The organism is Methanosarcina baikalica, from assembly GCF_031461075.1.
GTDB lineage: Archaea > Halobacteriota > Methanosarcinia > Methanosarcinales > Methanosarcinaceae > Methanosarcina > Methanosarcina baikalica.
In genome coordinates, this window is record NZ_JAVKPK010000023.1 from 1 (window position 1) to 52,984 (window position 52,984).

Annotated in this window: 43 protein-coding genes and 5 tRNA genes; 19 read left to right on the forward strand and 29 right to left on the reverse strand. The window is 42.5% G+C overall.

Annotated elements, in window-relative coordinates; all coding sequences use genetic code 11:
- Positions 1–125 precede the first annotated feature (125 nt).
- The 6 genes from RG963_RS07200 to aroA all read left to right on the forward strand — a co-directional run bounded on the left by RG963_RS07200 (position 126) and on the right by aroA (position 7,028).
- Entirely contained in the window at positions 126–1,037 is a 912-nt protein-coding gene (locus RG963_RS07200) for a nitroreductase family protein (protein WP_310575596.1), read from the forward strand.
- 494 nt (positions 1,038–1,531) lie between these two features.
- Entirely contained in the window at positions 1,532–2,077 is a 546-nt protein-coding gene (locus tag RG963_RS07205) for a dihydrofolate reductase family protein (protein ID WP_310575597.1), read from the forward strand.
- A gap of 69 nt (positions 2,078–2,146) precedes the next feature.
- Positions 2,147–3,076, forward strand: coding sequence for a restriction endonuclease (locus tag RG963_RS07210; RefSeq protein WP_310575598.1), 930 nt, complete (start codon positions 2,147–2,149; stop codon positions 3,074–3,076).
- Positions 3,077–3,707: 631 nt separating this feature from the next.
- Positions 3,708–4,568, forward strand: a complete 861-nt coding sequence (htpX, locus tag RG963_RS07215) for a zinc metalloprotease HtpX (protein ID WP_310575599.1) — start codon at positions 3,708–3,710, stop codon at positions 4,566–4,568.
- A 412-nt stretch (positions 4,569–4,980) separates the two neighbouring features.
- A complete protein-coding gene (locus tag RG963_RS07220) occupies positions 4,981–5,634 on the forward strand; it encodes a thymidylate synthase (RefSeq protein WP_310575600.1) in 654 nt (217 codons plus the stop codon).
- 101 nt (positions 5,635–5,735) lie between these two features.
- Positions 5,736–7,028, forward strand: a complete 1,293-nt coding sequence (gene aroA, locus RG963_RS07225; RefSeq protein WP_310575601.1) for a 3-phosphoshikimate 1-carboxyvinyltransferase — start codon at positions 5,736–5,738, stop codon at positions 7,026–7,028.
- A gap of 858 nt (positions 7,029–7,886) precedes the next feature.
- On the opposite strand, the gene mcrA is transcribed toward aroA, so the two are convergent.
- The 5 genes from mcrA to mcrB are packed head-to-tail and all read right to left on the reverse strand — an operon-like array spanning position 7,887 to position 12,820.
- Positions 7,887–9,602 (reverse strand): coenzyme-B sulfoethylthiotransferase subunit alpha, encoded by a 1,716-nt coding sequence (gene mcrA, locus RG963_RS07230; RefSeq protein WP_310575602.1) that lies wholly within the window; start codon positions 9,600–9,602, stop codon positions 7,887–7,889.
- Between the two features lie 10 nt (positions 9,603–9,612).
- Entirely contained in the window at positions 9,613–10,359 is a 747-nt protein-coding gene (gene mcrG / locus RG963_RS07235) for a coenzyme-B sulfoethylthiotransferase subunit gamma (RefSeq protein ID WP_310575603.1), read from the reverse strand.
- 1 nt (position 10,360) lies between these two features.
- Entirely contained in the window at positions 10,361–10,981 is a 621-nt protein-coding gene (mcrC, locus tag RG963_RS07240) for a methyl-coenzyme M reductase I operon protein C (RefSeq protein ID WP_310575604.1), read from the reverse strand.
- Between the two features lie 6 nt (positions 10,982–10,987).
- Positions 10,988–11,491: a methyl-coenzyme M reductase operon protein D gene (mcrD, locus tag RG963_RS07245; RefSeq protein ID WP_310575605.1), complete on the reverse strand. Its 504-nt coding sequence runs from the start codon at positions 11,489–11,491 to the stop codon at positions 10,988–10,990.
- A gap of 24 nt (positions 11,492–11,515) precedes the next feature.
- Positions 11,516–12,820, reverse strand: a complete 1,305-nt coding sequence (mcrB, locus tag RG963_RS07250) for a coenzyme-B sulfoethylthiotransferase subunit beta (protein WP_310575606.1) — start codon at positions 12,818–12,820, stop codon at positions 11,516–11,518.
- Positions 12,821–13,239: 419 nt separating this feature from the next.
- Here mcrB and mmp10 point away from each other — a divergent pair, with 419 nt between their 5' ends.
- Positions 13,240–14,475: a methyl coenzyme M reductase-arginine methyltransferase Mmp10 gene (gene mmp10, locus RG963_RS07255; protein WP_310575607.1), complete on the forward strand. Its 1,236-nt coding sequence runs from the start codon at positions 13,240–13,242 to the stop codon at positions 14,473–14,475.
- Positions 14,476–14,838: 363 nt separating this feature from the next.
- Here the strand turns inward: mmp10 and RG963_RS07260 are convergent, their stop codons facing one another.
- From RG963_RS07260 to RG963_RS07320, 13 genes are all read right to left on the reverse strand, one after another.
- Positions 14,839–18,279: a DNA polymerase II large subunit gene (locus RG963_RS07260; RefSeq protein ID WP_310575608.1), complete on the reverse strand. Its 3,441-nt coding sequence runs from the start codon at positions 18,277–18,279 to the stop codon at positions 14,839–14,841.
- 39 nt (positions 18,280–18,318) lie between these two features.
- Positions 18,319–18,552, reverse strand: coding sequence for a hypothetical protein (locus tag RG963_RS07265; RefSeq protein ID WP_310575609.1), 234 nt, complete (start codon positions 18,550–18,552; stop codon positions 18,319–18,321).
- Positions 18,553–18,606: 54 nt separating this feature from the next.
- Positions 18,607–19,698 (reverse strand): L-threonylcarbamoyladenylate synthase, encoded by a 1,092-nt coding sequence (locus RG963_RS07270; RefSeq protein WP_310575610.1) that lies wholly within the window; start codon positions 19,696–19,698, stop codon positions 18,607–18,609.
- A gap of 47 nt (positions 19,699–19,745) precedes the next feature.
- A complete protein-coding gene (rbcL, locus tag RG963_RS07275; RefSeq protein ID WP_310575634.1) occupies positions 19,746–21,053 on the reverse strand; it encodes a type III ribulose-bisphosphate carboxylase in 1,308 nt (435 codons plus the stop codon).
- 440 nt (positions 21,054–21,493) lie between these two features.
- Entirely contained in the window at positions 21,494–22,228 is a 735-nt protein-coding gene (locus RG963_RS07280) for a metallophosphoesterase family protein (RefSeq protein ID WP_310575635.1), read from the reverse strand.
- A 445-nt stretch (positions 22,229–22,673) separates the two neighbouring features.
- Positions 22,674–23,786: a DUF1646 family protein gene (locus RG963_RS07285; RefSeq protein ID WP_310575611.1), complete on the reverse strand. Its 1,113-nt coding sequence runs from the start codon at positions 23,784–23,786 to the stop codon at positions 22,674–22,676.
- A 770-nt stretch (positions 23,787–24,556) separates the two neighbouring features.
- Positions 24,557–25,669 carry a DUF1646 family protein gene (locus RG963_RS07290; protein WP_310575612.1) on the reverse strand — a complete coding sequence of 371 codons (1,113 nt, stop codon included), beginning with the start codon at positions 25,667–25,669 and terminating at the stop codon, positions 24,557–24,559.
- A 1,588-nt stretch (positions 25,670–27,257) separates the two neighbouring features.
- Positions 27,258–27,755 carry an Hsp20/alpha crystallin family protein gene (locus RG963_RS07295; protein WP_310575613.1) on the reverse strand — a complete coding sequence of 166 codons (498 nt, stop codon included), beginning with the start codon at positions 27,753–27,755 and terminating at the stop codon, positions 27,258–27,260.
- 80 nt (positions 27,756–27,835) lie between these two features.
- The gene (gene hsp20 / locus RG963_RS07300) at positions 27,836–28,363 is read right to left on the reverse strand and encodes an archaeal heat shock protein Hsp20 (protein ID WP_310575614.1); all 528 of its coding nucleotides are present in this window, start codon (positions 28,361–28,363) and stop codon (positions 27,836–27,838) included.
- A gap of 178 nt (positions 28,364–28,541) precedes the next feature.
- Positions 28,542–30,770: a CDC48 family AAA ATPase gene (locus tag RG963_RS07305; protein WP_310575615.1), complete on the reverse strand. Its 2,229-nt coding sequence runs from the start codon at positions 30,768–30,770 to the stop codon at positions 28,542–28,544.
- The gene (locus RG963_RS07310; RefSeq protein ID WP_310575616.1) at positions 30,767–31,459 is read right to left on the reverse strand and encodes an ArsR/SmtB family transcription factor; all 693 of its coding nucleotides are present in this window, start codon (positions 31,457–31,459) and stop codon (positions 30,767–30,769) included. The genes RG963_RS07305 and RG963_RS07310 overlap by 4 nt, the downstream gene beginning before the upstream one ends.
- A 623-nt stretch (positions 31,460–32,082) precedes the next feature.
- Positions 32,083–32,541, reverse strand: a complete 459-nt coding sequence (locus RG963_RS07315) for a Zn-ribbon domain-containing protein (protein ID WP_310575617.1) — start codon at positions 32,539–32,541, stop codon at positions 32,083–32,085.
- Positions 32,542–32,856: 315 nt separating this feature from the next.
- On the reverse strand, positions 32,857–33,531 hold the full coding sequence (locus RG963_RS07320; protein ID WP_310575618.1) for a phosphoribosyltransferase: 675 nt from the start codon (positions 33,529–33,531) through the stop codon (positions 32,857–32,859).
- Between the two features lie 355 nt (positions 33,532–33,886).
- Between RG963_RS07320 and RG963_RS07325 the strand changes: the two genes are divergently transcribed.
- Positions 33,887–34,669 carry a helix-turn-helix transcriptional regulator gene (locus RG963_RS07325; RefSeq protein WP_310575636.1) on the forward strand — a complete coding sequence of 261 codons (783 nt, stop codon included), beginning with the start codon at positions 33,887–33,889 and terminating at the stop codon, positions 34,667–34,669.
- A gap of 347 nt (positions 34,670–35,016) precedes the next feature.
- Here RG963_RS07325 and RG963_RS07330 read toward each other — a convergent pair whose 3' ends face one another.
- The gene (locus RG963_RS07330) at positions 35,017–35,262 is read right to left on the reverse strand and encodes a formyltransferase family protein (RefSeq protein WP_310575619.1); all 246 of its coding nucleotides are present in this window, start codon (positions 35,260–35,262) and stop codon (positions 35,017–35,019) included.
- A 459-nt stretch (positions 35,263–35,721) separates the two neighbouring features.
- Here RG963_RS07330 and RG963_RS07335 point away from each other — a divergent pair, with 459 nt between their 5' ends.
- Positions 35,722–36,579, forward strand: coding sequence for a protease inhibitor I42 family protein (locus RG963_RS07335; protein WP_310575620.1), 858 nt, complete (start codon positions 35,722–35,724; stop codon positions 36,577–36,579).
- 115 nt (positions 36,580–36,694) lie between these two features.
- Here the strand turns inward: RG963_RS07335 and RG963_RS07340 are convergent, their stop codons facing one another.
- Positions 36,695–36,886, reverse strand: coding sequence for a hypothetical protein (locus tag RG963_RS07340; RefSeq protein ID WP_310575621.1), 192 nt, complete (start codon positions 36,884–36,886; stop codon positions 36,695–36,697).
- 234 nt (positions 36,887–37,120) lie between these two features.
- Here RG963_RS07340 and RG963_RS07345 point away from each other — a divergent pair.
- The 3 genes from RG963_RS07345 (at position 37,121) to RG963_RS07355 (ending at position 38,907) form a co-directional block, all read left to right on the forward strand.
- Positions 37,121–37,195: transfer RNA gene (locus RG963_RS07345), tRNA-Met, on the forward strand.
- A gap of 62 nt (positions 37,196–37,257) precedes the next feature.
- A tRNA-Met gene (locus tag RG963_RS07350) sits at positions 37,258–37,332 on the forward strand.
- A 243-nt stretch (positions 37,333–37,575) separates the two neighbouring features.
- Positions 37,576–38,907 (forward strand): signal recognition particle protein Srp54, encoded by a 1,332-nt coding sequence (locus RG963_RS07355; protein ID WP_310575622.1) that lies wholly within the window; start codon positions 37,576–37,578, stop codon positions 38,905–38,907.
- A gap of 91 nt (positions 38,908–38,998) precedes the next feature.
- On the opposite strand, the gene RG963_RS07360 is transcribed toward RG963_RS07355, so the two are convergent.
- Positions 38,999–39,568 (reverse strand): GMP synthase subunit A, encoded by a 570-nt coding sequence (locus RG963_RS07360; protein WP_310575623.1) that lies wholly within the window; start codon positions 39,566–39,568, stop codon positions 38,999–39,001.
- Between the two features lie 413 nt (positions 39,569–39,981).
- Here RG963_RS07360 and RG963_RS07365 point away from each other — a divergent pair, with 413 nt between their 5' ends.
- The 6 genes from RG963_RS07365 to RG963_RS07390 all read left to right on the forward strand — a co-directional run bounded on the left by RG963_RS07365 (position 39,982) and on the right by RG963_RS07390 (position 46,700).
- The gene (locus RG963_RS07365; protein ID WP_310575624.1) at positions 39,982–40,779 is read left to right on the forward strand and encodes a 2-amino-3,7-dideoxy-D-threo-hept-6-ulosonate synthase; all 798 of its coding nucleotides are present in this window, start codon (positions 39,982–39,984) and stop codon (positions 40,777–40,779) included.
- Between the two features lie 96 nt (positions 40,780–40,875).
- Complete coding sequence (locus RG963_RS07370; RefSeq protein ID WP_310575637.1) at positions 40,876–42,018, forward strand: 3-dehydroquinate synthase II; 1,143 nt, start codon at positions 40,876–40,878, stop codon at positions 42,016–42,018.
- A gap of 50 nt (positions 42,019–42,068) precedes the next feature.
- Complete coding sequence (gene aroD, locus RG963_RS07375; protein WP_310575638.1) at positions 42,069–42,797, forward strand: type I 3-dehydroquinate dehydratase; 729 nt, start codon at positions 42,069–42,071, stop codon at positions 42,795–42,797.
- Positions 42,794–43,639: a shikimate dehydrogenase gene (locus RG963_RS07380; RefSeq protein WP_310575625.1), complete on the forward strand. Its 846-nt coding sequence runs from the start codon at positions 42,794–42,796 to the stop codon at positions 43,637–43,639. The genes aroD and RG963_RS07380 overlap by 4 nt, the downstream gene beginning before the upstream one ends.
- Complete coding sequence (locus tag RG963_RS07385) at positions 43,636–45,087, forward strand: prephenate dehydrogenase (protein WP_310575626.1); 1,452 nt, start codon at positions 43,636–43,638, stop codon at positions 45,085–45,087. The genes RG963_RS07380 and RG963_RS07385 overlap by 4 nt, the downstream gene beginning before the upstream one ends.
- Before the next feature lie 71 nt (positions 45,088–45,158).
- Positions 45,159–46,700, forward strand: coding sequence for a HEAT repeat domain-containing protein (locus RG963_RS07390; protein ID WP_310575627.1), 1,542 nt, complete (start codon positions 45,159–45,161; stop codon positions 46,698–46,700).
- A gap of 116 nt (positions 46,701–46,816) precedes the next feature.
- Here the strand turns inward: RG963_RS07390 and tpiA are convergent, their stop codons facing one another.
- From tpiA to RG963_RS07430, 8 genes are all read right to left on the reverse strand, one after another.
- The gene (gene tpiA, locus RG963_RS07395; protein WP_310575628.1) at positions 46,817–47,485 is read right to left on the reverse strand and encodes a triose-phosphate isomerase; all 669 of its coding nucleotides are present in this window, start codon (positions 47,483–47,485) and stop codon (positions 46,817–46,819) included.
- 160 nt (positions 47,486–47,645) lie between these two features.
- On the reverse strand, positions 47,646–48,824 hold the full coding sequence (locus tag RG963_RS07400; protein WP_310575629.1) for a bifunctional 5,6,7,8-tetrahydromethanopterin hydro-lyase/3-hexulose-6-phosphate synthase: 1,179 nt from the start codon (positions 48,822–48,824) through the stop codon (positions 47,646–47,648).
- A gap of 230 nt (positions 48,825–49,054) precedes the next feature.
- A complete protein-coding gene (locus tag RG963_RS07405) occupies positions 49,055–49,669 on the reverse strand; it encodes an endonuclease III domain-containing protein (RefSeq protein WP_310575630.1) in 615 nt (204 codons plus the stop codon).
- Between the two features lie 101 nt (positions 49,670–49,770).
- Positions 49,771–49,842: transfer RNA gene (locus tag RG963_RS07410), tRNA-Cys, on the reverse strand.
- Positions 49,843–50,153: 311 nt separating this feature from the next.
- Positions 50,154–50,225, reverse strand: a tRNA-Cys gene (locus RG963_RS07415).
- Between the two features lie 66 nt (positions 50,226–50,291).
- Positions 50,292–50,363: transfer RNA gene (locus RG963_RS07420), tRNA-Cys, on the reverse strand.
- Between the two features lie 143 nt (positions 50,364–50,506).
- Complete coding sequence (locus RG963_RS07425; RefSeq protein WP_310575631.1) at positions 50,507–51,067, reverse strand: YIP1 family protein; 561 nt, start codon at positions 51,065–51,067, stop codon at positions 50,507–50,509.
- 161 nt (positions 51,068–51,228) lie between these two features.
- Positions 51,229–51,612: a hypothetical protein gene (locus RG963_RS07430; protein ID WP_310575632.1), complete on the reverse strand. Its 384-nt coding sequence runs from the start codon at positions 51,610–51,612 to the stop codon at positions 51,229–51,231.
- Between the two features lie 619 nt (positions 51,613–52,231).
- On the opposite strand from RG963_RS07430, the gene bfr reads away from it, so the two are divergent.
- The gene (gene bfr / locus RG963_RS07435; RefSeq protein WP_310575633.1) at positions 52,232–52,702 is read left to right on the forward strand and encodes a bacterioferritin; all 471 of its coding nucleotides are present in this window, start codon (positions 52,232–52,234) and stop codon (positions 52,700–52,702) included.
- Positions 52,703–52,984 lie beyond the last annotated feature (282 nt).

Consider the following 52,984-nt stretch of genomic DNA (forward strand, 5'->3'; position numbering starts at 1 on the left):
TATACGAATTTTACACTTGCACTAAAAGTCTAAAATCTGCACCTAATGTCAAGAGAAAATGGTACTTTAAGTGCAAAGCCGCATTCAACAAAAGATTTTTATAACCGTCGTTTAGAACAAAACTTATGGCCATCCCCACTGCCAGACATTCTGAAACCGCAACTGTCAGGATCGATTATGAGAAGTGTAAGGCTTGCGGCCTCTGTGCTAAAGTCTGCAAAGGAGCCCCTCTCTACCTTGAAAACGATAAAGTATGGGTCGACCAAACCCGCTATTTTGGCTGCATCGGCTGCGGGCACTGTGCTGCAGTTTGCCCCACAGGAGCCATCGTAGTTGAAGGAAGAGAAATATCCCAGACTTCCTTTATGGACATCCCTGCCAAAGAAAACCGAGCAGAGAATGAAGAACTTATGGCTCTCATGCTTGCCAGACGTAGCATCCGGGAATTCGAAGAGAGGGAAGTTGAGCAGAAAAAAATAGACCGAATCCTGGCAGCAGCAAGCATGGCACCCATGGGAATTCCACCATCAGATGTTGAAGTCCTGGTTATAAACGGAAAAGAAAAAGTAAGGGAATTTTCCGACGACATGTTAGAGCATATGAAAAGCCAGAAATGGATATTTTCAAAACCTGCACTTCTCCTGATGCGGCCTTTCATGAAGAGGGAAGAGTATGAAGTCCTGGACAAATTCATGTATCCGGCGATAGAAATCTTTGAAGAAATGAGAAAAGAAGATACTGATTACCTGCTCTACGGAGCCTCCCTTGCGATGTACTTCCACGCCTCTCCTTATGCTGATCCAGCAGATCCTTTTATCACGGCCACCTATGCAATGCTTGCAGCTGAAACCCTGGACCTTGGAAGCTGCATGATAGGGACCATAGGCCCAATGCTGAAAAATGGAGGCAAAAAAGTGAAAGAAAAGTACGGAATCAATCCCCGAAACCAGCCCGGAATAATGATAATTTTCGGTTACCCTGCAGTAAAGTACAGGCGTGCTATTCGAAGAAATCTCGCAAAAATCCATTATTTTTGAAAGAGGAATTTCTCTTTTCTTAAACTTCTATTTGATTAGCTTAACCTACGTTTGAATTTTCCAGACCCAAAGTAGACTCTTTTTTCCCTTCAAATTCACCTTCATTTCAACCGGAACTCTGTTAATGGAGCATTCAAAATTGATGCAGTGGATGAGAGAGGAAGGTAAAAACTTGTGATTTCTGGATAAGCATGTGAGAAATGATCCTTTCTAGAAGACCAATTTCATAATAACTGGTCCTCTATAGGAGACCATTCTGAGAAAAATCTGATATTTTAAGAAAATACAACTTGATTCTGCAAAAGGGATACTGAGAATCAGCCAAAAACCTTCGCCCTGATTGTGTGAGTACCATACCCCTACCTTTCCTGTTTCGTCCGCTTTTGAAAGGTCTGAGTCATACAAAAACTGAAATGAAACAAAAAAATAAGAAGCGGAATCAACATAAGACTATACTATATCACTAAAAGATGTCACTAAATGGGGAAGGGAAAATGAAAGGAAACACACCCAGAATAAAACTCTATATCGCAGCAAGCCTTGACGGTTTCATAGCCAGAGAAAATGGCAGCATCGACTGGTTAACCAGATACGAAAACGACTCCGAAACAGACTATGGCTATTCCCAATTTTATTCATCAATAGGCACGGTCCTTATGGGCAGAAAAACCTATGAACAGGTCCTGGAATTCGGAGAATGGCCCTATGGGGAGAAAAAGTCATACGTATTTACCAGACAAAAAGAACCTATGCGCCACGAAAATAACGTAGAATTCGTTTCCGGAGACATCGGGGAGTTTGTGCGCCAGCTAATGGAAAATACTGAGAAGGATATCTGGCTCGTGGGAGGCTCACAGCTTATCAAGACGTTTTTTGAAGAAAACCTTGTTCAGGATATGATTGTTTTTGTGGTCCCCATTATTCTTGGAAGTGGAATTCCACTGTTTGATCAAATTGGAAGAGAGATAAAGCTCAGGACTGAAAGGGTAGAAAGGTACGAGAATGGGCTGGTGAGTGTTGAGTATAAAATAGAGGAATAATATAACAAAATAATAAACTATAAACACTCAAAGTTTTAGATAGGAATAATATCGTTATTGAGTGATTTAATGGTAATTCCAGATTATCAATCCGTAATGCTCCCTTTGCTAAGATATGCAAGAGACAGCAGAGAGCATCGAATCCACGATGCAGTAGAAAGCTTAGCTAAAGAATTCGGGTTAAGTGAAGGGGAAAGGAAGGAGCTACTGCCAAGCGGCCAGCAAGCTGTTTTTAAGAACAGAGTCGGATGGGCTAGCACTTATTTGAAAAAAGCCGGATTATTGAATTCCGGAAAGAAGGGGTATTTTACCATCACTCAAAAAGGACTGGATATTCTTAAAGAAAATCACACTTCGATTGATGTTGATTTTTTAAAACGATATGAGGAATTTAATAAGTTTTACAACGGAGATAAACAAATTGTAATTGATAAACCCGGTATTCTCAGCATAGAATGCATAGAAAGAAAAGAAGACCTTGATCCCGAAGAATTCCTCGAAATCGCGTACCAAAAACTTCACACTGAACTGGTTTCCGAAGTCCTCTCTACCATAAAGAAATGCTCAGCCAACTTTTTTGAATCACTGGTGATTGATGTCCTGACAAAAATGGGGTATGGAGGTTCAAGATCAGATGCCGGAAAAGCAGTCGGCAAAAGCCACGATGGGGGCATTGACGGTATTATAAAAGAAGACAGGCTTGGACTTGATGTCATTTATATCCAGGCAAAACGCTGGGAAGGCACAGTAGCAAGACCTGAGATCCAGAAATTCGCCGGAGCCTTGATAGGAAAGAAGGCAAAGAAGGGAGTTTTCATAACGACTTCGAGCTTTTCAAAAGAAGCTATCGAATATGCCGATCTTACAGAGAACATTGTTTTGATTGATGGGGAAATGCTTGCAAGGCTAATGATTGAATATGACGTAGGAGTTTCGAAAGTAAAGTTTTACGACATAAAAAAGATGGATACGGATTATTTTGAAGACGGAGTAATATGAGAAGGGATTAATCCTCCGGTTCTGGCAAAACCGTAAGCTCATTTGTGTTTGAGCTCATCCCAGAACTAGAATTTCCGTCTATAACTCTCATATTCCGAATAATCAATCAAGGTTTATGATCATGAAAATTATTTATGAAACCAATGATTGAGAATAAAATTGGTTTTGAGATGAGCTCAAACACAAATGAACCAACCCAATAAATAATTTCTTTCAACAAATATATATACTTGAAGGTTAATGATTAGTTCGATTTCAAACCAATGTTGATACTCAAAAACGCGCCAAATATAAATATACAAAAATAGAAATATTACTGGATATTATAAGTTAAGAACATCGGAGCATTTATAGAGGGCAGGATAGAATATATTATATAAAATTTGAATTTTCCTCATTTAAGAATAAAGTTTCCATTTCATAGAATTCAGAATTAATTATAGATAAATAAGGAAACTAGAATAACACAATTGTATCAACTTACCTTATGCAGGATAAAAAAATATATACCTGCAGTCAGAATGTATATTACTGATTTTATTTGATCTAACTTAACAAAAAAGTTCAGAGCATAGGAAATCAAAGACCGAAAACCCAGACATTAGCCTGGGAGGACGTCGTGTGAGAAGTCATGAAGAACATGTTTAAAACTACAATTTTGCTTGCTGCCCTTACAGGTCTCCTGGTTCTAATAGGAGACTACTTCGGCGGAACAAGCGGAATGATTATTGCATTCGCGTTTGCAGTAATTCTCAATTTCGGAAGCTACTGGTACAGTGACAAGATAGTCCTCAAGATGTACAAAGCAAAGGAAGTTTCCCCTGCGGAAGCCCCGAACCTGCACAGGATCGTGGATGGACTGGTTATGAAATCAGGACTACCAAAACCCAAAGTGTACATCGTTGAGTCTGGCATGCCAAATGCCTTTGCAACCGGCAGAGACCCAAAGCATGCAGCTGTGGCTGCTACGACCGGAATTCTTGAGTTGCTCTCTTATGAAGAGATTGAAGGCGTGCTGGCACACGAACTGGCACATGTAAAGAACAGGGATACCCTGATAAGCGCAATAGCTGCAACCCTTGCAGGTGTTGTCACAATGCTGGCTAATATGGCGCAGTGGGCTGCAATATTTGGCGGCTTTGGCGGCAGAGATGATGACAACGGGGGAATCGTGGGCCTTATCGCAATGGCCATTGTGGCACCTATTGCTGCAACTTTGATCCAGCTTGCAATCTCAAGGTCAAGAGAATTTGCAGCAGATGCAGAAGGAGCTAGCATGTGCAGAAAACCCTGGGCTCTTGCCAGTGCTCTTGAAAAACTCGAGGATGGGAATTCCCATTACAAGCCAAGTGTTTCGGATGTGCAGGCAAAGGAAAGCAGCGCCCATATGTTTATTGTCAATCCTCTCAAGGGAGGCGCGATTCAGTCTCTCTTCAGGACTCACCCGGTAACCGAGGAGAGGGTAAAGCGTCTGAGAGCTATGAGGTTCTGAGAAGATTTCTCAAACCTTTATTTCTTTCCTTTTGTTCCAATTCATTCTCTTCAGTTCCTTTTCCTTCACTTTTTTCTTCAATCTCTTTTCTTCAATTTATTATCTGGTTACTCTTATCCAGATCTTTTTTTGTCCGGAATTTTTTTAAGATAAGCGTGATATATGCTATCAATGTACACAGTAAGGTTTTCAGATTGTACCTGAGAGAAAGCACTTGTAAAAGAAAGTGATAGATAAAGAAGAAGGATAAAAAAGGATAAAGAAAAAGGATAAAGAAAAAAAGATAAAGAAAAAGGATAAAGAATAACAACTCTAAGGGAAAAAAACTGGCAAAAATCAGAAGGATATTTTTATAATTGAATTATGATATGAATTGTCCACACCCTATCCTGATTTTATCGGGGAGTTTTCAATGGAAGACAGGTTTGAGATTGGCAGGATCATCAGGGCAAAAAGTATCTCTGATGCATGGTATCGCGGGCTTAATATCATCTGGAATCACGGAACTGTGATTACTGATGAGAGAGGAAGCCAGATCAGGGAATTCATGGATTTGATGGTAGTAATTGAAAATCCCTATACTGACAGGATTCCTGCAGATACGGCCTGGAACGAGGAAAGGCTTGAAGAGTACGCAAAACAACTTATTTCGGGAGAGAACGCACAGGACTTCGAGTACACGTATGGGCAGCGTCTTCGGAACTGGAACGGAAAAGTAGACCAGATAGAGTACGTTATCGAAAAGCTGCAGGAAAGCCCTACCTCCAGGCGAGCAATAGCTATCACCTGGATTCCTCCTATAGATACGAAAGTTAATGAAGTTCCCTGTATGATGCTCGATGACTTTAAGATCAGGGATGGAAAAGTACATCTCACTACTCTATTCAGAAGCCATGATTTCGGGGGAGCTTACCCGGCAAACCTTTACGGGCTCTCGAAACTTCTCGAGTACGTAGCTGACAGGGTAGGAGTAGAACCCGGAACGATCACTACTATCAGCATTTCAGCGCATGTCTATGATCATGATTGGGAGCTCGTGGAAAATATTGTAAAAGGTGTGAGCTAAAATTTTAATCATATCCAAGAGAATCATATTCAGAAGGCTAGAAGTAAGCACTTGAATCTCAGGAAAAGTCTAAAATAAGAAATATAAGAGTTCTGGTACATATGCGTATTTCTATAAACAAATCCTCAATCAAAGGGGAAGTCTTTGCCCCGCCTTCAAAGAGTTATACTCACAGGGCTATAACCCTGGCAGCCCTCTCAAAAGAGTCAATCATCAGACGTCCCCTGATTTCCGCAGATACTCTTGCTACAATCCGGGCTTCCGAGATGTTCGGGGCTTCGATTGAAAGGGAGGAAGAGAATCTCATCATTCATGGAGTTAATGGAAAACCCCATGTTCCGGAAGATGTAATTGATGCTGCGAATTCAGGGACAACACTTCGCTTCATGACCGCAGTAGCATCCCTTACTGATGGGATTACAGTGCTTACAGGAGATTCCTCCCTTCGCACCCGGCCAAATGGACCTCTTCTCGAAGTTCTCAACAGGTTGGGTGTAAAAGCCTGCTCTACCAGGGGAAACGAGAGGGCTCCGCTTGTAGTCAAAGGCGGGCTTGAGGGAACAAAGGTGAATATTGACGGCTCTATAAGTTCCCAGTTTATTTCTGCCCTTCTAATAACCTGTCCACTTACCGAAAACAATACTACCCTTTCCATTACAGGTAGACTTAAGTCAAAGCCCTATGTGGAAGTAACTATTGAGATGCTTGAACTGGCAGGAGTCAAAATCCATACAGATGATAACGACAATATCAGGTTCATCATTCCTGGAAAACAGAAATATGATCTCAAAGAGTATACCATTCCAGGCGATTTTTCCTCTGCATCTTACTTGCTTGCAGCTGCAGCTATGACAGATAAGTCTGAAATTACGGTTAAAAACCTCTTCCCCTCAAAACAGGGAGACAAGGTAATTATTGAAACTCTCAAACAAATGGGAGCAGACATCGCATGGGACAGAGAAACAGGTATAGTAGTCGTAAGGGGAGGAAAACGACTAAAAGCTATAACCTTTGACGCCGGTGCAACCCCTGACCTTGTCCCTACAGTTGCTGTCCTGGCTTCAGTTGCTGAAGGAACAAGCAGAATTGAAAATGCCGAACATGTAAGATATAAGGAAACGGACAGGCTGTGCGCCCTTGCGACCGAACTTCCGAAATTTGGAGTCCGTCTTAAAGAAGAGAGGGATAGTCTGACAATCACCGGAGGAAAACTACAGGGAGCAGATGTCCATGGCTGGCATGACCACAGGATTGTCATGGCTCTTGCAATGGCGGGAATGATGGCAGGAAATACAACAATTGACACTACAGAGGCTGTATCCATCTCTTATCCGGATTTCTTTAAAGATATGTGCAACCTTGGAGCAAAAATGGAGAATATTTCGGAAAAATAAGTAGCATCCAGAATTGAGACTTGCAGGATCTCTAACTGCAGGACTCATCTTTAATTTTGATCTAACTGAGGTTTTGCCATTTTCCATAAAATCCCTTATTTTCAAATAATATTTGAAAATAAAGCTTATTTTGTAAAAAAATTTGTTTAAAACAGGTTAAAACCAATTTAATGTAATATTATGCCAATAATTCTAAATAAAGAGATTTTTAGTCGTTTAATAGCGAGAAAAACTACGTTTGAATTTTAAACACATAATAAATATTTATATTTTTATGCAATTTGTATACATAAATCATACCAAATGCTAATTTTCTAAGCATATATAATATTAATTGAGTTCTCACAGCCAGATTCCGTATTTGGCGGCATTTAGCAGTTCAATTTTAGAGGTTTTAGATGTGATTTTTTTACAAAATAAGCAGTTATAATCTATTTTTTTGCTTTTAAAGCATTTTTGTCAATTTTGGCAAAACCTCAACTATGTTCATAGAGAAGTGAATTCTCGAATTTCGCCGTTTTTCTTGTATTACATGTTTTTCAGGCTTTTTGTTCATTAATTTTGACTATTTTATGGATTTATAATTTATTCGAGCTTTGATTTCTTATTAGAGCTTTAAAAGCTCCCTTTTTTTGAATTGATCTTTCAAAAATCCAAAAAGGCTGTTCCATCTGAATGGGTAATCGGAAAAAGTAAAGGAAGAAAACCAAAGTACGGAGATAATGAGAAAGTGGAATATATAAATTTAATGAAACAAAGCAATTTCAGGAAAAGCAGTACAGAAAAGCAGGTATAGAAAAAAGAAACAAAAAGTAGGCCAGAAGGCCTACTCCGTTTTAAGATGTTCATTTGTTGAGATTATTTTGCCGGAATGACGAGGGATCTCTCGCCAGCAGGCACGAACTCTCTCATGGCACCGCGGCCGAATTCTCTCCTGGGCTCAGCAAAGTTGAAGGGCAGGAGGTCATCAGCGAAGCAGACCTTGATGAGTGGGTTGACGGTGAATGCGTCGCCACGGCCTGCGTGGGCTGCCTGAGCGATACCTGCGTATCCACCCTGGTGACCGACGTTCATTGCGTAGTTGGGGTAGTTTGGACCACGGAGTTCGTCTGGGAGACCTTCGTCGCCCTGGTAGGACAGAACATTTGTGGCACCACACTGGTCCTGCAGGTCGTATCCGAAGAAGCCGAGACGGCCCCATGCTTCCTTGTGCAGGTACATGGAGAGGTACCAGCCGGAGAGACCGGCATTTGCGTTTGCGGTTGCAAGGGAACATGCAACACCGGCTGCAGCTGCAAGCACGGTTGCTCTCTGGGATCCACCGAAGTGGTCTTCAAGGGCAGTCGGGAACTTTTCGTAGGTCTCGATACCGTAGAGTGTGGACTCTGTTGCAATGTCCTTTACTACGTCGAGAGTTGCCTTTACCTTGTTGTCCTTGCCTACATTTGCAGCACCGTTGTACTTGTCGTTGATGTAGTCGACGTTGTAGTACACGTTGTTGTCGAGGATATCGTCAGTGTATGCAGCTGTTGCATACTGAGTAAAGCCGACACCACCGGACATGTAGGATCCGAGCCAGATCTGGTCGTAGAGCATGCAGCCTGCACCAACGACTTCAAGGGAAACCTTTGCTGGGTCGTCAGCAACTGTGCGGCTTGTCTGGATTATATCTGAGAGGTGACCGAAGGAAAGTCCACCGGGCTCGTTAGGGCCACGTGCACGCCTTGCGGGGAGCATTTCACCCATGGAGACGAGAGCTGCGTGCTTTGCAGCAAAGGACAGGTCAGCGACTGCTGCTTCACCGGCGCACATTGCGTATGCGGAGATGAAGGACATACCGATCTGCATGGCTGCCCACCTGGAGGTCTGTGCACCGTCAGTTGTCCTGGAGACAATTGTTGGGATGTGGATTGCCTGCCAGGAGGTCTTGCCGATGGAGGCCTTAATCTGAGCTGCCTGCTCTGCATTGAACTCCTTGTTAATGTTGATCAAGAACTGCTTGTCGATTTCGTCTGCAAGCTCGTCATCGCCTGTGAAGATTTTGACGTAACAGTCATCAACAAGTGCTGGGTGTGTCTCGACCATCATTTCCTGAACCACTGCTGCACCGGGCATAGCGTGGTTGAGGACTTCAAGGTAGTGGTTGATGGTTTCAGGGGTAACTTCCTTACCCAGCCTCTTCTCAAGAGTCTCGTGAGCGAGGTCAAGACCGACAATACAGGTTCTCCTGATATCATCCCACATCTGCTGCATTGCAGCGTTGTTCACGTAGTGGAGGTCGTCAGGTTCTGCAACAATATCAGTGCCAGAGATGACGTAAGGAGTAATTGCACGCTGACCAAGAGGAGCACCGGAGTGCATCATTGGGTTGTAGAATGCAATGCCTCTCTTCTCTGCGATTTCTTTTCCGGCCTTAATCATTTCGACCTTTCTGGGGTCCTGCTCAGGTCCAAGCCTCAGGAACTTTTCTGTCTTGCCGGTGATGTCCGTGGTAGACTGCTGGTTTGTACCAAATTCCTGTGTGAACTTAACTTCCATTGACTTTTTGAATTTTGAGAAAATATCTGCTGCCATTTTGGTCACCTCATTTCGGCTGGAATCCGTATATGGTTCTCTCATCGAATACTCTCTGTACCCATTCAATGACCTCAGCATCGGCCCTGAAGGCTACATTGTCCACACGGTAAATGGTGGTCCTCTTTGCGGCTTCTTCAGTGGACATTGGCTTGCCGAGGTCTACTTTCCTGTCGAGAGGAATTGCAACCTGGTCCTTATCCATAATGATGGTGCCACCTTCGAGTCTTCTCCTGTCGACCATGTCGAACATTACACCGTCTTCCTGGAGACGGACGGAGTGACCGTGAACTGTTGCACCGCGCATACCGGAAAGTGCAGGGCAGCTCATTTCAGTTTCTAGCTGGACCTTTGCGCACTTTTCCATATCTCTCTCACGGGCTTCAACGATCTGACGGCCGGAAAGGGTACCTGGGTCTACGCCTCTGAAGTTAATTGCTGCAAAATATGATCTGAAGTACGGGGTCGCAGGTGCGTTGTACATGGAGTCAGCGAACTGAACGTACCTGACTCTGTCACCTGCTTTTGCACCGGGTGTAGCATCAACGATCTCACGGGTCGAGCAGGCGGGCTCTCCCATCTCTGCAAGTGGTGGGTGAGTGCTCGGGTAGTCGCTCCCTGGGGCACGGTGTCCGAGGATTGCAGTTAAGTCTTCATCTGAGATTTCCCTGAGTTTCTCAAGTTTCCCAGACATGTGCTTTCTTCTGTTAACGCCAACTGATGTTGCGCCTGGATAAAATTGTGCTTTGTAAGCCATCTCATGCAACTCCTTTGTGATCTTCTAACTGGTCTAATGTAGTCTTGACGTATTTAACGATTGAATTTAGTTTATCCCTGGGACAGGAATCACCGCGTGTAACTCCACTCACCATATCCATCACAATTCCTTTCGTACGAATATTTTCATCCCTTGGCATCACTAATCTCGTCTTTATCCCTGCTTCTGCAAAATCCTCAAAATCTACCGGGATCTGGCTGACTACAATTGCCGGGATATTAGCCTGGCTCAAGATTTCCCTGGCTTTCCTAATTACATGGTCCTTGATATTTCCGAGGTGAATAACAGCCAGTTTGTGCATTTCAATCTGTGAGACTTCTACCGGACTCAATACAAAAGATCCGGTCCTCATACCTGATTCGGGGATTCCGGAACCTGAATAGAGTACCAGCACACTGACCTGAATGTTTTCTTTCCTCATGCCGTATGTGATCTCACACACCGGTTTTGTGATATGTCTCTGGCCGGGACTCATGGCAATAGCTACAACCTCAGCACGGCCGGCTTCCGAGAGAGTCCCTCGCTGAGCAAGTCCTCCTCCTCTGCCAAGTCCCGCACCACATCTGCAGTCAACTACCTGCGTTTCCCGATCGATCATCATACTTTTTCACTCATCTTCATCCTTTTTCTCTTGCTTCTCAATGAAGACGAGCTGGTTTGTTTTGGCTTTCGGATCTACCATACCAAGCAAGCGAGGGTCTGCTTCAGGACCAAGTTTTGCATAATCAGTTACTGTAGGCTTTTTCCGGAAAAAATGTCCTTCCCTGAATTCAAAGGGAAAGGGGAGCAATTTTTCGCACAGTTCCCTGATAGTTTCTTTAGCTTCGGCGTTTGAAAGTTCAATCCTGATCCTGCCTGCACAGATCTTCAATTCAATAACTTGATCTCCAATCTGAATAGGCTTTCTTAGTGGATGTTCCACTTTTTCCCCAGTGCCTGGACCGGCGGATACCTTATCAGGCAACCTGTTACCCTGCACCATAACGCGGATTACCCCGTCCACTTTGTAGATCTCACCTATGAGCTTCTGAGCTGTTTCGGGGGACAGGATTCTACTGGGAAAGATTTCGATTTGAATAGAATCTTCCTTATTTGAAGCAGAGTCTGACATCGTTAGACCTTTCGAGTTATATGTTTAGAGCGCTCCTGCAACTGCCTTAATCGGCTCGCGGAATTCTTTGATTCCACCAAACACGTCACCAATGAGGCCGGATGTGGATTCAATTGTGAACATCTGGGTACCTGCATCAAGGGCTACTGCTGCGCATACGCAGGGGATTGCAAATCCTCTGGAGTGCCTGGTAACGACGTGGTTACCGTTGAAGACACCAGGTCCACCGCCACCGTAAATGGAGTGGCTGAAGAATGAGAACCCTACTGCGACACCCTGTACTTTACCGTAGTCGCATCCTGGGAGACCGGTTTCCTTCTCAAGCATGTCGTTGAAGTAGAGAAGTGTTGAGGAAACGTTCTGAGCTGCACGTCCTGCACCACAGTTCACGAGAGTGGCTGCAAGTGTACCGGCTGCTGCATAGGCGTTCCACATGGGGACGTCGTTTGCCTTGTAGAAATTGTATCCGGAGGGAGCTGTCTTGTCAACGGAAATAACGCCGTCTTCAATTGCTCTGCCAACGATGGACTGGATAACGGTTCCAATGGTACCGTTCTTACCGTTTTCCTTTACAACGTTATATACGACATTGTTGGCGTTGAGGCCCTGGCATGCGAGACCGAGGAGCTGATGCCTCTCGAACATACCGACTGCGCCACCCATCTCGAAGATACCAGCCTGCTCATAGATAGAAGAGAGAGCAGCTGAGTTCATTGCAGATCGGCTGGTGATTGCTGCAACGTGGTTTGCCATGATGTTCCTGAGGGAGAAGCCGAGACCTTCGTTGTTCTGGGGAATGCTCAGGATACCTGCAACATTTCCGCCCATGAGGTCCATTGTCTGCGGATAGCTTCCCCAAACAGCGCCCTTCACTATGGGTGCATCGTACATATCGGTCTTGAACATATCCAGAATCGTCTGGGTGATTGCTGCTGCACCGACTGTGGTTGCGGACATATAATCGGCACCAGCGGTCATTCTGGACTCTGGGACCTGGACGAGCAGGCTCTTTCCGCCCTTGAGAATCTTTACATTTGAGTCGTCGCCTTCATCGACTTGGATAAGGTCCTTAACGCTTGCTGCAATAGCATCAACATTGCCTACGATATCGTAGTTAAGTCCACGGCCTAAGATCTGACGGCCCTTTCCGCCCATCTTGCCACTGGCAAGTGCTCCCTGAATACCTGCGAGGGAGACTGCAACGGACCTCTTGGTGTCCAAGATGATTTTTTTAATTGCTGCGTTTCTTGTTGGAGCAAGGTTCATGATGTCGACTTTGCTCTCGAGCAGTTTTCCTCTGTCGTCGTAGATGTCTACTGTGTCAGACACTTTAATTTCCTCCTTAATTTATTAAAATCATTTTGGGACTGGTCACCTATTCGAGTGCTTTTGCACCCAATAAATCAAGTACCGTATCGTTTTTAAGTGTCCACTTTCCCAATGAATTCTCATTCGTTTAGAAGGTACTTAAATCTTTTGTGTTCTCCGATCGATGAATTCATGTATTTTTTTAAAATTGATTTTATTAATGTGAGATCTATTTTTGTATGATCATATAAAAAAACGGGATCAATAGAGAAATATAATTTCAACGTTACTTAAAGCCGCCAAAAATATACAATAAGACTTAATTAAAATATTTTTTAGGAAGCTGATGAAATGACAATAAATTTTTCCAGATGTTGTTTAGTCACCTGGAAATCATACCAAAAAGATTTAGTAATATCCTCGTAATACGAAAGTTTAATATGGAAGTAGTTGTTGACGTAGGCGGAAATCCCGGGGTAGACTGTAGAGGCTTTTGCAAATATTGCTATTTCAAAAGGGTTAAAGAGACTCCCCCCCTGGGCTGTAAGTACTGTCTTCCTTTCAAAAAAGGATGTGACTACTGTACCCGCAGTGTAAAAGAATCATACTCAGGCTTCAAACCTCTTCAGATGGTACTGGAAGAGACTGCAAGAAAGCTCTCTTTTGCAAGTGGAGAAATCGGAAAATTCACTATCAGCGGAGGAGGCGATTTAAGCTGCTACCCAGAACTGAAAAACCTTGTCGCTTTCCTTTCTCAGTTCAGGACTCCCATACACCTGGGATATACAAGTGGAAAAGGCTTTTCCAAATTTGATGATGCTCTTTTTTATATAGACCAGGGAGTCACAGAGGTAAGTTTTACAGTCTTTGCAACTGATCCGGCTTTAAGAGCTGAATATATGAAAGACCCGGAACCTGAGGCGTCTTTGCAGGTTCTTAAAGATTTCTGTACTCATTGCGACGTGTACGGGGCAATCGTACTAATTCCGGGAGTAAATGACGGAGAAGTCCTTGATAGAACTCTAAGTGATCTGGAGATCATGGGTGCAAAAGGGGCTATCTTGATGAGGTTTGCAAACTTCCCGGAAAACGGGCTGATTCTGAACAACGCCCCTATCATTCAGGGCATAACTCCACATACTATCCTAGAATTCACCGATCTGGTGCGCAGTTCTGCATCAAAGCATCCTTCCATGAGGGTCACAGGAACTCCGCTTGAAGATCCGTTAATTGGTTCTCCCTTTGCCATTCGGAATGTTCCCGAAGCCCTTGCAAAGCTTCCGAAAATCACAAAAAAAGCCACAGTAATCACAGGCCGGATAGCAGCCCCAAGACTGAGGGAAATCTTTGAGACCCTGGGAGGCTCTGTGAATATAGTCTCCCCGAAAAAAGACATCGCATGCCTAATTACGATAGAAGACTTCAAAACGCTGGACCTATCGGAGGTTAATGAAACCGTTTTTATTCCAGGACGGGCCTTTGTCCATGATATGGAAGTTAAAGAAACTCTTAAAAGAGACGGAGTTGACAGGCTTGTTCGCAGGGGCCCAGAATGCCTTTCTGTAGATGGGGAAATGTCAATAGGCATGACCAGAGAAGAAGTTCTGGAACTGGAAATCGAAAACTTTACTGAGCTTATAGAGCAAATCAACTCACTTGGGCTGCCTCCGGAATAAAATCGAATGACAAACGAAACTTTCAACCTAGATCTAAGAAAAGCCCATACTTTATTCAAAAATAGCCACATAAGGAAGTACAGATAATCAGACAGATACTATATAAATGCCCATAAAATTATATAATTACATGCGAGATATATACGCGACTGTCAATCGAAATTGGATAGATTTTCTCCTTTAAGGGAAAAATATGAGGCTGAAAGAAGCCTATTTCCAGAAGAAAAGTTGGACTTGAAATAGTAAGGTTAGGGAATTGAATAATAAATACCTCTGTATCTTCGGGCTTTCAAACGGCCCTATCTCCTCTGGGGCCATCAGAATAAATTTATTTCGGATCACAATATTTCGTTTTGTTCTTTCTCAGCGCGGAGATCCAGACATGAAATCCGAAAGTCCCAGTTGCTTAACCCTGTGATTTTCGAACAGAGAACAGATATCTTTATCAAGCAGTTCAATCCTTTGTCGAGTGTAGCTGGAAACTTCGTATCTTCCCCCAATCTCTTTTGAAATTTCAAGATATTTACGAACAGATCCCTCATGCACGGTCAGTATAACATTGCCTCCGCATTTAGGGCAGGTACCGGTCAGAGGAGGGCGTCTGAACTTCTCTGCACACTTGACACAGCGCATTCGCTGCCTGGAAAATGAACGGAGATTTCCGATAAGATCGGGAAGGAAATGAGACTTAAGCACCCTTTCAGCCACATCAGGGGCGTCTACTGCCCTTATCTTGTTAGCCAGGGAAAGCTGAGCCTCCATTTTATCTATCATGCTTCCCAAAGTCTTATATGAAGAGTTAAGCGGGCCTGCAGCAATATCTGTAGTGTCGTGTGTAAACATAAAATGCTCATACTGCTCCGGGGTTCCAAGCCGACTGCTTACCAGATCCATAATGCCTTCGAGTTCAGTGGGATTTTTGATTTCTTGAGTGGCCCTGTAGAACGCAAGAGGATACCTCGCAGACACGTCTATATTGTGTGCCTCCTTGTCTACTTCCTTAGGATCGATCCTTGTAGTGAGCACAAGAGGAGCATCCATTTTTCCTCCTCTTTTATCCGGAAGATAAGCCCTCGAGAAATTAAGGATCCCATCCATAAGGAGCATTATGCAATCTTCATCCCCATCGCAGTTCCTGCGTTTTGAAGCATGAAAAAAAGGATGTGCATAGCCGACTGAAGCTTTCGTGAACCCTATCAGGCGCCCGAGCACACCTGCAGAGGTATGCGGAGCAAGCCCTATTAGCAGTACGCCTACCAGATCCTGAATGGTTTCAGCATTATAATAGGGCTCAACCTTATAATACTTCAAAAGAAGGTCATCAACGTAGTTTGCCGTACGCAGCATGTACTCGCCGCCGTCATAAGAAATAACAAGATCCTGAACCTTCAGGCAGACAATCTGTTCATCCCTTTCAAGGGATTTTCCATAAATATCTTCCTTGTAACCTAGTTCCCGGAGTTTGGCTGCTGTTATCCCGATTTCATCAGCCCGGATATGCGTAAGAGGGATATCTGACATATCATACCTGACAGTCCCGTCCTTAAAAATAAAGACTTCATGTTTTGCCCGCAAGATTCCTTTTTCGAGGGGTTCGGGGGTCATCTGCCCATTCATGAGCCGCTTTACTCCTTTAATTAGATCCATTTTTTCCCTTTCCCCTACATTCTCAAAGGCCTGCTTGTAAATGGAATGAAAATCCAGTTTGACATTTGCAACAGAAGTTGCTTTTCTTCCGCATTTAGGGCAGGTTTCAGCTCCTCTTACATCGATCTTGCAGCGGGGGCAGGAAAGTTTTGGATGTGTATATTCTCCGCACTCACAGCGCCAGAAATATGCCTCTTTTCTGCAGACAGGACATTCTCTGAGTCCCATTTCAACTTCAATTTCTCCAATCTTCCCATTCATGGAAGCTGTATAATCGGAAGCAGATACAATGTTCCGAGTTATTCCTCCGGCATTGTTTATCGGGAAGAGGACCTGAGCTGCAGGAGACATCTTTCGCAGGTCGGATTTTTCCGGCCTTCCCATTCTTGCCCCTATTCTCGAAGGAGCCCTGGGGAGAACCTTAAATCCACTCAGAAAAGCTGCAGCATCCACCATATTATCAGTATCAGGCATCTGAGCCTTCTCTTTCAGGCGGCTGTCAAGCCCAAGGCAGAAAATAAAAGGAAGAGATTCTTCAATCAGGATTGTCTCATCTTTTACTTTATGAAGTACAAGGAGTTTTTCAAGTACGGATTTAATACCCCTTTCCAGGCAGGCTTTCAGGGGTAACCTGAGGATTCCGTTTTCAGCCGAAAAATTTCCCTCATCAGCCACGAATTTCCTTAGAGCCTCGAATTCATTTCGGTTTATGTCATGCCAGAGATAGGTAAACTTCGGATGAAGGGGGACATCGAATTCTTCCGCAAGCCTGAGAGCCAGAGACGCAGAAGGATTTTTCAATTCGTTTTCCGGTATCGTTTCAGGACAGGCTGCTTCATAGTCGTAATGCCACCATTCGAAAACATATGGTGAAGGCATAAGGGGATGATTGTTTTCCAGGAAATCGCCGTAATTAATAAGGATCTCTCCGATGTCCACTATTACTTCTATCTGCGAGCGGATTTCATAGGCTTCCTTCACATTATCTATACGAACAACGTCTCCAGAAAAGAGGCGCACAGTCGGTCCTTCTATCGAGTCCACGGCAGACATAGCTGCCGCTTTTCCAGGCCTTTCAACCTTAAGCTGAGTCCCATTAGCAATAAAATCATCAAGCAACACCATAGTAGACGGATTAATCCCTGCAGCCGCAAAAGAGGTATTTCTGGAACGCCCGTAGCGGAGCCTGAACCCGCCTGGCCGTGAAGGGTGGGAAAAAACAGGTCTGCCTGCAATCAGGTCTTTTATGTACTTATCCTTCGGCTTGATTTTGTTTTTCTGCTCATTTTCTTCATCCCCTTCGCTTTTCGCGCCTCCTATGAGCGTTTCCAGCCAGTCCCACCCATCCATATTCAGTTTATTGACATGTTTCTTGACCTTTGGGGCCTTCAGGGCAAGCCCTTCAGCAAGCACAAGGCACATTCCCCCTCTAACGCGGTTTGTTCCTATCCTTTCCAGGTCCCTGTGCCCTTCTACCTCGGCCTCTTCAGTTGGGTCCCCGTCAATACAGACAGGACAATTCCTGACTATCAGACGGATCTCATCTTCAGAAGGAGTGTATTGCAGACTTGCAACCCTCTTGTAAAGCAGGATTTCTTCCACATAGCGCTCTACTTCCTCTGGCCTTGGTTTGTAGCGGTCAATTCCGATCCCGCGTCTTACATAGTCGCCGACAAGCACGGAAAGGGCCTGGGCTGTCCCGCCTGCACTCCGGATTGGCCCGGAATAAAAGATCCTGATATACTGAGAACCGTCGTCGTTTTTCCCAAGTTCGACCTTGTCAATCCCTTCGATAGGAGCTGCAACCACTCCTTCTGTAAGGACAGCCATGGAAACCCGGATCGCAGCTTCAACTGCATCCTTTTTTGCGGCGAAGCTCCCAACTTCTCCTTCTGCTACCTGGCGCCCGATTTCAAGAGCTGCTTCTTCCCTGGACATCTTTATCTCAAGCTCACGGATCTTTACAGCGACCCCCTCTACTCCTATAAGGTTTTCAACCCTATCTGCAAGATCCTTGGCAAGGGGAATTTCTACAATAGGCTTCGGATCTCCTCCGCGGGCTCGAGCCATATTTGCGATCTCGATTGCCTCTTTGAGCCTCGCTTCAAGTTCATTAAAATATTCATGCATCTCCTCACTTGCAATCGTTTCACCCATTTGAAAAGCCCCTTTATGAGAACATTAGGAAAGTCAGATTTATCTCTGCCTGCGCACAGATCCGGAGGCGAAAATGCCTGAAATAACAGTCACAAAAAGGACAAACATACCGACCCAGAGAAGATAGTTTCCTATCTTCTCCATGCCAAGAACTGTTAAAAGCAGGCCTGTAGCCAGAACTGCAAAATTAATCTTATTTACTTTCTTGTTCTGCCCCATGACTTTTTTATAAGCCCGCATTTTTACCAGATTTTCTTTTTTTTCTGCTTTCAAAAAATCCCTCTAAGGTATTTAACCGAGTCCTCAATTCTGCCGTTACAATGGAACTTAAACAACAAACTTCACGGAAGATGCTTCCCTCAATCTGTTAATGAGCGCATCCCCAATCCCCGAATGGCTGAAAGAGCCGTCAGCCACGATAATATCCAGCCCTCTCCTATCCATGTTCCTTAGCCCTTCAAAAAGTTTCCTGGCAGCGACTTCTGGCTCTTCCCTGGGTCCCAGCAAAAAGTATTCATATGTGCCCAACATTTTAAAAGCAGGGAGGCCTGCAGTTTCTTCAGTGAGCAGGAGCCCGACTTTCTGCCCTTCGTTTCTGTAAATTTCAAGTAATTTAACAATCTTTTCCGGAACGGACTTACTTCCCCCCTCCACAAGCACAACCTTTGTATCAGGAGTATAATGTCCATATTTTTGACCTGCCCTCTTTTCCAGTAGAGCCGCATCAGTCCTGGCTTCACCATCTTTGTATCCTGGCTGGACTTTTCCTATAATTTTTTCAAGATCTCCACTTCTCACGGCTCCGGGCCTGAGCAACGCAGGCGGTTCGACAGTCATATCAATTACAGTTGACTCAAGGCCTATGATAACTTCCCCTCCGTCAATAATTGCATCTACCCTGTCAATGAGATCGGCTATGACGTGGGATGCAAAACTGGGACTGGGCTTTCCAGATAGGTTGGCACTGGGAGCAGCAAGAGGAGTACCTGCCCTCTTCACGAGTTCCAGAGGAATTTTATGGTCAGGCATGCGGACTCCTATTGATTGCAGGTTTCCTGAGGTAATTGCCGGGACAATATCGTTTTTTTCCAGAACGATAGTAAGGGGACCAGGCCAGAAAGCATCCATGAGCCTGAAAGCTTTCTCAGGGATATTTCTTGCAACCTTCCCGAGATCTTCCCTTGAGTGAACGAGCAGACTAAGGGGATTTCCTGGAGGGCGCTCTTTAGCCTCGAAAATCTTCAGGACTGCATCGGGGTTCAGGCCGTCAGCTCCAAGCCCGTAAACAGTTTCCGTGGGGAAAGCTACAGTCCCACCACTCCTGATGATCGCTGCCGCCTTGTCAAGAACGGCATCAAAGTTTTCTTCGGAAACCCGAAAAACCAGAGTCTCTACTTTATTTCCGTTTTCTGCCTGCACAAAGAATAAACTCCTCTTCGATAGTTATTTCCATTGCTTTTTTCGGCTTATTTCTTTAGCCACTTGCCAAGGGCAACTTCAAGTTCTTTGTGGCTTTTCGCGTATTCCTGCAGAGTAACTCCTTCAAGGCTTGCTTCAAGTGCCTGCCTGCAAGCAGCAGCTCCGGCTGCCGTGCCCATAGGATGTGCATGGATTCCGCCGCCAAACTGCATAATAACATCTTTGCCGAAAATAGAATACAGGTCAGGAATCATTGTAGGGGCAAGCCCTCCCGAAGCGACAGGGAACATGGGCTTTAGCTCTCCCCAATCCTGGGCAAGGACATGCTGGCTTTCATCCGCAGGCACGTTATCGAGAACGCATTCGTCCCGGAGGGTCAGAACCTCGTGCTTTTCTCCGTGCATCTTCCCGACAACCGTGCCTATGTGAAGCTGGTCAAGCCCTATCAGCCTGCAGAGCTTGGCAACGACAACCATGCTTATCCCGTGGCGTGGGTTCCGTGTATAGGCTGAATGCATGCAGCGGTGGGCATGGAGAACCAGTCCCACATCTTCGGCTTCTTCCCTCAGGGTCTGAAGGGCAGTCCAACCTGCGGGCACGACATCGATCATTGCGTAGCTGGCACCCAGATCTTTAAGAATATTCATGCGGCGAATCATTTCCTTACAGGTCGGGGCAGTAATGTTGCAGAGATACATTTTACGTTCCCCTGTCTCAGACTCTGCCTTTTCTGCAAGCTTGAGGGTTAGTTCGGCTCTCTTTTCAAAGCCGTTAAATTTCTGGTCTGTAAGGTTCTCATCATCCTTAACGAGATCGCAACCTCCTGCAAAGGAATTGTAAGCAACTTCAGCATGTTTTTCAGAGGTCAATCCAACTTTCGGCTTGACGATAGTTCCTATAAGAGGCCTGTCCTGCACACCCACAAGTTTCCTGATTCCTGACAACCCAAAGTTCGGACCTTTGAACTCTCGGAGCATTGACTTAGGGAAGGCAATATCCTGCAGCCTGAGGTTGTCAACAATCTTCATGCTCAGAATATTTCCTGCGACAGCACTGAGAACCTGCGGGACAGAGCCCAGCTCAAAGAGTTCTTCGGAATAAGCCACCCTTACAGTCTGTGCTTCCTCATCCACGTAAAAGACATAGGGCTTCAGTTTCGCTGCAAGTTCTGGACTCAGTGTGGCAATTTCAGTCCAGGAGTCAATAGAGCTTTCCCCTGCCATATGGGTTGCAGCTTCCTCAAAATCCACTCCTTCTGAAGGTTCGAGATGAAATTCACAGATCAGATCTGTATTCTTCGGGCTGTAGTCCCTGTCTATATAGTCCCTGCGCATTTTCGTTACTCCTGACTGGATAGTTTAATTTTCAGAATAGAATCTTGTAAGATAGAATAATAGTCCTGATTGAAGGAAGTAACTGAACATAAATAAAAACTTGTTTATTCGAAAGAAGTAAAATATGGACCGAAAAAAAATATTCTACTAATATTGATTCCTAAACCTGGTTTCATATTTTTAAATTATTTCCAAAAAATATGGCGTAAATGATCAGGATTTTGTAGAAGGATACGATATTGAGGGGTATGAAATGTATGAAAAATATAGAAGACGAAATATTGAAAGAAAAGATCAGGAAGCTAAAAAAGAAGTAATAAAAAATAAATAGAGTTATGTGAAAACCAGAATTTGTTAACTTGAATATTTATTATTTCCACAATAGATTCTGTGTCTGGAGGAGATAGCTTTTCTAAGCAGGTTCTTCATTCTTCAGAATCCTATCAGTTCTTAAGCGCACATTATATTATACTATCAACAACCCGCTCTTTTTCTCCGTTTGAGAAAACTCTGTAAACCTTTAAGTGCCAGCGCTTGGATTCGAGTTCTGGCGCATCAAGCTCAATCAGGTTGTAACACTGAGAGGTTTTTCCACGAATTTTGGAAGAGCAGACAGTTCCTGCACTGACAACAAGCATGTCATTTAATCTCCAGACCCAGGGGATGTGCCAGTGCCCGCAAAGGACAAGGTTCACACCTGAACGATCCAGGAGTTCCAGAACGTCTCCTGCATCTACAAGTACATTATTTCCTCTGCCAGTCCTGGGAATTGGAATAAGGTGGTGGTGAAGGGCAAAAACCTTGAAACCGCTGCCTGAGAAAGCCTTCTCTATCCAGCCATAATTTTCCCTTCCTATGTGCCCTTCTTCAAGATCCGGCTGGGAAGAATCAAGCCCTACAACAGTGACTTCTCCGAAGTGCCCGAAGGTCGATCTGGCCTTGAAAATATCCTCGAAGAAGAGGTAACCGGCATTCCTCGAGTCATGGTTTCCCGGAACTATCACCTTGTTTTTACATTCTATCCTGTCAATGAAGTTTTTTGCCCCATTATACTCGGATGCAAGTCCGTTTTCCGTCAGGTCACCGGTGATTATTACAATATCTGGAGCGCTACGGTTTATGTTTTCAAGCATTGAATCTGCAATCTCGGGCATATAGTATGCCTCTGAAAAATGAATATCTGAAAGCTGTACCATTTTTGTGATATCTATTCCTCTGTCCTGCTTTTTCACATTTATAGCTTTTTAGGGATTAGAATTCACCGGTCAATATAAGTAGTTATTCGATTTAGTCTATATACACGAAAGAAAATAAATAGTAAGTAAATAACCTATATATCCAATAGAAAAAGAGATCTTAAATAAAGACTCAAAAGCCTCAGTAACAGGGAAAAATACCCCTCTTAACAGAGAAAATATCCTCCTCTTACATCTGCAAAGCTCGAAATTCGGTAAAAGAGAACAAAAAATTAATGTGATTCAGCTTCAGCAAAATTTCACAAACAAAAAATGTGGGGAAAATTGGAGTTACCCACTTGAAATATCAAAGAGCTAAAAAGTATCCTTTCAAATTAAAGGGAGAATTTTCCCATAAAATTTGAAGAGGATAGTCTGATGGACAAGTTAGTTGGGCATATTTTGATCAGATCTTAAGCACAAAGATGATGACGAAATAAATAGCCATCGAAACAAGTCCAAGAGGTAATCCGAGCCTTGCCCATTCCTTGCTGGTTATACCCAGTTTGCCTGCAGAAATGATATTCGGGATATTTCCTGGAATCAGCATTCCACCTGCTATTAAAAGGCCCATAAGTATACTCTTTATTTGCAGTTCGCTAAGAGCAGGTCCTATCTCAGCAGCTGCCAGAGTAGCGTTATCAAGGACAGCTGAGACCATGTTAACCCAGTAAAGAATCCCTGAAGGTATTTGTATGAAATATTCGAATATAATGGGCTTGAAACCATCTCCAAGCAATACGAGAGCCATAATAAACACATAGACTTTAACAGCCCTCATTATGACGTCCTTCACAGTCTCGTTATAGTCTGCTGCTTTCATTCCAATGTCTTTTGGATCAGCTTTTCCTATGAAGAACATTCCGAGAATACCGTATGCAAGGATTCCTGGAGCGATATAGATGCCGAGCATATTAAGTAAGAAATCGAATCCGGCATGGTAAGGAGCACCAGATAATTTTGAGATAGCGATTGTTGAAAGAGGTTCCCCAAGAGGGGTAAGCGCAGCGCCAAGTCCTATTGAGAAGCAGGCAATGATTGTGAGATCGATCTTGGATTTTCGTGAGAGGGGCATTGCATTAACCATCTCAACGAGAATTATTGCCGCAAGAATGGCGGACATTACACTTGAAAATAAACCAAGGACAACAATCAGGAGAAAAGCCATAATCTTAGGAGAAAGCGCATCGGTCAATTTTCTGATTGCTTTATGGATCGGTTCATGCCATTTATAGATGATCAATCCGACAACAAGCACTATCTGAAATATGCCGATTGGAATACCGAATATCTCTCCAACATGCAGAGGCGCAGTCAGTGCTTCCTCGATGATCTCCATTCTCCAGCCTGTTTCCGTACCCGAAATTTCGACAAAGCCTGAAAGTGTCATTGCCGCCACTCCACAGAAAAACAGGAATACTTCCAGATTTTCCTCAATAACGTGTATTTTAAAAGGACCAAGCAATACTGCCAAAAATATTACAAGAAATCCAATTAAAACTCCTATTTCAAGAGCCATTAATTTTTCCTCCTTTACTATTAGTCTAGAGAATAAACACCTATCAAATTCGTCTACTGTTGAACGCTTTGAATCCTGAATTTTTTACCTTATAAATGCCTGATTAATTATATATTCTTCCATAATATATTTTCCCTAGAAATGCGATTTAACTTCTATTCATTTTAGAAAGATCTTCAATTGTTTCCCACTGAAGAACTTGCCTAAAACTAATTTTCAGAAGCTTGAAGTGAGTGTTTTTGATCCAGACCTGCATGGATTCGCTTCGTGCCGTATCTTTAAGATAATCAACAAAAATCGAAAATTAGTTTATAAATAGTAGTCCACATTAAATACAAAAATTTTCAATTCAGAATATTATCTACAGGAAAAATAAAAAAATAAGCTACTGTTCAATATTCTGTAGAATGGTCAAAAAGGATTGCAATGGGAAATACTACTGAAAAGCTCAATCGAAGAAAAAAAAGAGATCTTCTTCAAATTCAAAGGAAGAATTTCTCAGCTAAAAAATATGAGAATTTAGCCACGTTTAAGAATTAAATGGATCTCTTCAATATATTTTTAATTTCTGGCTAAATTCCAAAATTATCAGTACTTCTTTGAGATTATTTATCCCATAGAATTTGAAGAAAATGCTGTAAGAGTACAATCAGTTTTATACTGTTTTGAGGGGTGTGATTCTGTTCCAAAATACAGCGACTTTTAATTTTGCGTTCATCACTGGATTTTGGAACTGGATCCGTATAAAGTTAGTTGGGCATATTTTGAGCTTAGATCTTAAGCACAAAGATGATGACGAAATAGATAGCCATCGAAACAAGGCCCATGGGTACCCCGAGTCTTGCCCATTCTTTGCTGGTTATACCCAGTTTGCCTGCAGAGATGATGTTCGGAATATTTCCCGGGATCAGCATTCCGCCTGCAATTAAAAGCCCCATAAGTATACTCTTTATCTGTAATTCACTCATAGTAGGTCCGATTTCAGCAGCTGCCAGGGTAGCGTTATCCAGGATAGCTGAAACCATGTTTACCCAGTAGAGTACCGTGGAAGGGATTTGTGTGAAGTATTCGAATATGATAGGCTTAAAACCATCTCCGAGAAATGTCAGAGCCATAATAAACAGATAGACTTTAACAGCTCTCATTATGACATCTTTCAAAGTCTCGTTATAATCTTCGGCTTTCATTCCAGAGCCGCTCATATCAACTTTTCCGAGGAAGAACATTCCAACAAGGCCGTAAACAAGGATGCCTGGAAGTATATATTTACCCAGCATATTAAATAAGAACATGAAATCGGCATGGTAAGGCGCACCGGAGAGTTTTGAGATAGCGATTGTCGAAAGAGGTTCGCCAAGGGGGGTAAGCGCAGCGCCAAGTCCTATTGAGAAACATGCAATAACTGTCAGGTCGATCTTGGATTTTCGTGAAAGAGGCAGTGCATTAACCATCTCAACGAGAATGATTGCCGCAAGAATGGCGGACATTACACTGGAAAATAGACCAAGGACGGCAATAAGGATAAAAGCCATAATCTTAAGAGAGAGCGCTGAAGCCATTTTCCTGATTGCTTTATGGATAGGTTCATGCCATTTAAAGATAATTAAACCAACAACCAGCACTATCTGGAATATGCCGATTGGAATACCACCAATATGTAAAGAAGCCAGCGGCGAAGTCAATGCTTCTTCGATGATTTCCATTCTCCAGCCTGTTTCTGTACCTGGAATTTCTACAAAACCCGAAATGGTCATTGCCGCAATTCCGCAAACAAACAGGAAAACCTCCAGATTTTCCTCAATAACGTGTATTTTAAAAGGACCGAGTAATACGGCCAGGAATATTACAAGAAATCCAATTAAAACTCCTGGTTCAAGAGCCATTACTTATCTCCTCCTTTAATTTTAGTCTATAGTGTTCACACTTAAGTCACATTTAACAAATTATATAATTTAAACCCCTTTTAGCAACATATATCTCCGTTTTTGAGGGCTAAAATAACTGAATAAATACATGAAATATGTAACAAATATGTGTTTAGTAATAAGTACAATTATTAATTGCGAGCACTGTAGATTACAAAATTTTTCAAGAACTTATTTCTATTAAACATTTTAAAGTCTCAAATGTTGGTTTTATTAAGACCTGCTTTAATGTTTTTCTCAATAGCTCAGTTCAATTTCCATGCGTCTGAAAAAGATGTTCAATTTGTTTTCTTATTTGATTCTCAATAAGAAAACCTCAAATCTACTTTCTTCATTTTTATGCATCTCATTAATATAAAGTGGAATATCTTTCGCGTGAAAAACTGCTCTATCTTTCAAGTCCATGTATGATTATCCTGGAGTTTCTGCCAGGACTTACACTGGTCTCAGAGGTTGCGGAGTCAAACCCCACCTCCAGCCAGGAATATATCCTGAGCTAGCATCCTAGGCAACACATACTTCTTTTATTTCGAGACTATAGATTTCCTGTTAAACGAGCATACGTATATATTTTGTGTTTTTGTTTCTATCAAAAGTGTAGAAAAAGGCGTAAAAATTCATAACTTGGAGATTTATAATAAGAAGTTGGAGATCTGTTTACTTTTTTAGAGAGTTGCATCGTTTTCATAGTATCTTATTTAATAATTTTACATTAAATAATACGTATTTTTTGAGTTATAATCTTTATTCTTCCATAAAACAGACTATTTTCGTTTATGGTCGTGATGTTATCAAAGATTGTATTCAGATGACAAATTATATATAAAATTATTGAGTTAGTAAAAGTTCTCTTTTGAGATGAAGAAGACCGTAATCTCTACTAGCAAATAGGAGAAAACTGTAAAACCTCTCCTGGAATCATGTTTAAATCAGCTATTGTTCAGTAACTAAATGTCGGAAAAGAAATCTATACCATCCTCTGCTTACCTGAAATCATATTTAAATCAACTATTATTCAGTAATTCTATGATTACTCAGACCGAGAAAAATGAAAGGTATATAGAGTCAATCATGTTTTACAGAAGATTCGGTAATCCGCAAATAGTCCTGTCTAAACAAAAGAATGTTTGCCAAAATATATTCCCCAAAAGAAAAAGAGTATATTAAAGATAGTTTTTCAGAAAACCCTATCCACCAAATTGATTTAAAAGTCTTATCAGAAGAAAAATAGCTTGTAATGGAAAATAGCTTGTAATAAGAGAAATCAATAAAAGAGCTGTAAAATAATATTAAAAGATGTACAAATAGGATTGAGAAATAATATAAATAATATAAATCAGATAGATAAATAGTACACAAAAAAGGTTAAATTTGTTTTAGATTAACCGAGAAAAAAACTTTGCTCTGTAAAATATTCTGCATACTATCTGTTTTTAACTTTTATTTCACATTTCTATTTCCCGCGTGTTTTAGCCAACTTCATACTCAATTTTTCTGGTCCTCGGTCTTCATAAATGATTCAATTAATTCTTCACGCTAGTTAACATCAATTAATTTCTATTTCAACGGGTTTTTCTTCAGCACAACGTCTGAAAGTAACTTCAAGCACTCCGTTTTTATAGGTGGCTTTTGCACTCTTCGGGTCCACCCGGACCGGGAGCTCCACATCTTCAGAATATTCGGAAGACCCGAGTATCCTGATTTCCAGATTTTGAGCAGTCGCGTGCAGCAGAAGATTTTCCGTTCCAATTTCCGGGAACTCTGCAAGTACGTGTACTAATTCTTCGTTTTCAAAGATATCAATTAAAGGATCTTGTATTTCGGAGGAGAAGAGATTATCTTCATCTTGAGAATCTTCCGAAACGTTTCCAAACTCCCGGAGTTCTGGATCTTCCCCCGGGCGACGAATGATAGAAAATCCGTAAACGAATGGAACGGACTCTCCCATTTCTTCCAGGAGGGCTTCGATCATTTCTTCCAGGTTGTCAAAAAGTTCAGATCCAAAATCTTCAAAGAAATCCTTTTTTTTTCTTATGCCCACCATTATTACCTCTGCTTTTCCTCACGCTGTTGCGATTACATCACAACTCCCAGAAAATCTCTGATTTTCTGTGCTCCCGAGAATCACTCAACATTGATTGAGGTTCGAGAACTGGATTCCAGCCGTTTAAAGGTAACTTCCAGCACACCGTTTTTGTATGTGGCTTTCGCACTCTGGGGGTCCACCTTTACGGGCAGTTCCACACGTTCGGAATATTTTGGATTCCCATCTATTGTTTCGATGTCAAGTATTAAATCAGTTGCGTTCAGTACGATGTTTTCTTTCTCGATGCCAGGCATCTCAGCAATCACATGCACAGTCTCTTCGGCTTCCAGGACATCAATCAGGGGTTTTCTTATGTCCAGATAACGCTTTTCTCCGGTTTCTCTCTGCTCAAACATAGGGATATTTCCGAATTCGCGGATTTCTGGATCTTCTCCTGGCCGCTGGGTTACGGAAAATCCGTAGACAAAAGGATGCTGTCCGAAATTTTCCACACTCATACCCATTGCCCTGCTGAGGCGGCCAAACATTTCGTCCATATCCTGAAGGGGGTCAATTCCGAATACTTCACCGAAAAAATGTCTTCTTTTTTTGATGTCTCTGTCCATACAATCACTCCATTATTAATTTATCCATTCGTAATTTCATTATCAGGTGAGTATTAATTAAATCAATCATTATTCTTTGAGTAGTACCTTAATCTATCAAAATTGAAAAGGCTAGGATTTGCCGAACTGCAAGGAAGCAGGCTTACTCAGCCTGAAATAAACCTGGGACATTTTTATGTTAGATTTCATTTTCCTGCTTTGCATCTCCTGAAGCTTCTTCTCCAAACTCGGTTGCATATTTAGCAAAGAGTTCGGCACTCTGTTCATAAGACGAGAGAGATTCCCTGGATGTTGTTGGCTTCACACGCCGGATTGCACGTTCAAAGTGCTTCTTCGAAATCTTGACTTTTCCTGCCAGTTCCTCAATATCCTTTCGGCTAATCCCTGGAGTGACTATCTCTCTTAGAGCCAGCATTGCAGCTTCCCTGCAAATGCCCTCGATATCTGCACCCACGTACCCTTCGGTTATGTCAGCAAGTTCGGGGAGTTTAACATCATCTGCAAGGGGTTTTCCCTCTGTATGGATCTCAAAGATCTTTTCCCGACCTGCTTTTTCAGGCGGCTTAATATAGATGAGCCTATCAAAACGGCCAGGCCTTAGGAGAGCAGGATCTACCATATCAGGCCGATTCGTGGCCGCAACAATTATTACATCTTTAAGTTCCTCTACCCCATCCAGCTCGGTAAGAATCTGGCTGACAACTCTTTCGGAGACGTGCGTATCGGAACCAGAACTTCTTTGAGGAGCAATTGAATCGATCTCGTCAAAGAAAATAACAGTTGGAGCAGCCTGTTTCGCTTTCCTGAAGGTTTCTCTGATTGCACGCTCGGATTCACCCACATATTTGCTGAGCAGTTCGGGACCTTTGATGCTGATGAAATTGGCTTCGCTTTCACTGGCAACAGCCTTTGCAAGCATAGTTTTACCTGTACCCGGGGGACCGAACAGCAATATTCCGCGGGGGGGCTTTATACTGACAATCTGGAATATTTCAGGATACTTCAGGGGCCATTCTACAGCCTCAATAAGTTCCTGTTTTGCATTTTCAAGTCCTCCAATGTCGTCCCAGCCCACATGCGGAACTTCAACATAGACCTCCCTCATAGCTGAAGGTTCGATGTTCTTCAGAGCTTCCCTGAAATCCTCTTTTGTGACCACGAGGTTATCAAGAATTTCCTGCGGAATTTCTTCTTCGATATCGATCTCGGGAGTTATCCTTCTGAGGGCATGCATTGCAGCTTCCTTACAGAGAGAAGACAGATCGGCTCCCACGAAACCATGGGTCACATCGGCAATTTCACCAAGGTTTACCTCCTGTTCAATGGGCATGCCTCTTGTGTGAATGAGAAGAATCTGCTTCCTGCCATTCCGATCAGGAATTCCGATTTCGATCTCCCTGTCAAACCTTCCACCACGGCGTAGAGCTTCATCGATTGAGTTCGGACGGTTCGTAGCAGCGATTACCACTACCTCACCTCTGGACTTAAGCCCGTCCATGAGGGAGAGCAGCTGGGCAACTACCCTGCGCTCCATTTCTCCTGTAACTTCACCACGCTTGGGGGCAATGGAATCAATCTCGTCTATGAAGATAATCGAAGGTGCATCTTTTTCAGCTTCCTCAAAAATCTCACGGAGCTTCTGCTCGCTTTCTCCGTAATACTTGGAAACAATCTCAGGCCCGCTGATAGTGATGAAATTGGCATCAGTTTCACTTGCAACTGCCTTTGCAATCATCGTCTTGCCCGTTCCAGGAGGCCCGTGAAGAAGCACTCCTTTGGGGGGCTCAATGCCAAGTTTCTGGAAGAGTTCAGGATGTCTTAACGGCAGCTCGATCATTTCCCTGACAAGCTGAATTTCCCTCCTGAGCCCACCTATATCTTCATATGATATGCCTTCTGGAGTTTTGATTTCCTGAACAGATTTTTCCTTAATTACAATTTCAGTGTCCTTGGTAACTACAACAGGCCCTGCGGGTCTTGTAGATGCAACCACGAAGGTCAGAGGACTATTCACAGTTTCCACCCTGATCTGCTGGCCTTTGTTCAAAGGTCTTCCCTCGATAATTCTGAGGATGTAATGTGCACCTCCAACGAGCCTTACAGGCTGGGAAGGAGCGAGGGTAACCCTCTGAGCATGTTTTGCCTGGACTTTCTGGATAGTGACCCTGTCGTCAATTCCCACTTTTGCATTGCTGCGCAGGTTTCCGTCTATCCGTATCCTGTTTTCCTGCTCGTGTTCTACATTTGGCCAGACAATTGCATAAGCCTTGGCTTTTCCCGAGATCTCAACTATGTCCCCGCTTACCAGCCCCATTTGCTGCATCAGCCGGGTATCAATTCTCGCAATTCCCCTGCCCACGTCCTTATGATAAGCTTCAGCTACTCTCAAATTCATTTCTTCAATCATTTCTTCTCAACTCCGGTCTCACATATTTTCCAGTAGTGCTGATTATTTTTGATTCTGTATTCAATAAACCCTCTCTCTGCAAGGTCTATCAGATTAGCATTAATAATACTCGGGTGCAGGCGCAGGTTGTAACATAGGGCAGCTAGAGTGGTTTCGTTTTTCAGAATCTCAAACAGGAGTTCGCACTCCACGGGGTTTCTGGCAACCTTTTCGATTGAATCCAGGCAATGGTCCATTATTTCTGTATACTCGACCTGAAGCTGTTGCTGCATCTGTGCAAGCTCTTCCTGCCTCATCTTCAACTCCTGAAGCCTGCTGCTCAGTTTCAGAAAGAAAACAGACGACTCCTCTTTAGGAGGAGAATCCTTTTTTTCAGCAGCAGGAGACTCTCCTTTTTTCTCCCTGTCAAAAGCGATGTCGTGAAGTGCCACTGTATAGGCATACGGGGATACTGACACTTCAAGCCGCATGTTATTTGCGATATTGAAGTACTTGCGTCTCTGTTCATCTACGCTGCATTCTATAAGCCCTGCCTGTTCAAGCATGCTCAGATGACTTATTATGGCTTTTGGCCCTACTCTCAGCCTGCCAGAAATCTCACTGACATAGCAGGGGCGGTTTGCAAGAAGTTGAATAATTTTCCTGCGATTTTCATTCCCCAGGATGTCAAGTAATTTTGCTGAATCCATTTTCCCCTCTGATAATTGTCTAAATTTTATGAGATATTAAGGCACTAATGCCGAACTTTTGTATGTTGTCTGTTTTTTAGAATTTTTCAGATTATAGTGCATCATAGTTGGGAGTAAATTCGGACAGGAATACGAAAAATCCCTGCCTGAAACCTTGTCAAGAAGACCAAAACTGTAAAGAAGTATACATAAGATAATAACCTATAGTTAGCAGTTATTATATATAAATGTTAGTATTGAGAGTTATGTTCGTTTTATGACTAAACAAGTAAATGTACCGTCAGGTATGATAAGATGTTTCATGCAGACCCCAGCTTAGAAATAAAAATAACATGATTCCAAATCAAGTATAGATCTGTCTTTTTTTAAAAGAGATTTATTAATTTAGACCGTGATATTCAAATTTTGAATATATAAATTGAAGAATATAAAAGATATCAAAAGTGATTAAAGGGTTGAAATGAAAAATATACATATGGAAAATATTCAAAGCTGATAGGATAATATAAGGGGATAATAAAAGAGAGAAATAAATCGATTATAATAGAGGGACTATCCGAAAAAGTATTTTTCAACAATATCCAGGCAACAAATTTCCGGAAAATTTTATGTGAATTTAAAAATCATTTCTGTTTTCTTGATTTTTTTTTCTCTTTTTGTTTTTCCTTCTGCTGGTTGAAAACTGAGGGCAAATGTAGGGCGTAAGAACCTTCTTCTCTAATTGCCATAACTAGTTCTTTTCTTTCAAGAAGGGAGTCCAGGTTAAGTTCATAGGAGCCGGGCCCAAGAATCCTTACAGACTCTACTCTGTCTTCATCTGTTTTCCCTTCGGCTTCTGGTTCCTTATTTCGGTTTTCCTGTTCAGAAGCTAGAGCCTCATCAATATTTCTGACAACTTCATCCAGAGAGGATTCCAGATCCAGCTTTTGTTCTCCCAGAACGGGCCTTCCCTGGTTTTCCGAACCTTCGAATTCCTTTTTTACATAAAGGAATTTATTCCAGCCGCAGTTCGGGCAGCCGCTTAGGACGACAGTATCTCCGTCTTCAAAAATGGTTCCGCATCTGGTGCATCTGTGGGGCATGAATTCACCGGCAATATATAATATGAACTAATTTCGTAAATGATACAACTATATAGTCAGTACCTTAAACAGATACTCTGAATAGGTATCCAGAGTAGCAAATTTAAATGATATCTGGATGGGTACTTTAAATAGATACCCTAAATAGATATGCATATTTGTATTTACGGTTTAACATTTATTTTTAAGCGAAAAAGAAATCTCCAGGCGGCAAGGGCAAAAAAACTCCTTCGGGTTGCAAATCTCTTCCGGCTTTCCAGTGGGAAGCATGGATTATTAACCTGATGATGAATATAAATTTACAGTAAAGTTTTTTTATAAAAGCCTCCAGTGCCTCATTCCATTTATGGTTCCGGAACTGACCCTGCGGACCCTCTCCATCTCCTCGAGGACTTCTGGAAGTCTTCCTGGCTGAGTGATTTCAAAAACAACAGAGTCAACTGCATGGTTTATATAAAGGCTGTGTTTGAGATCTTCAAGATTCCATTGTTTTTGAGGGTCTTTTTTCATGCATTTGGTCAGGATGCTGATCATATCTTCCATGAAATTCCAGGGATAGACAATCCAGGCCCAATCCTCGAGCCGTTCACCCACGTAATCGGGGTCGAGTTTCGAACTTCCCAGATACTGTAATGAAGCAGTCCTGACTTCCTTGGGATTCCGACCTTCCACATAAGCCTTGGCACTCAGCATACTTTCTCCGGAATCAACGATATCGTCCACGATAAGCACTTTTTTGCCTTCCATCACATTGTCTGAAAGGGGGTATCGGATGTAAGGCTCACCGCTATCGATAGCCACAGATCCTATATAATGCTCGATTTTAAGACTGGAGAGGTCGTCAAGTCCCAGAAAATCACAGAGTACGCGCCCGGCAAACCAGCCGCCCCTGGCAAGCGCAATAATTACTTCCGGTTCATATCCCGAACGTTTAATTTCTTTTGAGACATTTCGGCACAAGTTATAAATGTAATCCCAATTCGTAAACACACATTTGAACGATTCTATGCAAAACCCTCCATGATCCGGAATTTGCGCATTTGGTAAGGATACTCACTGTTTCAGGGGTATGCACTTCCCAAGTTCTATCTTCGAGCTATATAATAAATCATAGACTTTAAGGTTTCTTATCTTGTCAAAGGATAGTAAGGAAAAGATTAAAAGAGAAATATTTAAAAGGTATATGAGAAACTCTCGCTATCCTGAGAAATGCAATTAAAGTTGCATTTCAGAAAGTATTCAAATTATCTCTCACAAAAGTAGCAAGTTATTTTATGAACTTTTCCTGAAAAACCGAAGGAAAATAAGTCTTTCACAGAAGTGCGAAACGTGGAAAGTGAAATCAATGGATAAAGCCCTGATAGACCTGCTCTTTATGTCCCAGAAAAGAAGAGACCTTTTGCTTCTGCTCAAAAATGGAGAAAAAACGATAGAAGAAATTGTAGATATTCTTAATGTCAACTCGACAGGAATGCTCCCTCAAATCAAAAAACTGAAAGATGCGCATCTGGTTCTTCAGGAAGAGGGGGAATACAGACTTACTCCTCTTGCGGAAATTCTTGTCGAAAAAATGGAGCCCCTGCTCGATACTCTGAAGGTCATTGAGGGAAATGCGGACTATTGGCGGGAACGAGATCTCAGCGGCTTACCAACCGCATTTCTAGAAAGGCTTGATGAATTAAAACCCTGTTCCATTGTTAAACCAGATCCGGACAATATTTTTGAACCTCCTGCCGTATTTCGGGAGAATATAGAAAAATCAAAAAAAATACTCTCTTTTTCTTCAATATTCCATCCGGTATTTTCAGGAATATTTCTGGATAATCAAGATGATGGTACCGAGATAACCCTCATAGTAACAAAAAAAATCTATGAAAGACTAAAAAACGATTTTGAAAAAGAACTGAAACTTTATCTGTCGAAGGAAAAAAAGCGGCTTTTTATCTGTATTGACGAGATAAAGGTAGCCATGCTGATCAAAACCGAATTCTTCATGGCTGCTGACTTTCTTACTTCGAAAGGCGCTTTTGACCAGGAAACCATTATAGGCTTCGAGCCTGCTCCTCTGAAGTGGGCTGAAGACCTTATTCTGAATTACAGAGACCGGGCTCAGGAAATAGAAAGGTAAATCCAGAAAAGGAAATTCGCGATTGAGAACTTGATGTCAACATAGATTTTCCCGTCTTTGCAAACGAAAAAATACCTTGAATTTTCCTTATAAAGACCCCCTGTTTTGTATCCGCAAATATTATATTTTTCCTTATCAAGAATTTTAATCCTGAACCCGAATTTGTTCAAACTGTTTTTCTTCAGCAGAGTGTAATAATACTTCGGCGTTCCGTTTAAAAAATGAAATACTCTCTCAATATCCCACTCATTCCATTTTATAAACTCGTTGTATTCGTCAGATTAATTTCTATGGCTCTCACCGTTGGATTTGTTATTGATTGCTTTATTCTGAGAACATCTCCTTTTTCAAGGCATCATCATCTTTGAAAGCAATTTTATTGCCATCAGAGATAACTTTTGATTAACTTCTTCGAGTTTTTCACCAGGGAGTATGAGGATCCTTTCCTGGTAAATGATATCACCCGTATCATCCCCCTTATTCACATAATAAAGAGCTACTCCGGGATTCAGGACATAATCATAATATTCCCAAAAAAGTAGAGCTGGTCCTCTATTCCGGAAGATGTGAATAATGGATATTAACGGTCCCAAATTTTGAGTTTGGAGATCAGCTCAAAGATAAAGAGTTGGGCTTTAATATTGAATTCATTGGTCATCGGTTAACGAATTTTATGCACAACTTCGAATACCTAGTATAGCGATTTTCCAACATAATTTTTATATATATTATATAAAAAATAACACGTTTTGGCGTTTTGAACCTTAACAGAATCCACAAGATATTGAATTTAACTTATTTATATCGAGATATAGAAGATTTTACAAAGCCATAATGTTATAAAAAATTTGTTTAGAAGTATGCACTAAGAGCAGTTGAATCATTGGAATTAGCAGACTTACCGTCAAACAAGAATTCCAACAGATTTCAAGCATTAACAAAAAAGAAATCTAGCCTGTAAAGCTTCGAACATAATTGAAGTCTAAGCAAAGGATAAATCCGAACAGACGCATCTTTTCATAACCATATCAGAAAGAAGAAGAGGGGAAGAAATGAAAAGAGTACCAGATAATAAATCTGCGAAAGATGTGAAAATTATTGCGGTTCTGTCTCTGATCCTTGCGGTAACTCTTTCCGGCTGCGTTGATGATGGACAGAACAATACAGAGCCGGAAAATATAACAAACGATAGTCAGGGAACCAGTGGAGAAGAATACGTATACGGTACTGCAAACGTAGAAAGTATTCAGATTATGATCCTTGAATCTTTTCCCGTACAGGTGCAGGTGATAGCAGAAGGCTACCTGCCTGACGGATGCACCGAGATTAACGAAACAAAGGCTGAAAGGGAAGGAAACGTCTTCAATGTCAATATCAGCACAAAACGCCCGAAAGATGCGGTCTGTACGCAGGCTATAGAGAACTTTACGAAAACTATCCCCCTTGAAGTCCAGGGCCTCAAAGCTGGGAATTACACTGTAAACGTGAACGGAGTAATAAGATATTTTGAACTATCGATCGATAATGCACTGGAAGAACCACCCATTCCTATGCCGCCGAGACAGCAGGTAATAACCGAAGCTAACAACGGAACAAACATAAGTCTCGAAAATGGAAGCACATTTTACCTTAGGCTTAAAGAAAACCCGACCACGGGCTATTCATGGGAACTCAATCTGAGCCAGGGACTCAACGTGAGCCGGGGGGCCGACAATATCTCGGGAAAATACTATCCTGCGGAGCAACCTGAAGGAGTTGAGCATCCTCTTGTTGGTGCTGGCGGAGTCCATGTATGGGAAATAAAAGCCGTGGCTGAAGGCAACCAGAAGGTAGAAGGGATATATAAGAGACCCTGGGAGAATGAAACAGGCACGGAAGATAAATTCACACTGAATGTTGAAGTTGTCTGAGGTTCAGCCTCGTTTTTCATGCCTTTCTTCCATTTTTACATTCTTTACAGTAAGAGAGCAAGGGTATGAAAAATATTCACTCCCTTTCAAATTCCAGCTTTATTTTCTAGCAATTTCACAGGATTTCCAGAGCTTGTTTCAGGTCCTTAAGGCAGTTATCACAGATATAGGATGTACCAACTTGTGTGCATCCAAGAACTTCTGCACCTTCTTCCTTTTCTTTTTTCCCCTGGATTCCTGGATAGTCTTCGCAGTAAATTCCACACTTCACTTCACAATGAGCTCCACAGAATAAACACCTCGTCATAATATGATTTAGGGTTCCGGATTTCAAATATATTTCCGAAAAAGCCAGAGAAAATAACAGACAAAATAAGAAATATTATAAAATTACAGTGAATTGAGGAATTCCGTTAGAGAAACGCCTAAATTCCGCGATAGATCTTTGAAGATTAAAAAGCCAAGCGAAAACTATATAAACGATCGTTAGTATGTTCTGATAGTTGTCCCAGGCAAAGTGGCCTGATAAATAAAACCCTGTAGCGGGGTGGGGTAGCCAGGAGATCCCGACGGGCTCATAACCCGTAGACCGATGGTTCGAATCCATCCCCCGCTATAGTAAAGTTCTTTCCTGAATTTGTTTGTGTTTAACATCTTTTCAGATTTTAATTACCCGGTAGCGGGGTGGGGTAGCCAGGAGATCCCGACGGGCTCATAACCCGTAGACCGATGGTTCGAATCCATCCCCCGCTATAGTAAAGCTCTTTCCTGAATTTGTTTGTGTTTAACACCTTTTCAGATTTTAGTTACCCGGTAACTTTTTTATAGCCGATTACTAATTTATACGTTACAATGGATTCACTTATCCCTTTTTCAAGCTACTGAAACTCAAGGCTTATTAAGGAAGGTTACTTTCTTACACAAGGTCAAAAAAAGTGTGAGTATCTTTTTATTCATCCTCAAAAACTGAGCAAAACTGAGCAGGACGACTTTCATATGGTAATGGAAAAACTCGGAGACTCCTTACAGGGGGCGCTCAAGAAGCTGATCGGCGCGGGGCGAATTGATGAGCGTATGGTCAACGAAGTAGTAAAGGATATCCAGCGGGCTCTGCTCCAGGCCGATGTGAATGTAAAACTTGTCATGGGAATGTCCCAGAGAATCAAAGAGCGGGCAATGAAAGAAGATCCTCCTGCAGGCATGAACCCGAGGGAGCACGTAATCCGCATCGTTTATCAGGAACTGATGGAAATAATCGGCAAGGGAGCCGAGATCCAGCTCAAACCCCAGACTATCATGATGGTGGGGCTTCAAGGAAGCGGAAAAACCACAAGTACTGCAAAGCTTGCCCGTTACTTCCAGAGAAAAGGGCTCAAAGCAGGAGTAATTGCCGCAGATACCTTCCGTCCTGGAGCTTATCACCAGCTTAAAACCCTTTGTGAAAAGCTCAATGTCGCTTTCTATGGAGAAGAAAATAATCCCGATGCCATTGAAATCACCAGAAACGGACTCAAAGCCCTGGAAAAATACGACATAAAAATCGTGGACACTGCAGGCCGGCACGCCCTGGAAGCCGAGCTGATAGAAGAGATGGAACGGATTAATGCTGTTGCAAAGCCAGACCACAAGTTCATGGTTCTGGATGCAGGTATCGGACAGCAGGCGAGCCAGCAGGCCCATGCCTTTAATGATTCTGTAGGAATCACAGGCGTTATTATAACAAAACTTGACGGAACCGCAAAAGGAGGCGGAGCCCTTTCGGCTGTCTCCGAAACAAAAGCTCCTATTGCATTTATCGGCGTCGGAGAAACACCGGAAGATTTCGAAAAGTTTGAAGCTGACAGGTTCATTTCAAGGCTTCTCGGTATGGGAGATCTCAAAAGCTTGATGGAAAAAGCAGAAGAGACCCTGAGCGAAGAAGACGTAAATGTAGAAGCTTTAATGCAGGGGCGATTTACTCTAAAGGACATGTACAAGCAACTTGAAGCCATGAACAAAATGGGACCTCTCAAGCAGATTATGTCCATGCTGCCCATGGGAATGGGAGGAATGGGAGGCGTGAAGCTTTCAGACGAAATGTTCCAGGCTACCAGTGACAAGATGAAGAATTATAAGATTATTATGGACTCAATGACAGAAGATGAAATGACCGATCCCAAGCTCATTGGGGGCTCTAGAATCAAAAGGATTTCAAGAGGTTCGGGCTGCAGTCCTGAAGAAGTAAGGGAACTTCTGAAATACCACAAGACAATGCAAACAGCTCTAAAAGGCTTTAGAGGCGGAAAATTCAATATTCAGAAGATGATGAAGAAAAAACTCGGGATGTAATTCACCCCCGAGTTCTCTACCATTTAAATAATTGCTCTGTCTCTTTTTTGTAATCCTTGAAATTTTTGGATATTTTTAAACTTTTCATGGATCAATATTGATCGCATACCTCAAAGAAGTTCATAAGTAGTTCTTCTCCCTTTTCGGTATGGGAAACCTCAGGATGCCACTGGACACCATAAATGGGTTTTGTAGGATGGCGCATGGCTTCGATCTCACATATATCAGAACGGGCGAGATGAATAAAACCCTCAGGAAGAATGGCAACCTCATCTGCGTGCGAAGCCCATACAGTGGTTTTTGGGCCCAGTCCCCGCAGAATATCGTCTTCTTCGAGCACCTCTATTTCAATTTCTGCATACCCACCTTTTTTCCCTGCATGAACGTGCCCTCCATATGCCAGGGCAATTGCCTGGTGCCCGAGGCAGATTCCAAGAATAGGAAGGTCAATGTCCCGCACATAATCGAAACATAAGCCTGCCCTATCCATTTCCGGCCCACCGCTTAGGATCAGACCATCCGGCTCTTCTGCCAGGATATCTTCAATTGGCATTGTATTGGGAATTATCTTTGTATCCATATCAAGATCCCGAACAGCCCGATGAATAAGGTGGCAGAATTGTCCGTAGTTATTAACAACAAGAATTTTCAGTTCTTTCATAAATCCTTCCGTTCCTGTTTTGATATGATGGTATTTTATTACACTCTGAGTTTACTCTATTAGCCAATCTTATCCTATTTTAATTCTTGTATCTTTCCGGAGTTCAAAACCTGTGTATTTTTTCGAAAGCAAGAGGCTTTAAATCAGAATTTATTTTTACGAACGGAAATGCATTTTCAATAACACTGTGCATGTAAAGTAAAAAAAGCCACAAAAAGGATCACTATAGGACAATATTATACAGAAAAGTTCAAGACTATTCATTTGCATTAGAGTGCATATCTTATCTTGCAGCTAATTGGAATACCTTTAAATATATTAAGCGTGCTACCATGTCACACACTAGCATGCGTGTTTAAAATAAATAACGTTCATACAATTTGAGGGACATTTTACACTCGAAGGGGATTTTAATGTCAGAAATTGGAAAGAAAATACGAATAGAAAGGCTGATGAACCGGGAAAGCAGAAACATGGTCGTTATTCCCATGGACCATGGGATCTCAGACGGACCTATCGAAGGGCTTATCAATATCACCGATACAGTGAACAGAGTTGCAGAAGGAGGAGCAAATGCTGTCCTTATGCAAAAAGGAATGGTAAAATACGGGCACAGAGGGTACGGCCATGATATAGGGCTTATTGTGCACATCAGTGGCTCTTCTTCTCTGAGCCCGGATCCCAATGCCAAAGTGCAGGTCTGTACGGTGGAGGAAGTAATTAAGATGGGAGCAGATGCTGTTTCTATGCACATTAACATAGGCTCTGCAACAGAAGCCGACCAGCTTGAACAGCTCGGAAAAATCTCCAGAGACTGTACGGAATGGGGAGTGCCTCTTCTTACTATGATGTACCCCAGAGGCAAGAAAATTACCAATCCGCATGATCCTGTAAATGTTGCACATGCTGCGAGAATCGGAGCCGAGCTTGGGGCTGACGTTGTGAAAACCGTATACACTGGAGACCCGGACAGTTTCAGAGATGTGGTCAGAGGCTGCCCAGTGCCTGTAGTTATTGCAGGAGGGCCTAAAACCTCAACTGACATGGAACTCCTGGAAATGATTGACGGAGCAATGGAAGCCGGGGCCAGAGGAGCTGCAATCGGAAGGAACGTTTTCCAGCACAAGGATCCTGTCAGACTTACCAGAGCTATCTGCGAAATCGTGCACCATAGAAGGCCTGTGGAAGAAGCTCTGGAACAGCTGAAATGAAAACTAGATATTGAAAAGCTAGATCAGAACCGATAATAAAAATTGAAAAAGGGAAAATACCGGAGTAAAAACAGAAAATATACCGGGGTTGAAGCCTTGAAAAAGAAAAGTGTCTGGATAAAAGCCGATGACGGCGGATGGGAAGAACAGAAAGAAAGAATCACGACAGGCCTTGAATCAGGAGCCGACTGTGTTCTTGTAAACCCAGGAGATGTGGAAAAGGTCCGGGAATTGGGAAATATTCCAGTAGCAACCTTTGGCCGTGACAATAAATCCGGGGCTGACATCGTGGTTGTTGGAAAGAGAGGAGAAGGCGATGGAACAAAACCCTTACCCCTTGAAATTCCGGGTTCTCTTGATATAAACGCAGCAACTCTTCTCAGGGATAAAGGAGTGGCTGTAGGCGGATATGTCGTAATAAGGGACAAACGCTATGAGCATTTCGCAGCCGAAATGGGAAAGGTCTGCGATTTCCTGCTTGTAACAGGCACGGACTGGAAGGTTATCCCTCTAGAGAACCTGATAGCCGAGCTTCAGCGTTATAAAGTGAAGATCATTTTTGGAGTAAAGAGTGCAGCAGAAGCAAGACTGGCTTTCCAGACTCTTGAAACCGGAGCAGACGGGGTACTTCTGGACAGCGGGAATCCACAGGAAATAAAAGACACTATCCAGGCCGCAAGGGAGCTGGAAAACAAAAGTGCCGAACTTGAATCTGCAGTCGTAACCCGTGTCGAGCCTCTTGGAATGGGGGATCGAGTCTGTGTGGACACATGTAACCTCATGCAAAAGGGAGAAGGCATGTTGATAGGCTCTCAGGCAAGCGGAATGCTCCTAGTAAATTCCGAATCCGATGACAGTCCTTATGTTGCAGCCCGCCCGTTCAGGGTAAATGCGGGTGCCGTTCACTCTTATATCAAAATCGGAGACAAAACCCGCTACCTTTCGGAACTCCAGACCGGAGATACGGTAACTATAGTAGATTCAAAAGGAAAACAGCGAGAAGGCATTGTGGGCAGAGTCAAGATAGAAAGCCGCCCTCTCATGCTCATTGAAGCAAAAGCAGGAAACCGGACTTTGAGCGCCATCCTGCAAAATGCAGAAACTATCAAGCTGGTTGGAAAAGACGGAAATCCCATCTCGGTTGCCAAACTCAAAAAAGGCGATGAAATTCTGGTTCGCCTGGAAGAGGGAGCCAGGCATTTCGGGAAAAAGATCGAAGAAACGATTATAGAAAAGTGACCTGTCAAAGAGAAATAATTGTCAGCGGAAATGGAAACCCGGAGCAAGCAATGATTCATATTGGCCCGCTTGACCTTGAAGAAAAAGCTGCAGTTGTTGCAGTAATCCTTGAAAAACCCCTTGAAACGTCAAAAAAGGCAGCCCAAATGGGAGCCGACGTTCTGGAAATTCGGCTTGATCTGCTGGGAATCAGGGACCTGGAAATAGCTACAGAAACAATCAGGAAAATAAAATCCGAAACCGGGCTTCCGGTAATTATTACAAATCGCTCCAATACAGAAGGAGGAAATTGGGAAGGAAAAGAGGCAGACAGAGTCGGACTTCTTACAAACCTCCTTTCAATTAAAGACGGGCCAGACGCAGTAGATATCGAGCTCTCTGCAGAGAGAGAAGAGAGAGACAGCGTAGTAAAAGCAGCAAAAACCTGCGGAAAAACTATAATCATTTCCTCCCATGATTTTTTAAAAACTCCTTCTTTTCAGGAAATAAAAGCAACTCTTGAAGAAGCATTCCTGGCAGGAGCAGACATTGCCAAGCTTGCTGTTATGCCGCGCTCGATGAGGGACGTACTTGACCTGTTAAGAGTTACACTGGATGCCCGTGAAGCTGGAAAAGCCGTGTGTACAATCGCTATGGGCGAGCCTGGAAAACATACAAGGGTAATTGCTCCATTTTATGGTTCAATCCTGACATACGCGTCTGTCGAAGGTACAGTTTCCGCGGCCCCTGGACAGCTTCCTGTAGATAAATTAAAGAAAATAATGGAGCTGCTCGAATGAAGCAAGTTTTTGGCGTATTTGGAGACCCTATAGGGCATTCTCTGTCTCCTGCAATGCATAATGCAGCTTTTTCAGCCCTTGGAATGGACTGCATCTATCATGCATTCAGAGTCAAACCTGAAAAATTGGAAAAAGCAATTCTTGGGGCTGAAGCTATGGGATTTGGAGGGCTTAACCTCACAGTGCCCTTAAAAGAGAAAGCTTTAAAACTTGACTGTATCCGGCCTGATCCACTGGCAGAAAGGATAGGAGCTGTAAATACTGTCGTTTTCGGGAAAAACGGAGAAATCACGGGGTACAATACCGACGGGTTGGGGGCAAAACAGGCGCTTCGCGAGGCTGCAGTGGAAATAGCGGGATCTAAGATAGTAGTTGCAGGGGCAGGCGGAGCAGCAAGGGCGATAGCTTTCCAGCTTGCAGCCAATGGTGCTGAAATCACAATAATAAATCGGACTGCAGAAAGGGCAGTTGAGCTTGCAAAAGATGTCTCAGCCATAGCAGCCATTTCAGAGAATATAAGGGGAAGAGGACTCTCGGGATTAAAAGCCCTGCTGCAAGATGCAGATGTCCTGATCAATACCACAACTCTTGGGATGCACCCGAATACCGACACTGCCATTACCACAGCAGAAAATCTTCACCCTGACCTTGCTGTTTTCGACATTGTCTACAACCCCCTGGAAACCAGGCTCTTAAGAGAAGCAAAAGCCGCAGGTGCAAAAACTGTGAGTGGGGTCTTAATGCTTGTTTATCAGGGAGCTGAAGCTTTCAAGCTCTGGACAGGAATTGAACCTCCAGTCGAACTCATGAAAAAAACCGTTTTGGAGGCTTTGCAAGCTTGAGTGCGGATCTGGAAACCTGGAACCAAAACCCTCGGAACCGAAGTCCTGAAAAAACGAAGGTTCTGATTCTGGGCGGAACCGGAGAAATGGGACAGTGGTTCACCCGTTTTTTCAAAGAAAGAGGTTACGAAGTTACAGTCTGGGGAAAAGGGGGAAAAACGGAAATTGCCAGAAAACTGGAAGTTCCTTTTGCCTCGGATCTTGAAACAGCTGTTCTGGAAAGTGATATAGTAATAGTCTCTGTACCCATCAATGTAACTGAAGAGACTATTGCAGAAATTGCCCCAAAAATGAAAGCTGGAAGCCTTCTTATGGACTTTACTTCTATCAAAGTAAAGCCTGTTGAAGCCATGAGCAAATTCGCCCCTTCAGATGTGGACATTCTGGGTACTCATCCAATGTTCGGCCCCACAATTCGCACTATTAGAGGGCAGACTGTGATTCTTGTCCCTGTAAAGGGGCGCTCGGAAAAATGGTTCCCGGTAATAAGAGAACTCTTTGAGGAAAGCGGAGCCCATGTTGAAATTACCACTGCAGCAGAACATGATAGTCTTGTCTCGGTTGTGCAGGGACTTACTCATTTTGCTTATATTAGCATAGGGACTACCATTGACAGGCTAGACTTTGATGTAAAGAAATCCAGAAAATTCGTAAGCCCCGTTTACGACATAATGCTGGATTTCGTAGGCAGGATTCTCGGCCAGAATCCTTATCTGTATGCCCTTATTCAGATGGAAAACCCTGGCATCCTGGAGGTTCATAAGGCATTTATAAGGGAATGTGAAGAACTCTCAAGTCTTGTGCAGGCTCATGACGAAGAAGGTTTTGTAAGAAAAATGAAGGCTGCTGCTCGACAATACGGAGATACCGCTCATGCCCTGCGCAAATCGGACAAACTGATAAATTCCAGAATAGCCGAATACGAAACTATCCTGAATTCTGTTGGAAAAGTCTGTGGCTTTTCTCATTTTTATTCCGGAAAAATCCATGTAGGTACTCTGGAAAAAGTGGGCCCTGATGAAATAGCTCTTACAAAACTGGTCTCAAAAGGTACTGGCCCTGCTATAAAAAACAAACTTATAAAACTCAAGCTTGAAAACCTTCGCCTCCTTTCAGAGCAAGAACTGAGAGAATGGAGAAAAGAAAACCTTGAACATTCTACCAGGGACGTTTCAGTCTTTATTCCTGAGGGCGCTGACCCTAGAATAATTCTCAATGCTATAGATACAAACAAACAGCTTGCAGCCTGCGAAATCAGTGATATCTACAGAGGATTTAACTGTGTAGAAACCCAAAAAGAAAGAAAAGGAATTAGAAGGCTTGGCGTTACTTATAGGATAATTATTTTTGGGGATTGTGATGCAGATTCTGTCGAAATCGGAGTTACAGCTCTTCTTTGCGGTCTCGGATGTCGGATAAGAGGGAAAAATCCGAGACTGAAGGAATAGAAAGAATCTTACTCCAGAGATCTGTATAAATAAGAAGAGAAAGTGATATAAACAATAAAAAAAAAGATAGTATGATGTCCGAAGTTAGATGGAAAATTTCTCTTTTATTTGTCCTCATCATTCTTTCCATATTTTTTTCACTTTTATCAAATAGTGATAGGTTTATTGAGATCAGTCGAAATGAAACGTACACCCAAACAAAAACTGGAGTTTCAAGCGAAAGTCTGATCATAAATCTCACAAACAAGCTGGAGACCGGCGACCCTGAAACGAGATTAAACGCCGCAGCCGAACTTGGGAAATTTGGAGAGCCTGCAGCCAATTCTCTTGTTGAAAAAATCGAGTCAAACGCTTCGAACTTGGAGAAAACAAATAGTTACATACTTCTTGCACTTCTTGAAACCGGGGATAGCAGAGCAGAGAATATCCTTTCCGGAAACTTTGGAAAAAAGGAGGCATCAAATAAGGCTGCAAACGAGAGTACAACCGAAGAATGGAAACTAGACGTCTCAGATGATATTTTGCAGGCTTTAGAAGCAAAAGATAAAACAATGAGAAAAAATCTTGCAGATTCTCTTAATATGGAATACAAAGAAAAAACAGATTCTCTTGAAGCAGCCCTTACAGCAGAAGAACAGAACTCCAGTATCTATGATTCCATTGTATTTTCACAATTTGGACCTGAAGAGCCAGGAAGCGAAACCGAAAAGCTTCTTAAAGCTCTTAAAAGCGAAAGTGGAAGCGCGAGGATTACAGCTATAATGGCTCTTGGAGAGAGAAAGGAAAAGGCAGCAGTAGATCCTCTGATAGGGATTTTGACCCGGGATTATCCTCCGGTACAAAGCAGTGCAGCCTTTGCACTTGGAGAAATTGGAGATGAAAGGGCAGTAGAAATCCTGCTGAAACAAATGAAAGACGGTGAGAGCGATACCGTCAGGATCAATTCTGCCATTGCCATTGGGAAAATAGGAAAAGAAACAGCCGTAAAACCTCTTATTGATAGACTGCGAGACAATAAAGCCGGTATGAGGAGTAGCGCAGCCCTGTGGTTAGGAAAACTAAGAAATGAAACGGCAGTAGAGCCCCTGATAGAAGTCCTGAACAGCGGGAAACTTTCCGGAGAAAGAGCAAAAGATTCCATAAACACAAATGAAGACCTCCGAAAAAGCGTTGTTCTTGCCCTTGGAGAAATCAGAAGCACTGAAGCAACTGAGACTTTAACCGGTGTACTGACCGATAATGGGGAAAAAGTTTCTGTCAGGATAGCTGCAGCGTTAGCCCTGGGAAAAATAGGAGATCCCGAAGCATTAGAAACTCTCAAGAAAGTATTTGACGACACGAGCGTAGATGTAAATATAAGAAAGGAAGCTTTTCTTGCACTTGGCAAAACCAAAAATCAGGATTCTGCAGGAATTCTTGTAGCAAAACTGGGAGATAAAGAATTTGGAGCTAGTGCCAGAAAAGGACTTATAGATATGGGAGAACCTGCAATTGATCCTCTTATAGAAAATCTGAAGACTAAAGATAAAAAACTCAAGGATGAAACAGCCTTAATTCTTATTGAAATAGGAGACCCGAGAGCAGTTAAGCCTCTTATCCTGGCGTATCAGTAATTCAAAAAAGAGATTTTAAAAAGCGGCTGAAGAAGCCGCATTCTTTTTTACCGGATTTACTCAGATGTTTTCTATTTCTATCCATATTTTTGGGAAAAAAGTTTCAGAAGGAAACTTTAAACTAGACGGATAAGATCTTCCAGTGCAGCTCTGGGGTTCGCAGCTTTCACGATTCCAGATGCCAGAAGCACGCCTTGAGAGCCAAGGTCGAGAGCTGCCCTGAGGTCTTCACCTTTAGAGATCCCGGCTCCACAGAGCACTTTTACTCCGGGATTGATTTTTGCAACTGCCTCAACCGAGTCGCTAACGACTTCCGGATCGGCCTTTGAGACAGGAATTCCGCTGCCTATAAGCTCCGGAGGCTCGATTGCAACATAATCTGGACCGAGAGCCGCGGCTGCTACTGTCGTTGGAACATTGTTAGTACAAATGACTGTCCTGAGCCCGAGTTCTTTTGCAGCCTTCAGCGACGCTTCGATCTCTGCAAGGGTAAGGCGCCTTTCAGAGTGGTTAATCAGAGTCCCGACAGCTCCTGCTTCTTTTATGCATTTTCCGAAAATATGGCCTGTAAAGCTTCCTGCCCCTATCCCGTCCAGATGTTGGGAAAATATTGGAAGTTCAACTTCCAAGGCTACCCTGTAAATATCCGGAATTTGGGGAGCTACTGCAATCTCAATGCCTGATTCTTCGGACACAGCTCTGCAGGCTTTTGCAATTTCAACTGCTCCCTGACCTGTGCCCTGTAAATAAGTCTTGTAATTCAGTAAAATTAATGGCAAAACCAAGAAATCCCCTCCTGAAAAATAAAAAGAAAATGAAAAAGCGTATTTCAACGCTTTCTTTAGTATAGGTTTCTGCCAAAAATGCTGCATGACTTTGTTCTTCAACAGCATTTTTCCGGCAATTTTCTATAAGGAATTTTCTATAAGAAATTCATAAACTTGATCAGAAGTCAGTCATGATCCTGAACTGATCAATTTCCGGTTTGTTAAGGCTGTTGATGAACTGCTCGGCAACTTCTCTGACATCTTTTGCATTGGTGATCGCACGTCCGACTACAAGGATGTCAGCATCCTGGCTCAGAGCCAAAGGTACTTTGTCTAGACGGACTCCGCCTGCAACAGCAATCAGAGCCTTTGGAGCAACCTTCTTGATCTCGGCGATATCGCCCCAGGCATGTTCAGTGCTTTCGATGTCAATTCCACGGTGGAGTTCAATGACATCAGGCATGACCTTGAGCTGCTTTAAGACAGAAATCGGGTCGTTCTGGTTGAGAGTGTCCATTACCGCATAGATACCTGTCTTATGAGCTTCCTCAATGAGCTTGTCAATAGTGCTGATCGGGGCAAGGGCGGAGACCACGACTGCATCGCCTGCAGCGTCTGCAACCATTCTTGCTTCAAGGTTTCCGGTATCCAGAGTCTTTAAGTCAGCCACGATAAAGGCATCGGGTCTAACCTGTCGAATCTTCGAGATGACATCCATACCATAGCGTTTAATAAGGGGTGTGCCTGCCTCGATGATGACGTGATCGCTTTTAGGAATCTGGGAAATAGCAGACATCACAAATTCGAGGTTCGGATTGTCAAAAGCAATCTGCAGGTATGGTGGATCCCAGAGCCTTGTGACCTTGAACCCCATGATGGCATGAGTGGATTTGTTACTCTCTGCAAGCACAGTGTTAATATCCGGGAAGCCTGCAAGAGCCCGCTTGATTGCGAGTTTTGTGGCTCCGTAGTTGTACCTGTAAATTTTACTGTAGTCCTGTGCATCAGGGTGGATAAAGACGCTGGCTACAATAACAAGGTCTTCAGCCTGATCCTTTGAGATTACACCTTCTTCGACAGAATCCGCTACTGCCTTTGCAACTGCTGCTTGGGCAGGTCCGAAAATTTTTGCTGCCTGCTCCATATTTTTTACCGTAACCTTCGGGATGATAAGGGTTGAAGGTTTAGGCGGCAGGTTTGGCCTGATAACGGACAGAAGTGGGGTATGTCCGGCTGAGAGCTGAGTGAAGCCATTTGCAAAAGCCTGCCCTACGGGACCTCCTTTGTCTCCTATCATCAAATCCACATGGGCAAGTTCTGAGCCCTGCCCCATTAACGCTTCTCCTATTTGAAACATATTTGACCTCGTAAATGTGATAAATGTCATATCCGGAATATTGATAACCGTGCAGGTAACGTAATATTTGAAATTGATTTGCCATCAAATTGAGGATAGGCATAACCCTTTTGCCTGCTAAATGCCAGCTTTATATATATAATCTCGTATCGTCCCGAAGGTTTTTTCGAGCCCTGATAGAGCCTCATAATTCCGATTTTGGAATTTTTGGGGCTACTGGAAACTCCCTATTAAAGGAGAATTTTAGGACACATATCGTTCAGGACACAGACTCCACACCTGGGAGAAATAGGCCGACAGACATTTTGTCCTAGTTTTACAAGCAAGAGATTTATATGTTTCCAGTATCTCTGCGGAAAGATCTTTTTTAGTTCATTTTCAGTTTTCTCAGGGACTTTCGTCTTTACCAGCCCGAGCCTGTTGGAAATCCTGTGAACATGAGTATCCACTGCCAGGGCATCCTTAAGGAAAGCATGAGCAAGCACACAGTTAGCTGTTTTCCGGCCGACTCCAGGCAATTCAAGGAGAGTTTCCATATCATCAGGAACCCTGCCATCGTGTTTCTCCAGAAGGATTCTGGAAATTTCTTTTATTCTTCCTGTTTTGACCCTGTAAAAACCTACATCTCTTATAAGAGCTTCAATCTCTACAACGTCGGCCTCTGCCATTTCTTCAGCCGTTGAAAATTTCTCAAAAAGCTTTTTTGCTGAAGGGTAAGTTACATTATCCCGGGTTCTATGGGACATCACTGTGGAAATTAGTACAAAAAAAGGATCTTGAAAGCCATCTGGATAATCTTCTGGATAAAGCTCAGAAAGTCTCCGCATGAGTTCATCGATATCCATGGCCGGAAATTAGTCTTCTCTACTATAAAAGTTAAGACCTTAGAACCATGAAAAAAATTAAGATAAGGAACGAATTAGGAAATTATTTAAAATTTTAAGGAAGCCAAGATCCGGATTTGAACCAGGAGTAAATCGCTCTGCAGGCGATTGCGTAACCACTCCGCCACCTTGGCAGTCTGTGTATTGTAAGAAAGTACGTTTTAATATATAAATATTTAGATTGATAGAGTGTTTAAATGAAAACCCTGCTTCGGATTCGAACCTGAATGAAATTGTACTTGAGTTTCGCTTCGGGATTACAGGAAATCAGAAATTTCCTTGGAGTTGTGATAATCGCAATATCACAGGTCTGTTTCACTCGCTCTGCTCGCTAAAGCAGACAAAACGAAAAAAGATAGATAATCTAATAAAAAAGTTGTGGCAAAAGAAGAATAAAAGAACAAAAAGTTTATGTAAAAGAGAATGAAAAATTATTTAAAAGAAAAGCCAAGATCCGGATTCGAACCGGAATGGTATCGCTCTGCAGGCGATTGCGTAGCCGCTCCGCCATCTTGGCAGCGTGTATATTCAAATGTAGTTTTTGACGAGAGTAATTTCAGATTGTTTGAGTATTTAAAAGAAAAGCCAAGATCCGGATTCGAACCGGAATGGTATCGCTCTGCAGGCGATTGCGTAGCCGCTCCGCCATCTTGGCACTTTTGATCACGCCTTAGTCGTGTAGATCAATTAAAGGGATTTCTAATATATAAATATTTAGCTTGAGGCAATCGATTCTAAAGAATTTAAGTTATGGTTGGTAAAAAATAAAAAACAGTCTCCAAGAAGGAGATGATTAAATTAAAAGGGAAAAATCCTGGAAGATGCAAATAACCCTGCCAGAACTGCTATAATTATGGCAAGTAAGAAGACCAGAATAATAGGCAGGAGTACGGCTATTGCTGATTTCCCCATACTTACATTATGCACAAACATACCGCCTACGATATAAAGATATATTTCATAAAGCCCGAAAATCCAGCCTATAATAGGAATCCAGTAGATCACCATTACGGCATTTGCGTAAGATATGAATCTTACAGTGCCTTCATAAGTTCCAGTACCTCCAAGAATTTTATAAATAACATAAATTATTGCAGCTCCAATTAAGATAGAAATTATACCTGCAATAGGGGCCATAATTACGGTCATAAGTGCAGTGGAAAAGCTGAATCCTCCACCACCCATACCATACATACCTCCCATCATTTCACGGTTAAAAAGTGCAGCTAAAAGCCCATATATAAGAGAGCTGATTGCTGCAAAAGTGAGTGGCTCAACGTATCCTCCGGTTGTTGGCATTTTTCTGTAAAAATCAGAAGGTCTTTGAATAACTTCTTTCCAGGTTTCGATGTAATCCATAGTTATCCCAACAAAAAATATGTGTGAGTTCTATTTAAAGATATATCAAAAAGAAGAGTCCGGATTTAGATTTAACCGGACAATTCTGCCTACAAAAACTCGATGAATAGGAAAAATAAAATCTACTTGAATTCTCCGGATATAAAAACAGACCGAAGATATCACTCATCGGAGAAGTCATCGCCAGCCTGTCTGCACTGCTGCTCATTTATTGTTCCACAATTCAACAAATTAAGTGCTTCAAATATACCTTCCCCTACACTTATGCCTTTTAGAGCGCATTTCTTCATTAAAAGGTAGTAAAGGTCTTCATTTTCGCTTTTAATAAAGTCGCACATTTCAGAAATAAATTCATCTGTAAAAAATACCTCTTTTTTGTTAACCCAACTATCAACTGACTCAATCAAATATTGACGCATAGATTTATTCTTTTCAATATCTCTTAGACTCATAAAAGCACATTCATCTACGCTTAGGACCCACTTACCAAATTTATACTTAAAAATATCTCCATCGTCTACGTCGACTTTTTTTTCGCCTTCCATAAAAATTCCTCCATAATAATTAAAGGCTTCATTATATTTAACAGTTTTAGACGATTTTTACAATATTAAAGAATCGTCAAAATTTAACATTGATTCCACAGGTAGTTGACTGTCATCAATCAAAAACCCAAAAAAGATTAAAAAATATATAAAAGTCTCTAAAAATAAAAATTCAGGCACGTTACGACCAGCTGCATAGAAAGAACGAGCAGATCGATCTCCGTGGTCAAGAAAATTGAAATGTAACCTTCTATAGGATTTTTTGCAGATCAAGAATACCCTACTTATATTAACAGATTCGTTATTTATATTTAGGTTGTATTATATAAGATGCATTACATAATACTTCTGGGGAAACTAGGTCCAAAACCCAAGTTAATAACGTTGCTTGCCCAAATGAAAATTGTAAACAATATAATTACCGGCAAAGGTGTAATGTTAAAGATGAAAAGAAGAGTAAATTCAAAAAACGTCTGAAAGAGAGCGGAGAATCAGTTGCTCAAAACATCACATTGACTAATAACAATTTCGAGAGTCAATCAAATATGTAGAAATTTACTAGAAAGTACAAATTATAAACAGTGAAAACTATAATTTCTTTTGCATAGGGGGTTTATGCATGAAGGGGAATGAGAAGATCATCAAACATCTAAATGCTCGTTTGGCCGAGGAGCTGACCGCTATAAACCAGTACTTTGTCCATGCCGAAATGTGCGAAAACTGGAATTATAAGCGACTGGAAGAGGCGATCAAGCAACGGACCATCGCCGAGATGAAACACGCCGAGAAGCTAATCGCCCGCATCCTCTTCCTCGAAGGGGAGCCAATCGTCAGCAATCTGAACCAAATTACCATTGGTTCCGAAGTGCCGGAGATGCATGATCATGACCACGGGGCCGAAGAAGGAGCTATCCGAGGCTACAACGAAAGCATCCGTCTGGCAACGGAGTTGGGAGATAACAACACCAAAGTGCTTCTTGAGTTGATCCTGAAAGAAGAAGAGGAGCATATCGATTGGATCGAGGCCCAACTCGACGAGATCAAACAAATAGGTATCCAGAACTATCTGGCGCAACAGATCTACGAATGAGGGCAATGCCTGCTGAGTCTATGCACTTTCTAAATATTCGGGGGTCACCTGGAAAAAGGCTTATGTTAATAGCAAAAAATTTCCAATGGTCGACGAATATTCAGAAGATAGTTGTGTAGCGACCACTTAAAATATTATATTTTTTAGAATTTTATTATTTCACGAAAATTAGTAAAGTTAATTAATAAACTTAGCCAGGATGAGCAAAAGATAGTAGTAAACATGAATGTATGCTTCTGTCAAATTGGGGTCATATTAGTTATAAAGCTAAGGAAAAACAAC

What these genes read in the sequence shown, in the direction of transcription:
- RG963_RS07200 (WP_310575596.1), top strand. Translation starts at nt 126, where the DNA reads ATGGCCATCCCCACTGCCAGACATTCTGAAACCGCAACTGTCAGGATC.
- RG963_RS07205 (WP_310575597.1), top strand. Translation starts at nt 1,532, where the DNA reads ATGAAAGGAAACACACCCAGAATAAAACTCTATATCGCAGCAAGCCTT.
- RG963_RS07210 (WP_310575598.1), top strand. Translation starts at nt 2,147, where the DNA reads ATGGTAATTCCAGATTATCAATCCGTAATGCTCCCTTTGCTAAGATAT.
- htpX (WP_310575599.1), top strand. Translation starts at nt 3,708, where the DNA reads ATGAAGAACATGTTTAAAACTACAATTTTGCTTGCTGCCCTTACAGGT.
- RG963_RS07220 (WP_310575600.1), top strand. Translation starts at nt 4,981, where the DNA reads ATGGAAGACAGGTTTGAGATTGGCAGGATCATCAGGGCAAAAAGTATC.
- aroA (WP_310575601.1), top strand. Translation starts at nt 5,736, where the DNA reads ATGCGTATTTCTATAAACAAATCCTCAATCAAAGGGGAAGTCTTTGCC.
- mcrA (WP_310575602.1), bottom strand. Translation starts at nt 9,602, where the DNA reads ATGGCAGCAGATATTTTCTCAAAATTCAAAAAGTCAATGGAAGTTAAG.
- mcrG (WP_310575603.1), bottom strand. Translation starts at nt 10,359, where the DNA reads ATGGCTTACAAAGCACAATTTTATCCAGGCGCAACATCAGTTGGCGTT.
- mcrC (WP_310575604.1), bottom strand. Translation starts at nt 10,981, where the DNA reads ATGATGATCGATCGGGAAACGCAGGTAGTTGACTGCAGATGTGGTGCG.
- mcrD (WP_310575605.1), bottom strand. Translation starts at nt 11,491, where the DNA reads ATGTCAGACTCTGCTTCAAATAAGGAAGATTCTATTCAAATCGAAATC.
- mmp10 (WP_310575607.1), top strand. Translation starts at nt 13,240, where the DNA reads ATGGAAGTAGTTGTTGACGTAGGCGGAAATCCCGGGGTAGACTGTAGA.
- RG963_RS07260 (WP_310575608.1), bottom strand. Translation starts at nt 18,279, where the DNA reads ATGGGTGAAACGATTGCAAGTGAGGAGATGCATGAATATTTTAATGAA.
- RG963_RS07280 (WP_310575635.1), bottom strand. Translation starts at nt 22,228, where the DNA reads ATGGTACAGCTTTCAGATATTCATTTTTCAGAGGCATACTATATGCCC.
- RG963_RS07285 (WP_310575611.1), bottom strand. Translation starts at nt 23,786, where the DNA reads ATGGCTCTTGAAATAGGAGTTTTAATTGGATTTCTTGTAATATTTTTG.
- RG963_RS07290 (WP_310575612.1), bottom strand. Translation starts at nt 25,669, where the DNA reads ATGGCTCTTGAACCAGGAGTTTTAATTGGATTTCTTGTAATATTCCTG.
- RG963_RS07295 (WP_310575613.1), bottom strand. Translation starts at nt 27,755, where the DNA reads ATGGTGGGCATAAGAAAAAAAAAGGATTTCTTTGAAGATTTTGGATCT.
- hsp20 (WP_310575614.1), bottom strand. Translation starts at nt 28,363, where the DNA reads ATGGACAGAGACATCAAAAAAAGAAGACATTTTTTCGGTGAAGTATTC.
- RG963_RS07305 (WP_310575615.1), bottom strand. Translation starts at nt 30,770, where the DNA reads ATGATTGAAGAAATGAATTTGAGAGTAGCTGAAGCTTATCATAAGGAC.
- RG963_RS07310 (WP_310575616.1), bottom strand. Translation starts at nt 31,459, where the DNA reads ATGGATTCAGCAAAATTACTTGACATCCTGGGGAATGAAAATCGCAGG.
- RG963_RS07315 (WP_310575617.1), bottom strand. Translation starts at nt 32,541, where the DNA reads ATGCCCCACAGATGCACCAGATGCGGAACCATTTTTGAAGACGGAGAT.
- RG963_RS07325 (WP_310575636.1), top strand. Translation starts at nt 33,887, where the DNA reads ATGGATAAAGCCCTGATAGACCTGCTCTTTATGTCCCAGAAAAGAAGA.
- RG963_RS07335 (WP_310575620.1), top strand. Translation starts at nt 35,722, where the DNA reads ATGAAAAGAGTACCAGATAATAAATCTGCGAAAGATGTGAAAATTATT.
- RG963_RS07340 (WP_310575621.1), bottom strand. Translation starts at nt 36,886, where the DNA reads ATGACGAGGTGTTTATTCTGTGGAGCTCATTGTGAAGTGAAGTGTGGA.
- RG963_RS07355 (WP_310575622.1), top strand. Translation starts at nt 37,576, where the DNA reads ATGGTAATGGAAAAACTCGGAGACTCCTTACAGGGGGCGCTCAAGAAG.
- RG963_RS07360 (WP_310575623.1), bottom strand. Translation starts at nt 39,568, where the DNA reads ATGAAAGAACTGAAAATTCTTGTTGTTAATAACTACGGACAATTCTGC.
- RG963_RS07365 (WP_310575624.1), top strand. Translation starts at nt 39,982, where the DNA reads ATGTCAGAAATTGGAAAGAAAATACGAATAGAAAGGCTGATGAACCGG.
- aroD (WP_310575638.1), top strand. Translation starts at nt 42,069, where the DNA reads ATGATTCATATTGGCCCGCTTGACCTTGAAGAAAAAGCTGCAGTTGTT.
- RG963_RS07380 (WP_310575625.1), top strand. Translation starts at nt 42,794, where the DNA reads ATGAAGCAAGTTTTTGGCGTATTTGGAGACCCTATAGGGCATTCTCTG.
- RG963_RS07390 (WP_310575627.1), top strand. Translation starts at nt 45,159, where the DNA reads ATGATGTCCGAAGTTAGATGGAAAATTTCTCTTTTATTTGTCCTCATC.
- RG963_RS07400 (WP_310575629.1), bottom strand. Translation starts at nt 48,824, where the DNA reads ATGTTTCAAATAGGAGAAGCGTTAATGGGGCAGGGCTCAGAACTTGCC.
- RG963_RS07405 (WP_310575630.1), bottom strand. Translation starts at nt 49,669, where the DNA reads ATGGATATCGATGAACTCATGCGGAGACTTTCTGAGCTTTATCCAGAA.
- RG963_RS07425 (WP_310575631.1), bottom strand. Translation starts at nt 51,067, where the DNA reads ATGGATTACATCGAAACCTGGAAAGAAGTTATTCAAAGACCTTCTGAT.
- RG963_RS07430 (WP_310575632.1), bottom strand. Translation starts at nt 51,612, where the DNA reads ATGGAAGGCGAAAAAAAAGTCGACGTAGACGATGGAGATATTTTTAAG.
- bfr (WP_310575633.1), top strand. Translation starts at nt 52,232, where the DNA reads ATGAAGGGGAATGAGAAGATCATCAAACATCTAAATGCTCGTTTGGCC.